This is a genomic window from Mesorhizobium kowhaii (assembly GCF_042431665.1).
Taxonomy (GTDB): domain Bacteria; phylum Pseudomonadota; class Alphaproteobacteria; order Rhizobiales; family Rhizobiaceae; genus Mesorhizobium; species Mesorhizobium kowhaii.
The window spans coordinates 1-56,328 of sequence record NZ_JBHLYT010000017.1 but is presented as its reverse complement, the minus strand read 5'-3'; the positions used below and the strand labels follow the sequence as shown (position 1 = coordinate 56,328).

General features: G+C 64.0%; 55 protein-coding genes (1 of these 55 only partly in view). 24 read left to right on the top strand and 31 right to left on the bottom strand.

Annotated elements, in window-relative coordinates; all coding sequences use genetic code 11:
• The 9 genes in view from ACFFNA_RS13795 to ACFFNA_RS13755 are tightly spaced (at most 2 nt apart) and all read right to left on the bottom strand, a layout consistent with a single transcriptional unit that may run on beyond the window.
• Positions 1–264 carry the 5' end (the start) of a type II secretion system protein GspJ gene (locus ACFFNA_RS13795; RefSeq protein ID WP_378918990.1) on the bottom strand. The gene continues 468 nt to the left of window position 1, outside the view, so the window shows 264 of its 732 coding nt (coding positions 1–264); it begins with the start codon at positions 262–264; its stop codon lies off the left edge, out of view.
• Complete coding sequence (locus ACFFNA_RS13790) at positions 261–629, bottom strand: PulJ/GspJ family protein (protein ID WP_378918988.1); 369 nt, start codon at positions 627–629, stop codon at positions 261–263. Before ACFFNA_RS13790 ends, ACFFNA_RS13795 begins: the two co-directional genes overlap by 4 nt.
• On the bottom strand, positions 626–1,099 hold the full coding sequence (locus tag ACFFNA_RS13785; RefSeq protein WP_378918986.1) for a GspH/FimT family pseudopilin: 474 nt from the start codon (positions 1,097–1,099) through the stop codon (positions 626–628). Before ACFFNA_RS13785 ends, ACFFNA_RS13790 begins: the two co-directional genes overlap by 4 nt.
• A complete protein-coding gene (locus ACFFNA_RS13780; protein WP_378918984.1) occupies positions 1,096–2,313 on the bottom strand; it encodes a type II secretion system F family protein in 1,218 nt (405 codons plus the stop codon). Before ACFFNA_RS13780 ends, ACFFNA_RS13785 begins: the two co-directional genes overlap by 4 nt.
• Complete coding sequence (locus tag ACFFNA_RS13775) at positions 2,313–3,956, bottom strand: GspE/PulE family protein (RefSeq protein WP_378918982.1); 1,644 nt, start codon at positions 3,954–3,956, stop codon at positions 2,313–2,315. The genes ACFFNA_RS13780 and ACFFNA_RS13775 overlap by 1 nt, the downstream gene beginning before the upstream one ends.
• Positions 3,953–4,861: a hypothetical protein gene (locus ACFFNA_RS13770; protein WP_378918980.1), complete on the bottom strand. Its 909-nt coding sequence runs from the start codon at positions 4,859–4,861 to the stop codon at positions 3,953–3,955. The genes ACFFNA_RS13775 and ACFFNA_RS13770 overlap by 4 nt, the downstream gene beginning before the upstream one ends.
• Positions 4,858–5,457, bottom strand: coding sequence for a hypothetical protein (locus ACFFNA_RS13765; RefSeq protein ID WP_378918978.1), 600 nt, complete (start codon positions 5,455–5,457; stop codon positions 4,858–4,860). The genes ACFFNA_RS13770 and ACFFNA_RS13765 overlap by 4 nt, the downstream gene beginning before the upstream one ends.
• Entirely contained in the window at positions 5,454–6,053 is a 600-nt protein-coding gene (gene gspM / locus ACFFNA_RS13760; protein WP_378918976.1) for a type II secretion system protein GspM, read from the bottom strand. Before gspM ends, ACFFNA_RS13765 begins: the two co-directional genes overlap by 4 nt.
• A gap of 2 nt (positions 6,054–6,055) precedes the next feature.
• Positions 6,056–7,105, bottom strand: coding sequence for a PilN domain-containing protein (locus ACFFNA_RS13755; RefSeq protein ID WP_378918974.1), 1,050 nt, complete (start codon positions 7,103–7,105; stop codon positions 6,056–6,058).
• 401 nt (positions 7,106–7,506) lie between these two features.
• Between ACFFNA_RS13755 and ACFFNA_RS13750 the strand changes: the two genes are divergently transcribed.
• From ACFFNA_RS13750 to ACFFNA_RS13700, 11 genes are all read left to right on the top strand, one after another.
• A complete protein-coding gene (locus tag ACFFNA_RS13750) occupies positions 7,507–8,109 on the top strand; it encodes an ANTAR domain-containing response regulator (RefSeq protein ID WP_378919177.1) in 603 nt (200 codons plus the stop codon).
• A 2-nt stretch (positions 8,110–8,111) separates the two neighbouring features.
• Complete coding sequence (locus ACFFNA_RS13745) at positions 8,112–9,350, top strand: CmpA/NrtA family ABC transporter substrate-binding protein (protein ID WP_378919175.1); 1,239 nt, start codon at positions 8,112–8,114, stop codon at positions 9,348–9,350.
• Positions 9,351–9,709: 359 nt separating this feature from the next.
• On the top strand, positions 9,710–11,026 hold the full coding sequence (locus ACFFNA_RS13740) for a CmpA/NrtA family ABC transporter substrate-binding protein (protein WP_378918972.1): 1,317 nt from the start codon (positions 9,710–9,712) through the stop codon (positions 11,024–11,026).
• Between the two features lie 100 nt (positions 11,027–11,126).
• On the top strand, positions 11,127–12,017 hold the full coding sequence (gene ntrB, locus ACFFNA_RS13735; protein ID WP_378918970.1) for a nitrate ABC transporter permease: 891 nt from the start codon (positions 11,127–11,129) through the stop codon (positions 12,015–12,017).
• Positions 12,018–12,027: 10 nt separating this feature from the next.
• Positions 12,028–12,825 (top strand): ABC transporter ATP-binding protein, encoded by a 798-nt coding sequence (locus ACFFNA_RS13730; protein ID WP_111543154.1) that lies wholly within the window; start codon positions 12,028–12,030, stop codon positions 12,823–12,825.
• A 404-nt stretch (positions 12,826–13,229) separates the two neighbouring features.
• On the top strand, positions 13,230–13,427 hold the full coding sequence (locus ACFFNA_RS13725) for a hypothetical protein (RefSeq protein ID WP_378918968.1): 198 nt from the start codon (positions 13,230–13,232) through the stop codon (positions 13,425–13,427).
• A 58-nt stretch (positions 13,428–13,485) separates the two neighbouring features.
• A complete protein-coding gene (locus ACFFNA_RS13720; protein ID WP_378918966.1) occupies positions 13,486–14,784 on the top strand; it encodes an MFS transporter in 1,299 nt (432 codons plus the stop codon).
• A gap of 20 nt (positions 14,785–14,804) precedes the next feature.
• Positions 14,805–17,255, top strand: coding sequence for a nitrite reductase large subunit NirB (nirB, locus tag ACFFNA_RS13715; RefSeq protein ID WP_378918964.1), 2,451 nt, complete (start codon positions 14,805–14,807; stop codon positions 17,253–17,255).
• Positions 17,255–17,590 (top strand): nitrite reductase small subunit NirD, encoded by a 336-nt coding sequence (nirD, locus tag ACFFNA_RS13710; RefSeq protein WP_378918962.1) that lies wholly within the window; start codon positions 17,255–17,257, stop codon positions 17,588–17,590. The genes nirB and nirD overlap by 1 nt, the downstream gene beginning before the upstream one ends.
• 3 nt (positions 17,591–17,593) lie before the next feature.
• Positions 17,594–20,275, top strand: coding sequence for a nitrate reductase (locus tag ACFFNA_RS13705; RefSeq protein WP_378918960.1), 2,682 nt, complete (start codon positions 17,594–17,596; stop codon positions 20,273–20,275).
• A 166-nt stretch (positions 20,276–20,441) separates the two neighbouring features.
• Positions 20,442–20,696, top strand: a complete 255-nt coding sequence (locus tag ACFFNA_RS13700) for a BrnA antitoxin family protein (protein WP_378918958.1) — start codon at positions 20,442–20,444, stop codon at positions 20,694–20,696.
• A 1-nt stretch (position 20,697) separates the two neighbouring features.
• On the opposite strand, the gene ACFFNA_RS13695 is transcribed toward ACFFNA_RS13700, so the two are convergent.
• The 21 genes from ACFFNA_RS13695 to ACFFNA_RS13595 form a co-directional block, all read right to left on the bottom strand.
• Positions 20,698–21,057: a cupin domain-containing protein gene (locus ACFFNA_RS13695; protein WP_378918956.1), complete on the bottom strand. Its 360-nt coding sequence runs from the start codon at positions 21,055–21,057 to the stop codon at positions 20,698–20,700.
• 59 nt (positions 21,058–21,116) lie between these two features.
• Complete coding sequence (locus ACFFNA_RS13690; protein ID WP_378918954.1) at positions 21,117–22,502, bottom strand: NAD(P)/FAD-dependent oxidoreductase; 1,386 nt, start codon at positions 22,500–22,502, stop codon at positions 21,117–21,119.
• 30 nt (positions 22,503–22,532) lie between these two features.
• A complete protein-coding gene (locus ACFFNA_RS13685) occupies positions 22,533–23,651 on the bottom strand; it encodes an ABC transporter ATP-binding protein (RefSeq protein ID WP_378918952.1) in 1,119 nt (372 codons plus the stop codon).
• Between the two features lies 1 nt (position 23,652).
• Entirely contained in the window at positions 23,653–24,441 is a 789-nt protein-coding gene (locus ACFFNA_RS13680) for an ABC transporter permease (RefSeq protein ID WP_111543163.1), read from the bottom strand.
• Complete coding sequence (locus ACFFNA_RS13675; protein WP_378918949.1) at positions 24,438–25,346, bottom strand: ABC transporter permease; 909 nt, start codon at positions 25,344–25,346, stop codon at positions 24,438–24,440. Before ACFFNA_RS13675 ends, ACFFNA_RS13680 begins: the two co-directional genes overlap by 4 nt.
• Positions 25,347–25,371: 25 nt before the next feature.
• Positions 25,372–26,454, bottom strand: a complete 1,083-nt coding sequence (locus ACFFNA_RS13670; RefSeq protein WP_378918947.1) for an extracellular solute-binding protein — start codon at positions 26,452–26,454, stop codon at positions 25,372–25,374.
• Between the two features lie 3 nt (positions 26,455–26,457).
• Positions 26,458–27,150 carry a helix-turn-helix domain-containing protein gene (locus ACFFNA_RS13665; protein WP_111543166.1) on the bottom strand — a complete coding sequence of 231 codons (693 nt, stop codon included), beginning with the start codon at positions 27,148–27,150 and terminating at the stop codon, positions 26,458–26,460.
• Between the two features lie 202 nt (positions 27,151–27,352).
• Positions 27,353–29,245 carry an ABC transporter ATP-binding protein gene (locus tag ACFFNA_RS13660; RefSeq protein WP_378918945.1) on the bottom strand — a complete coding sequence of 631 codons (1,893 nt, stop codon included), beginning with the start codon at positions 29,243–29,245 and terminating at the stop codon, positions 27,353–27,355.
• Positions 29,245–31,107: an ABC transporter ATP-binding protein gene (locus tag ACFFNA_RS13655; protein ID WP_378918943.1), complete on the bottom strand. Its 1,863-nt coding sequence runs from the start codon at positions 31,105–31,107 to the stop codon at positions 29,245–29,247. Before ACFFNA_RS13655 ends, ACFFNA_RS13660 begins: the two co-directional genes overlap by 1 nt.
• Positions 31,108–31,400: 293 nt before the next feature.
• The gene (locus ACFFNA_RS13650) at positions 31,401–31,823 is read right to left on the bottom strand and encodes a hypothetical protein (RefSeq protein WP_378918941.1); all 423 of its coding nucleotides are present in this window, start codon (positions 31,821–31,823) and stop codon (positions 31,401–31,403) included.
• Between the two features lie 153 nt (positions 31,824–31,976).
• On the bottom strand, positions 31,977–32,540 hold the full coding sequence (locus ACFFNA_RS13645) for a hypothetical protein (protein ID WP_378918939.1): 564 nt from the start codon (positions 32,538–32,540) through the stop codon (positions 31,977–31,979).
• On the bottom strand, positions 32,537–33,322 hold the full coding sequence (locus tag ACFFNA_RS13640; RefSeq protein WP_378918937.1) for a DsbA family protein: 786 nt from the start codon (positions 33,320–33,322) through the stop codon (positions 32,537–32,539). The genes ACFFNA_RS13645 and ACFFNA_RS13640 overlap by 4 nt, the downstream gene beginning before the upstream one ends.
• Positions 33,323–33,348: 26 nt before the next feature.
• On the bottom strand, positions 33,349–34,062 hold the full coding sequence (locus ACFFNA_RS13635) for an SCO family protein (RefSeq protein WP_378918936.1): 714 nt from the start codon (positions 34,060–34,062) through the stop codon (positions 33,349–33,351).
• A complete protein-coding gene (locus ACFFNA_RS13630) occupies positions 34,062–34,391 on the bottom strand; it encodes a hypothetical protein (RefSeq protein ID WP_378918935.1) in 330 nt (109 codons plus the stop codon). The genes ACFFNA_RS13635 and ACFFNA_RS13630 overlap by 1 nt, the downstream gene beginning before the upstream one ends.
• Before the next feature lie 13 nt (positions 34,392–34,404).
• The gene (locus tag ACFFNA_RS13625) at positions 34,405–34,932 is read right to left on the bottom strand and encodes a TlpA family protein disulfide reductase (protein WP_378918933.1); all 528 of its coding nucleotides are present in this window, start codon (positions 34,930–34,932) and stop codon (positions 34,405–34,407) included.
• Positions 34,929–35,120 carry a hypothetical protein gene (locus ACFFNA_RS13620; protein WP_378918931.1) on the bottom strand — a complete coding sequence of 64 codons (192 nt, stop codon included), beginning with the start codon at positions 35,118–35,120 and terminating at the stop codon, positions 34,929–34,931. The genes ACFFNA_RS13625 and ACFFNA_RS13620 overlap by 4 nt, the downstream gene beginning before the upstream one ends.
• A gap of 12 nt (positions 35,121–35,132) precedes the next feature.
• Positions 35,133–35,573, bottom strand: a complete 441-nt coding sequence (locus tag ACFFNA_RS13615) for a DUF411 domain-containing protein (protein ID WP_111543170.1) — start codon at positions 35,571–35,573, stop codon at positions 35,133–35,135.
• Between the two features lie 40 nt (positions 35,574–35,613).
• Entirely contained in the window at positions 35,614–36,054 is a 441-nt protein-coding gene (locus ACFFNA_RS13610) for a DUF411 domain-containing protein (protein ID WP_378918929.1), read from the bottom strand.
• 38 nt (positions 36,055–36,092) lie between these two features.
• Positions 36,093–37,445, bottom strand: coding sequence for a multicopper oxidase family protein (locus ACFFNA_RS13605; RefSeq protein WP_378918927.1), 1,353 nt, complete (start codon positions 37,443–37,445; stop codon positions 36,093–36,095).
• Positions 37,446–37,662: 217 nt separating this feature from the next.
• Positions 37,663–37,968, bottom strand: a complete 306-nt coding sequence (locus tag ACFFNA_RS13600; RefSeq protein ID WP_378918925.1) for a hypothetical protein — start codon at positions 37,966–37,968, stop codon at positions 37,663–37,665.
• A 289-nt stretch (positions 37,969–38,257) separates the two neighbouring features.
• A complete protein-coding gene (locus ACFFNA_RS13595; RefSeq protein WP_378918923.1) occupies positions 38,258–39,283 on the bottom strand; it encodes a class I SAM-dependent methyltransferase in 1,026 nt (341 codons plus the stop codon).
• A 132-nt stretch (positions 39,284–39,415) separates the two neighbouring features.
• On the opposite strand from ACFFNA_RS13595, the gene ACFFNA_RS13590 reads away from it, so the two are divergent.
• A complete protein-coding gene (locus ACFFNA_RS13590) occupies positions 39,416–40,033 on the top strand; it encodes a TetR/AcrR family transcriptional regulator (protein WP_378918921.1) in 618 nt (205 codons plus the stop codon).
• A 119-nt stretch (positions 40,034–40,152) separates the two neighbouring features.
• On the opposite strand, the gene ACFFNA_RS13585 is transcribed toward ACFFNA_RS13590, so the two are convergent.
• Positions 40,153–41,997, bottom strand: a complete 1,845-nt coding sequence (locus tag ACFFNA_RS13585) for a dipeptide ABC transporter ATP-binding protein (RefSeq protein ID WP_378918919.1) — start codon at positions 41,995–41,997, stop codon at positions 40,153–40,155.
• Positions 41,998–42,152: 155 nt separating this feature from the next.
• On the opposite strand from ACFFNA_RS13585, the gene ACFFNA_RS13580 reads away from it, so the two are divergent.
• The 12 genes from ACFFNA_RS13580 to ACFFNA_RS13525 all read left to right on the top strand — a co-directional run bounded on the left by ACFFNA_RS13580 (position 42,153) and on the right by ACFFNA_RS13525 (position 56,224).
• Entirely contained in the window at positions 42,153–43,511 is a 1,359-nt protein-coding gene (locus ACFFNA_RS13580; protein WP_378918917.1) for an LLM class flavin-dependent oxidoreductase, read from the top strand.
• A 14-nt stretch (positions 43,512–43,525) separates the two neighbouring features.
• Positions 43,526–44,302 carry a DUF427 domain-containing protein gene (locus ACFFNA_RS13575; RefSeq protein WP_378918915.1) on the top strand — a complete coding sequence of 259 codons (777 nt, stop codon included), beginning with the start codon at positions 43,526–43,528 and terminating at the stop codon, positions 44,300–44,302.
• Between the two features lie 41 nt (positions 44,303–44,343).
• Positions 44,344–45,981: an ABC transporter substrate-binding protein gene (locus ACFFNA_RS13570; protein WP_378918913.1), complete on the top strand. Its 1,638-nt coding sequence runs from the start codon at positions 44,344–44,346 to the stop codon at positions 45,979–45,981.
• A gap of 76 nt (positions 45,982–46,057) precedes the next feature.
• Entirely contained in the window at positions 46,058–47,017 is a 960-nt protein-coding gene (locus ACFFNA_RS13565) for an ABC transporter permease (RefSeq protein ID WP_378918911.1), read from the top strand.
• The gene (locus ACFFNA_RS13560) at positions 47,014–47,901 is read left to right on the top strand and encodes an ABC transporter permease (protein WP_378918909.1); all 888 of its coding nucleotides are present in this window, start codon (positions 47,014–47,016) and stop codon (positions 47,899–47,901) included. The genes ACFFNA_RS13565 and ACFFNA_RS13560 overlap by 4 nt, the downstream gene beginning before the upstream one ends.
• 245 nt (positions 47,902–48,146) lie before the next feature.
• Positions 48,147–49,877, top strand: a complete 1,731-nt coding sequence (locus ACFFNA_RS13555; protein ID WP_378918907.1) for an ABC transporter substrate-binding protein — start codon at positions 48,147–48,149, stop codon at positions 49,875–49,877.
• A gap of 189 nt (positions 49,878–50,066) precedes the next feature.
• Positions 50,067–51,050: an ABC transporter permease gene (locus tag ACFFNA_RS13550; RefSeq protein ID WP_378918905.1), complete on the top strand. Its 984-nt coding sequence runs from the start codon at positions 50,067–50,069 to the stop codon at positions 51,048–51,050.
• Positions 51,047–51,949: an ABC transporter permease gene (locus ACFFNA_RS13545; protein WP_378918903.1), complete on the top strand. Its 903-nt coding sequence runs from the start codon at positions 51,047–51,049 to the stop codon at positions 51,947–51,949. Before ACFFNA_RS13550 ends, ACFFNA_RS13545 begins: the two co-directional genes overlap by 4 nt.
• A complete protein-coding gene (locus ACFFNA_RS13540; RefSeq protein ID WP_378918901.1) occupies positions 51,946–52,761 on the top strand; it encodes an ABC transporter ATP-binding protein in 816 nt (271 codons plus the stop codon). The genes ACFFNA_RS13545 and ACFFNA_RS13540 overlap by 4 nt, the downstream gene beginning before the upstream one ends.
• A complete protein-coding gene (locus ACFFNA_RS13535) occupies positions 52,758–53,696 on the top strand; it encodes an ABC transporter ATP-binding protein (RefSeq protein ID WP_378918899.1) in 939 nt (312 codons plus the stop codon). Before ACFFNA_RS13540 ends, ACFFNA_RS13535 begins: the two co-directional genes overlap by 4 nt.
• A gap of 20 nt (positions 53,697–53,716) precedes the next feature.
• On the top strand, positions 53,717–54,193 hold the full coding sequence (locus tag ACFFNA_RS13530; protein WP_378918897.1) for a GNAT family N-acetyltransferase: 477 nt from the start codon (positions 53,717–53,719) through the stop codon (positions 54,191–54,193).
• Between the two features lie 21 nt (positions 54,194–54,214).
• Entirely contained in the window at positions 54,215–56,224 is a 2,010-nt protein-coding gene (locus ACFFNA_RS13525) for a beta-N-acetylhexosaminidase (RefSeq protein ID WP_378918895.1), read from the top strand.
• Positions 56,225–56,328 lie beyond the last annotated feature (104 nt).

Here is a 56,328-nt window from a genome sequence, read left to right as displayed (position 1 = left end):
CGATGCGGCACCGATCTCCATCTGGAATTCGGTTGCCTTTTCGATGCGCATCATCGTTCGGGCCTGGCTCAGGAAAACCATCATCAGCGATGTGATCACGCCGATCAGGGCCAGCCCGACCAACACGTCGATGAGCGCAAATCCCTCGACCGATGCCGATGGTCCCGGCTGCGATCTGGCGTCTGGCAGAGAGGCGCCTGGACGACGTTCCTGCCGGCGGACGACGCGGACCTTCGAGCGGGCACGGAAGAACAGGCCGGTCATTGAGCGGCGTCCTGCACGGGCACGAAGGTCAAAAACGGCCCGTTTGGAAACGCTCCACCGGTCTTCTCGATAAGAACAGCGGTTACCTTCGCCTTCGACACGTCTATCGTGCGGGTCTTCAGGGTCCAGCCGGGTTGCATCGTGGTTTGCGCCATGGGTTGGACTTGGGCTTCGTAGTCGGCCAGCATCGCACGGACGGTCCTGGCGGCTTCGACCTGGCGCTTGGCTGCGGCGATGCTGCGGCTCGCCAGCACGATCGACTGGCTGGCGATACCCAGCACAAGCGCCAGGATGGTCATGGCGACGATCATCTCCAGGATCGAGAATCCGTCTTCGGGGGAGGGCTGCGACGATGGTCCTGTCATGGCAGCGCGCGCCACGTTGGAAGCCCGGTCAGCCAGTTGACCGCTATGCGCGTGGTCCGTCCCTTTTGCTGCAGGGAAATGTCCATACCGGAAGCGCTGCCATCGGGAAGGAAGGTCAGGACGGTCTGCCGACCAGCGACGACGGTCTCCTGGCCGGTGATTACGGTCATTTTGACATCGTCCGGCAGAGCGACACTATCTCGTTCGCCAAAACGGATGACGCGGGTGCCGAGATCGACAACGACCTGCTTCGGCCTGGCGGTGGCGATTGCCGATGTGCGCGACAGGCGCAGCCGCATGGTGATCTCGCCGGCCAGCGTCTCCAGGTTCTTGGTCCGATAGTTGCTGACGAGCCCCGGCGCGGCGATGGCCGCGACAAGGGCCATGATCGCCAGCACGACCAGCATTTCGACCAGGGTAAATCCGGCCGTTGCGTCTGCCGGTGCGCCGGCTCTCGGCGCGGCGGTCATTGCAGCGCCAGATCGTTGATGCTGAGGATCGTGGTCATCACCGAGATGACCAGGCTGCCGACGAGAAAACCGAGCGAAATCGTCAGCGCTGGCGTCAACAGCTTCAGCACCGTATCGATCCGTCGCGACAGCGTCAGCTGAAGCATTTTCGCGGCGCGATCGAGCACCACCGGAAGGGCATTCGCCTCTTCGCCGAGCGCGACCAGCGACATCGTCGCGTTGTCGAAAATCCCCGCCTTGACGATCGCGCCATGCAGGCGGGCGCCATTTGCGACGGTTTCTTCGATCGTGGCAAAGCTTGCCGCCAGTGAACTCTGTCTGGAAACGTTGGCGGCCAGGCCAAGCGCCTCGGTCATCGCCACGCCATTGCCGAGCAGCAGCGCAAGCGTTTCCAGGTAGCGCGCGATCACGGCATCCCTGACCAGCGGGCCGATCAAAGGGATATTCAACAGCCAATGCGAAAACTGTTTTCTGGCACCGGCGGACCGGGACAGGAAAAGATAGGAAAGCAGGCCCAGGACCGCCGCCAGCGGGAACACGAACGGATAGTCCTTGAACACCGTGCCGAGCGCCGAAAGCATGGTCATGGTGAACGGCTTGGGGGCGGATGAGCCTTCGAAGATCGGTTCCAGCGCCGGCACCAGAACCGTCGCCAGAATGACCAGCGCGCCGCTCATGACCATGAGCAGGAAAGCCGGATAGGCCAGGGCCTCGACGATTGCGGCACGGCGCTTGGCCGTTGCCTCGAACGTATCCGCCAGCCGCTGGCATATATAGGCCATCTTGCCGCTGCGCTCTCCGCTGGCGAGCAAGGCGGCAACGTCGGAGGTGATGCCCGGCAGGGCGGCAAATGCTTCGGCGATTGGCCGGCCGCCCGTCGTGAGATCGAGCACCGATTGCAGCTGTTGCCGTCGCTGATGGTTGGCCTGGCCCGAGATAACCGCGTTCAAGGCACGGTCGACAGTGAAACCGGCGTTCAGAAGCACCGAAAGCTCGGAAAACAGCCGGCTGAGATCGACCCTGCGGGTAAACGTCAGCGCGCTGCGTCCCGGCAGGCGAAGCTGCTGCCTTTCGCCGTTCACCGGGGCAAGATGATAGGAACGGCGGCCCTGCTGCGCCAGTTTGCGGGCGGCATCCTGCTTGGTCGACGCATCGAGAACGCCGGTCTCGGTGCTGCCGTCGACGAGATAGGCGCGATAGGCATAGGCCGGCATCAGCCACCTCCCGCGAGATCGATGACACGCCGGACTTCGTCCATCGTGGTGATCTGCGATCGGGCAAGTGCGGTTGCGTGGACCGACATCGGCACGAGGTCGTCTTCGGCGGCAATTTTCCCGATCTCCATTTCGCCGGCACCCTGGTCGATGAGCTCGGCGATGCGCGGCGACACCTGCAGCATTTCGTAGGTCACCGTGCGCCCGCTGTAGCCGGAGCCGTTGCAAGTGCGGCAGGCCGGAACAGTTTGGTCCGCACCGCGGCAGGTCGGGCAGATACGGCGCAACAGCCTCTGTGCGATCACGCCTCTGATCGTCGCGCCGAGCAGATAGCCGTCGATGCCCATATCGCGAAGGCGCGTCAGCGCGCCCGCGGCACTGTTGGTGTGGAGGGTCGAAAACACCAGATGGCCGGTCAAGGCCGCCTGGACCGCGACCTGCGCCGTCTCGCGATCGCGAATTTCACCGAGCAGGATGATATCGGGATCCTGCCGCAGGATCGAACGCAGGGCGGCGGCAAAGTCGAGATCGATCGCCGGATTGACCTGCAGCTGGGTGATGCCGGCCATGCGATATTCGACCGGGTCCTCGACGGTGAAAATCTTGACATCCGGGCGCGAACGCTCGGCGAGGATGGAATAGAGCGTCGTCGTCTTGCCGCTTCCGGTCGGCCCGGTGATCAGCACGATGCCGTTGGCGGATTGCGACATGCTGCGGATTTTCGCTTGCGCGGCGCCGTCGAAACCCAGTTTCTCCAACCGCAATTCGACGCCTGCGCGGTCGAGGATTCGAAGCACGATGGCTTCGCCGTGAATCGACGGAATGACCGAGACGCGCAGGTCGACGTCGCGGCCGCGCACGGCAATGCGCATGCGTCCGTCCTGCGGCAGGCGCCGTTCGGCAATGTTGAGCCGCGACAGGATCTTGATGCGGGTGGAGATGCCAGACAGCATCGCAATCGATGCGGTGTCGACGGTGGACAGCATGCCGTCATGCCTGAAGCGGATGCGGACGTGATCCTCGAGCGGCTCGATGTGAATGTCGGTGGCTCTCGCATCGACCGCCTTGTGGATGGTCTCGGCGACGAAGCGGACAATCGGCGCCTCACGCGCAAAATCCTTCAACCGTTCGAGGTCGTCGGGACCGAAATCCAGGGTTTCGCCACTGTTGCCGCCATTTGAAACGGCCGCCAGGGCCGAATGCTCGATGCGGTCGATGCATTCGGCAATCATGCGCCTTGGCAATATCCGCAGCGCCAGTGTCCGCTCATAGTGAAAGGCGAGCGCGTCGATGGTTGCCGACGAGAACGGGTCGGCCACGGCGACAACCAGCCGCTCGGCATCCATCTGCAGCGGCAGGATCGCGTTTTCACGCAGATAGGCCAGCGGCACGCCTGCCAGCATTTCGGGGCTAACCTGTTCGGGAATCTCGACCGGCGTCGGTGCGTTCAGGTAGCGGCTGAGGCTGTTGGCAAGCTCCTGCTCGCCGATCAGGCCGAGTTCGGTCATCACCGTATCGAACGGGTGTCCAGACGTTCGCGATGCCCCCAAAGCCCGCTGGGCCGCGTGCGCGGTCAGCACTTTCTCGCCCTCGAGAAAGGCAAGGAACGCCTCGATCCCCTGGGTCTGGGCGGCAGCGTTCATGAGCTCCACCCGCGCAGGATCCGCGCCGCCTCGGCGCCGAAAAGCACCTCGCAGTCGGTTGTGGCGGCGGCTGGCGGCAAGGCAGTGACCGGGCTTCGGGAGGCGCGCTGGAATGCCGTGGGGCTGACCGGAGACGTCTCGATGATGAAGCCGGCTTCGGCTGTGATCCCCGAATCGTCGCGCCTCACGACCACGTCGACCGTGTAGGCCGATGCATCGGCCGCCGCTTCGGTGACCGAAGCGCTGCTACCCCCGGCAAGAGCAGCACGAAGACGGTTCGGCGCACGATCGGCGCTGATCGTGCCGCGTTTCGAGTTGACCGTGAAAACAGCATGGAGGGTCTGCAGGGGCGTCGACGCAAGTGCCGAAAACTCCTGCAGTTCGGACACCGATTCGAACGGCGCCTGCTTGTCTTCGGGCGGCCCGACGGCGCTTCTGGGACCGGGCTGGCCGGCGAACAACTTGGCGTTGTCGCGAAACCGGATCGCGGCCTTGGCCAGCGCTTGCGCCGTCTGCCGCTCGAAGCCGAGCGATGCGAAACCAAGCGCCAGCAATTGGTCGTCGGCGGCATTGAGATCGATCAGCCCGTCATGATCCTGGATGCGCACATCGAAGCTGAAATCGCCCTCCCGGCACGCGGAGGGTGTAAAATCCAGCGGAAATTTTTTCGCCCCCGAGCCGCCGGTCAATTCGCTCGCAACCACATTGCCGAGGCCTTCAGCGAGCAGCGACAGGCGTTCCTGTTCGACCTCGTTGTTGGCGATCATCAGCCGCGTTCTTGCCGTCACGGCGAAGGGGACGACGATTGCCGAGACGATCAGCATGAACACCAGCACGGCGACCAGCGAAAAGCCGCTGCTGGCGCTTTCGCCGCCCGCGTTTGGGCTTTTGTGGCGGTCGCTCATAGTTGCGGTTCATTTGTGGCTGGTGGCGGGACATTCGGGGCTGGTAGCCGGGCCTTTTGGGGTGGCGGCGGGGCATTCTTCCATGGCGGATAAAGCGGAACCCGCGCCACCTTGCCACCCCGTTCCAGTACGGCCTGATCCTTGTCGATCGCCGACACCGTCCAGCCGTCGACGGTCTCGCCACTGCCGTACCAGATCGCGGTTTCGCTTCCGGCGACGCGCAGCAGGGCTTTCGCCGTTCCGCCGTGGATGCTGATGCCCAGAAGCGAAGGCGCAATGGCGGGTGCTGCCTCGGGCGGTGGCGGCGCCGGCGGTTGTTCGACGGCGGCCGCGACAACCTCAACCGGCGGCGGGCCGGCCGGCGGGGCCACGAATTTCCGGCGCGTCGGCGTGAACAGCGGCCGCTCGAACGTCTCGCTGAAATTGCCGGCCTCGGGAAACTGCAATGAGCCCGCGGCCGAGGCCAGGCCGCCGTCATGTCCCTTTCCGGAAGCGACCGGCGAGATGTCGACCGGCGTGTCGTAGAGCGCGACATTGACCAGGACGAGGGCCGCGATCAGCCCCGCAATCGCCAGGCCGGCGAATTTCCGGGTCATGGCTTGACCCCACCGGGTGCCGGCGCCACCGGCGTTTGCAGCGGGCCGTAAAACAGGATCTCGGCAAAGATCTCCGGGTCGCCGCTGCGCCCGGCGACCGGTCCGACATCGGTCGTGCGCAAGGTGGCCTCGCGAATGAACAGCACCGGAAGCGACGTTTCGATGGCGAGAACGGCGTTGTGAATGCCCTCCAGCGGCCCTGAAAGATTGGCCCGCAGCCCGATGAAATCGACGCCGGCCTCGCTGAGCACCGGCGCATTGCCGGCCGACAGCACGTTCACTCCGTTGGCAGTGGCAATCGCGTTCAGCCGGGTCTGCAGCCCACCGCGAATGATCGCCTCGCTCTCGCCGGTGAGAAACTCGGGATTTGCCGCGGCCACGGGGCTGGCGGTGCTGTCGAGGCGCTTTGCCAGCGCCGCCACGCTTTGCAACTGGCCGAGAAGCTCGCGCTTTTCCTCGATCTCGGCTTGCGCCGAGGCGACGCTATCGAATGCCGCGAACACCGCCCAGGCCAGGACACAGGCCGTCACCGCCGCGAGGGCGAGCGCTATCACGCGGCGAACCAGCGGGCTGGTGTTGACGATGGCGGAGAGCATGGTCAGAGCGCTCCGATCTTGGCCGAAATGGTGAAATGTTCACCGTCCTGGCCGGGAACCCTGACCACGGGCGAGGCGAATTCGGGCGCCGAAAACAGCGGCGAATCGTCGATTGGCTTGATCAGCTCGGCGGCGGAAGCGGAAAAGCCAGTGATGGTCAGGTCGTCGCCCTTGGCCGACAGATCGGTCAGCCAGGCCGAGTCGGGAAGCAGGTGCGTCAGTTCGGCCCAGACGCGCACCAGCGATGCCGTCGTTTTCTTTTCCGTGCGGATCTTTTCAATTTGCTCTATGCCGGTCTGGCGCTTCTGCAGCGCGGTGCGTGCCGCCTTGGCCAGCACCTGTGCATCGGCGATCTCTGCGTCCAGTTCCGCGCCGGCCTGCCAGGTGCGCCAATGCGCATGAGCGAAGGTGACCAGCATTGCCCCGGCCAGCATCGAACAGGTTGTCACCCAGGCGGTCCTGACGCGCCGGTCGCGCGCGGTCGGCGGCCAGATGGCGGCGAGGCTGAGCGGATCGGCCCGCAGGGCGCTCTCCGGTTGCGACAGCGACAGGCAGCGGACCGATCCGCCGGCCCGGCGGACTGCGTCAAGCACTGCGGCAAGCGTCTTCGCCTTGACGACATGGTAGAAGCAGTCCTGCTCAACGTGCCTGGCGAAAACGACATGCACTTGCGCCGGGTCGATCGGCGTCGAGGCCAGAAGGTCGAGCTCGGCCATGTCACGCGCCTGCCGAAGCGGCAGCCGCCGCGCCGCCAATTGCCGGGTCAGGAACAGCCCGGGCTGGATCGTGATATCGAAGGTCGGCCGCTTGCGCCGAGGCCCGCCCTGGAGAAGCGCCAGAATCTCGTCCGAGGACGCGGTGAGCGACAACGGGATCGACTGGAACTCCGGAGCATTGGCCTCGCGGGCGCGGATGCCGTCATCCGCCAGGCTGACGATCCAGTCGCTTGTGGAAGATTGCTTTTGTCTGGGCGCGACCCGCGACCAGACCCCTCGAAGCTCATCGAGCCACCAGTCGAAAAAATCCAGAACCTGCGCGTTGAGTGTCGCCACAATCAACCACCCGCCGCCCCGGCTGATTCTCAGCTAGGGTATTCAGACCGAGACTACTACAATTGCCGTTGCGACACAGATATCAGTGAAAGCGCGGAAGGCCGATTAGCCACAGCTTTTGTTGCTTGGATGGGCTGACTTGAAAACTATCCGTTCCGCGATATTTGGCACCGGAGAGCGACAACCACCCGCTGAGAGTATGGCCGCGCCGACATGGTGCAGCGCCTGTCCACGCTGACGCTGCAGCAGTGCGGGTGCTGCAGATGCTGCGCCAGGGCCTGCTCTACAAGCGGATCGCCAATGAGATGCGGGTCGGCGAGGCCAGGGGCATGCTCGGCGAATGTTGCCGTCGTTGCATCATCCCGCATTGCACAATTCCCTCGCTTGGGCACAATGCAGGCATGGTCCGAACCGCACTCGCCGTCCTGGTGATCGACGAAAACCGCATCCGCGCCGGGATCATCGAGGCGGGGTTGCGCGAGGCCGGCCATGAGCGGGTCACCGTCATCCACGACGTGACCGGCATTGCGCGGCGGATCGCCGAGATCGAACCCGACGTCATCGTCATCGATCTCGAAAATCCGAATCGCGACATGCTGGAAAACATGTTCCAGCTGTCGCGCGCGGTGAAGCGGCCGATCGCCATGTTCGTCGACCGCTCCGACCAGGCCTCGATCGAGGCGGCGGTCGATGCCGGCGTTTCGGCCTATGTCGTCGACGGTCTGCGGCAGGAGCGCGTCAAACCGATCCTCGATATGGCGGTCAGCCGTTTCAACGCCTTTTCGCGCATGGCGCGCGAACTGGAAGAAGCGCGCAGCGAACTCGAGAGCCGCAAGGTGATCGATCGCGCCAAGGGCATCCTGATGAAGTCGCGCGGCCTGAGCGAAGAGGCCGCCTACACGCTGCTGCGCAAGACAGCGATGAACCAGAACCGCAAGATCAGCGACATCGCCCAGAGCCTGGTGACCGCCGCCGGGCTGCTGGGACCGGCGGAGGACGAATGAGCATGGGCGCCGAGCATCAGATCACCGCCGGTTTCATGCCGCTGTTCGACAGCGCGGTGCTGGTCGCGGCCGGCGAGCTTGGTTTTGCCGCACGCGAAGGTATCGACCTGACGCTGCACCGCGAGACGTCCTGGGCCAACATCCGCGACCGCATCGCCATCGGCCACTTCCATCTCGCGCATATGCTGGGACCGATGCCGCTTGCCTGCAATCTCGGGCTGACGCCGCTTGCTTCAGAGACCATCGTGCCGTTCTCGCTCGGTCTTGGCGGCAACTGCGTCACCATCTCCAACGCCGTCTGGGCTGGCATGGCGGCGCATGGCGCCGAGCCCGATCTCGACCCGGCGCGCGCCGGTGCCGCACTTGGCGCGCTTATCCGCGAGCGCGCCGCTGCCGGCCGCGACCCGCTGCGCTTCGCCGTGGTGCATCCCCATTCCGGGCACAATTACGAACTGCGCTACTGGCTCGCCGCCTGCGGCATCGATCCACAGCGCGCGATCGAGATCGTCATCGTGCCGCCGCCCTTCATGGCCGACGCGCTGGCCACCGGGCGGATCGACGGCTACTGCGTCGGCGAACCCTGGAACAGCGCCTCGGTTGCCGCCGGCACCGGCCACATCGTCACCATCAAGGCACAGATATGGCGCAACAGCCCGGAGAAGGTGATCGGCGTGCGCAAGGTCTGGGCCGAGCAGTCCCCCGAGGCGCTGGCGGCGCTGCTGCGTGCGCTGCATCACTCGGCGCGCTGGTGCCAGGATCCAGCCAACCATGGCGAATTGGCCGCGGTGATGGCGCAGCCCGGCTTCCTCGGCCTGCCGCCGGCAGTCCAGATGCCGATCCTGACCGGCAATCTCCAATTGGGCGGCGGCGCGGCGCGGACCATCGACGACTTCTTCCTGCCCTTCGACAAGGCAGCGAACTTTCCGTGGAAGAGCCATGCGCTGTGGTTCTACACGCAGATGGTCCGCTGGGGGCATGTCGAACACACGCCGGAAAATCTCGCCATCGCCCGCGACTGCTACCGTCCCGACCTCTACCGCTCGGCGCTGAAGCCGCTTGGTGTGGCACTTCCAGGCGCCAATTCGAAAGTCGAGGGCGCGCTGAAGTCCGCGACTCCGGTCGGTTCGGCGGGGGCAAGTCTGGTGCTTGGTCCCGATGGTTTCTTCGACGGCCAGATCTTCGATCCCGACGAGATCGACGCCTACATCGCGCGCCAGAAATCGGCCCGCGCGGAGGCCTGATCATTTCGGTGCCATTCTTGTGCATTGCACAAAAATTGTGCGTGCCACTGCGCTAATGAACAATCTTTGGCTTGCTCGCCCGGCGGGCCGGCGCGCCGATGATTGTGGTATGTCGTTGATCTCCTTGATGTTTGTCATCTATTCCGAAACTGGCACGGTTCCTGCTTTGCAATAGGCAGACTCTTCTCGGGGTCACGGAACAGGCGTCCAATGGCGGGCGCTACAGGCAAAGCTGCCGCTCAGGTCAAGACGCGATCCCGGATGGACGGACGCGCGCGGCCTGGCCGGCGGCTTTTTTGTTTTGACCGAACACGCAATCGACGGCGCTGATCCCAAGCAGTGCCCAACCGGAGACGACGATGACGAAACGGATCGGAACTGGAACGACACTCAAGGACATGACGCGTCGCGATTTCCTCGCCAGCAGCGCGCTGACGGCGGGGCTGTTCATGGCGGCCCGCAAGCTCTTCCCCTCTGGCGCCTATGCCGCCACGACCGCGCCGGAGGTCACCGGCGCCAAGCTCGGCTTCATCGCGCTGACCGATGCCGCACCGCTGATGATCGCCAAGGAGAAGGGCCTGTTCACCAAATACGGCATGCCCGATGTCGAGGTGCTCAAGCAGGCGTCCTGGGGCGCGACGCGCGACAATCTGATGCTCGGCGGCGCGGCCAACGGCATCGACGGCGCCCATATCCTGACGCCGCTGCCTTACCTGATGCACACCGGCAAGGTGACGCAGAACAACCAGCCGATGCCGATGGCGATCGTGGCGCGGCTCAACTACGACTGCCAAGGCATTTCGGTCGCCCAGGAATATGCCGGCACCGGTGTCGGCCTCGATGCCTCGAAGCTGAAGGACGCCTTCGCCGCCAAGAAGGCGGCCGGCAAGGACATCAAGGCCGCCATGACCTTCCCGGGCGGCACCCATGATTTGTGGCTGCGCTACTGGCTCGCCGCCGGCGGCATCGATCCCGACAAGGACGTCTCGACCATCGTCGTGCCGCCGCCGCAGATGGTGGCCAACATGAAGGTCGGCAACATGGACGTGTTCTGCGTCGGCGAGCCGTGGAACGAGCAACTCGTCCACCAGGGCGTCGGCTTCACCGCCGCCACGACCGGCGAATTGTGGAAGGGCCACCCCGAAAAGGCGCTCGGCCTGCGCGCCGAATTCATCGACAAATACCCGAACGCCACCAAGGCGATCCTGATGGCCGTCATGGAAGCCCAGCAATGGTGCGAGGCCAAGGAGAACAAGGACGAGATGGCCGCCATCATCGGCAAGCGGCAATGGATGAACGTGCCTGTCGCCGATATCATTGGCCGCCTCAAGGGCGACATCAATTATGGCAACGGGCGAGTTGCCACTGGCACCGATCTCTACATGAAGTTCTGGAAGGGCGGCGTGTCCTATCCGTTCAAGAGCCATGACAGCTGGTTCCTGGCCGAGAACATCCGCTGGGGCAAGTTCGCGCCGACCACCGACATCAAGGCTTTGGTCGATCAGGTCAACCGAGAGGATCTGTGGCGCGAGGCGGCCAAGGACCTCGGCGTCGCGGCAGCCGACATTCCGGCGTCCTCGTCGCGCGGCGTCGAGACGTTCTTCGACGGCAAGATCTTCGATCCGGCCAACCCGTCCGCCTATCTCGACAGCCTGAAGATCAAGGCCTCGGCTTGATCGGCGCAAACGGCGCATTGCGCCGTTTGTCGCCCGCAAGCGCAACGGCGCCCTTGCGCCGTTGTCGCCGCAAATCCCGACCAAGGAGTTTTTCCCAGACATGTCGATCCAGACAATCGAGGACACAACGGTGAAAGCGTTCCCCGCGAAGCCGGCGGAGGTCATCGCCTTCACCGCCAAGGCGCGGCGCCGCTTCGATCCGATCGTGATCGCCGGCAAACTGGCCAGCGCGCTGGTGCCGCCGGCCATCGTCATCGCCCTCATGCTTGTCGTCTGGCAGATCGCCTGCTCATCGCCGACCGCCAGCCTGCCGCCGCCGAGCCAGGTGTGGAACGAGGCCTACGACCTGATCGCGCATCCGTTCTTCAACAATGGCCCGCAGGATATCGGGCTGGCCTGGCGGGTGCTGATCTCGCTGCAGCGCGTCGCCATCGGCTTTGGCCTGGCGGCGATCGTGGGTGTGGCTCTCGGCGCGCTGGTCGGCCAGTCGATCTGGGCGATGCGCGGTCTCGACCCGGTGTTCCAGATCCTGCGCACCGTGCCGCCGCTGGCCTGGCTGCCGCTGTCGCTGGCGGCGTTCCGCGATTCCAGCCCGTCGGCCCTGTTTGTCATCTTCATCACCTCGATCTGGCCGATCATCATCAACACCGCCGTCGGCGTGCGCAACATCCCCGAGGATTACCGCAACGTCGCGCGCATCCTGCGGCTCAACCAGTTCGAGTTCTTCGTCAAGATCATGGTGCCGGCCGCCGCCCCCTACATCTTCACCGGCTTGCGGATCGGCATCGGCCTGTCCTGGCTCGCCATCGTCGCCGCCGAAATGCTGACCGGCGGTGTCGGCATCGGCTTCTTCATCTGGGACGCGTGGAACTCGTCGCGGCTGCCCGACATCATCGTCGCGCTCGCCTATATCGGCGTCACCGGCTTTTGCCTCGACCGCCTGGTCGCGGCGGTCGGCGCCTTCGTCACCCGCGGCACAACGGCAAAGTGAGGAGAGGGCGATGACGGCCTATCTGAAACTCGACCATATCGACAAATCCTTTGCCCGCGGCGGCCAGGTCAGTGAGGTGCTGAAGGATATAAGACTGACCATCGACAAGGGTGAATTCGTCTCGATTATCGGTCATTCCGGCTGCGGCAAGTCGACCTTGCTCAATTTGATCGCCGGGCTGACCAAGGTCTCCGCCGGCGCCGTGCTGCTCGAGGACAAGGAGGTCGACAGCCCCGGACCCGAACGCGCCGTGGTGTTCCAGAATCACTCGCTGCTGCCCTGGCTCACCGTCTACGAAAACATCAACCTCGCGGTGTCCAAGGTCTTCGGCGGCACCAGGAGCCGTGCCGAGCGGCATGACTGGATCATGCGCAATCTCGACCTCGTGCAGATGGCGCATGCCAGGGACAAGCGCCCGGCCGAGATTTCCGGCGGCATGAAGCAGCGTGTCGGCATTGCGCGCGCGCTCGCCATGGAGCCGAAGATTCTCTTGCTCGACGAGCCGTTCGGCGCGCTCGACGCGCTGACGCGCGCCCATCTGCAGGATGCGGTGATGGACATCCATTCCAGGCTCGGCTCGACGACGATCATGATCACCCACGATGTCGACGAGGCGGTGCTGCTCTCCGACCGCATCGTGATGATGACCAACGGTCCGGCAGCGACGATCGGCGAGGTGCTTGCCGTGCCGCTCGCCCGGCCGCGCCGTCGCGTCGAACTTTCTTCCGACCGCACCTTCCTGCGCTGCCGCGAGGCGGTGCTGAAGTTCCTCTACGAACGCCACCGCTTCGTCGAAGCCGCGGAGTAAGGCAATGACCGAAAAACTCGTCATCATCGGCAATTGGCAATCTGCATCGGCAATGGGCAATCTACCGCATTGCACAAATATTATGCTGCTGTGCAAGGCATTCTGACTAATCTTTGATCCGCTGCCCGGCTTGGTCAAAAGTCGCGCGGCCGCGTTTCACATTGATTTCATTCGATAATTCAGAGCGCTGTCGAATTGGCACGCTTCCTGCTTTTCAGAATGTAGGTCCGCAAGGGCCAAGTGACACGGCGTCCATTGGCGGGCGCCACAGGCAAAGCTGCCGCTCAGGTCAATACGCGATCCCGGATGGACGGACGCGTGCGGCCTGGCCGGCAGCTTTTTTGTTTTGACCGAACACGCAATCGACGGCGCTGGTCCCAAGCGGCGCCCAACCGGAGACGACGATGACGAAACGGATCGGAATTGGCGCGTCCCTCGCGGACTTCACGCGCCGCGATTTTCTGGCCAGCAGCGCGCTGACGGCGGCGCTGTTCACCGCCGCGCTCCTCCTCTTTCCCGCAGGCGCCAAGACTGACGGCAAGGGTCTCGAAGCGACCGCGCAAAGGTCGGTTTCATCCAGTTCGCCGATGCCGCGCCGCTGACGGTCGCGAACGAACAGACAAGGGCGGTGCCTCCCACGCCGCAAACCGGAGCCTGACAATGACCGCAAATCTCTCAGCCGCGCCGAGCCAGGACAATGCTTCCCGGCAGGCGCTCATGATGTCCACCATCGCCTTCACCGTCTGCTTCGCGGTGTGGACGATCTTTTCAATCATCGGCGTGCGCATCAAGCAGGAGCTGGGGCTGAACGAGACGGAGTTCGGCCTGCTCGTCGGCACGCCGATCCTCACCGGCTCGCTCGTGCGTATGGTGCTCGGCATCTGGACCGACCGCTACGGCGGACGGCTGGTCTACACGGCGACCATGCTTGCAGCGGCGGTCGCGACCTTTCTGCTCGCTTTTGCGCATACCTATGGGCAGATGCTGATCGCCGCGCTCGGCGTCGGGCTCGCTGGCGGCGCCTTCGCCGTTGGTGTCGCCTATGTCTCGCGCTTCTTCCCCGCCGGCAAGCAAGGAACGGCTCTCGGCATTTTCGGCGTCGGTAATGTCGGCGCCGCGGTCACCAAGTTCCTGGCACCGTTCGTTCTTCTCGCCTGGGGCTGGCAGTCGGTTGCGCAGATCTGGGCAGCTGCGCTCGTCGTCATGGCCGTCGTTTTCTGGTTCACGACCGGCGACGATCCGGTCATCCGTGAGCGCCGCGCGGGCAAGGTCGCACCGCCGAGAAGCTTCTGGCAGGAATTCGCGCCGCTCAAGAACCTGCAGGTCTGGCGCTTCGCCTTCTACTATTTCTTCGCCTTCGGTGCTTTCGTGGCGCTATCGCTGTGGTTGCCGCGCTATCTGATCGGTGTCTACGGCTTCGGGCTCGCGACCGCCGGCATGATCGGCGCAGCCTATTCGATCCCGGCAAGTATCTTCCGTGCGTATGGCGGCGTGCTTTCCGATCGGATCGGCGCTCGCACAGTGCTCTATTGGACCTTCGCGGTGTCGGCCGTGGCCACGCTGATCCTGTCGCTGCCGCCCGCGGACTATGTCGTGCACGGCACCAGCGGACCGATCGCCTTCCACTTCGCCATCGGGCCGGTTGCCTTCATCGCTATCGCCAGCGTCCTCGGCTTCTTCATGAGCCTCGGCAAGGCTGCCGTCTACAAGCACATCCCGGCCTACTATCCAGGCAGCGTTGGCGCGGTCGGCGGCGTTGTCGGCATGATCGGCGGGCTCGGCGGCTTTGTCCTGCCGATCGCCTTCGGCGCGCTCAACGACCTCACGGGCCTGTGGTCGAGCTGCTTCATGCTGCTCTTCGTCATCGTCGTCACCGGCTTTGCCTGGATGCACTTCAGCATCCGGCGGATGGAGCGCGCTGCTGCCGAAGCTCCAGCCCTTTCCTACGCGGCTGAGTGAGACTGGAGCGGATCAGAACCATGACCGAAAAACTCGTCATCATCGGCAATGGGATGGCCCCCGGGCGCATGCTGGAGCATCTGCTGGAAAAGGCGCCCGGCCGCTACCAGGTCACCATCTTCAACGCCGAGCCCAGGGTGAACTACGACCGCATCATGCTGTCGCCGGTGCTGTCGGGCGAAAAGGCCTATGAGGAAATCATCATCCATGGCGACGGCTGGTACATCAAGCACGGCATCACCCTCTACAAGGGCCACAGAATAGTCGCCATCGACCGGGCGGCGAAGACCGTCACCTCCGATCATGGCGTCACCGAGCCCTACGACAAGCTCGTCATCGCCACCGGCTCGGTGCCGTTCATCATTCCGGTGCCCGGCCACAATCTGCCCGGCGTGCTGACCTATCGCGATCTCGACGACGTCCAGGCCATGATGCTGGCGGCCCAGTCGCGGGCCAAGGCGGTGGTCATCGGCGGTGGCCTGCTCGGGCTGGAGGCTGCAGCGGGACTGAACGCACAAGGCATGGACGTCACCGTGCTGCATGTCATGCCGACGCTGATGGAGCGCCAGCTCGATCCGGCTGCCGGCTATCTCCTGCAGCGCGCGGTGGAGCAGCGCGGCATCAAGGTCATCACCAAGGCAAACACGCAGGCGATCACCGGCAACGGCAAGGTCGAGCAAATTGAGCTTGCCGACGGCACTGTCATCCCGGCGACGCTGGTGGTGATGGCCGTCGGCATCAGGCCGAACGCGGCGCTGGCGAAAGAGGCCGGCATTGCCGTCAATCGCGGCATCGTCGTCGATGCCGGCATGCGCAGCAACGATCCCGACATCTACGCGCTCGGCGAATGCGCCGAAGTCAATGGTCAGGTCTACGGGCTGGTCGCGCCGCTCTACGAAATGGCGCGCGTCGCCGCCAGCCAACTTGCCGGCGACGGGGCCGCCGCCTTCGTGCATTCGGACACGCCGACCAAACTCAAGGTCACCGGCATCGACCTGTTCTCGCTCGGCGACTTCGCCGAGGGCGAAGACCGCCAGGAGATCGTGCTGCGCGATGCGGCGGCCGGCGTCTACAAGCGCCTGGTGCTGAAGGACGACCGCATCATCGGCACCGTGCTCTATGGCGAGACGGCGGATGGGGCCTGGTTCAACGATCTCAAGAAGAAGCAGACCGACATTTCCGAAATGCGCGACACGCTCATTTTCGGCCAGTCCTACCAGGGGGGTGCCCCGCTGGACCCTATGGCGGCCGTTGCAGCCTTGCCGGATGATGCGGAAATCTGCGGCTGCAACGGCGTATGCAAGGGCAAGATCACTGGTGCGATCGCGGCCAAGGGGCTGACCTCGCTCGACGATGTGCGCGCCCACACGAAGGCCTCGGCCTCCTGCGGCTCCTGCACCGGGCTGGTCGAGAAGCTGATGGTGCTGACCATTGGCGACAAGTACAACCCGGCCGCGGTCCAGCCGATGTGCGGCTGCACCACGCTCGGCCATGACGAAGTGCGCCGGCTGATCGTGGCCAAGCGCCTGAAGACCATACCGGCCGTCATGCAGGAGCTGGAATGGACGACCTCCTGCGGCTGCGCCAAATGCCGGCCGGCGCTGAACTACTATCTCGTCTGCGACTGGCCGAACGACTACGCCGACGACTACCAGTCGCGCTTCATCAACGAGCGCGTCCACGCCAACATCCAGAAGGACGGCACCTATTCGGTGGTACCGCGCATGTGGGGCGGGGTCACCAATGCCGCCGAACTGCGCGCCATCGCCGATGTCGTCGACAAGTTCGAGATCCCGATGGTCAAGGTCACCGGCGGCCAGCGCATCGACATGCTCGGCATCCGCAAGGAAGACCTGCCGGCGGTGTGGGCCGATCTCGGCCAGGCCGGCTTCGTCTCCGGCCATGCCTACGCCAAGGGCCTGCGCACCGTGAAGACCTGTGTCGGCTCGGACTGGTGCCGCTTCGGCACGCAGGATTCGACGGGCCTTGGCATCCGCATCGAGAAATTCATGTGGGGCTCGTGGACCCCCGCCAAGGTCAAGATGGCGGTGTCGGGTTGCCCCAGGAACTGCGCCGAGGCGACCTGCAAGGATGTCGGCGTCATCTGCGTCGACTCTGGCTACGAGATCCATTTCGCCGGGGCAGCCGGCCTCGACATCAAGGGCACCGAAGTGCTCGGCCTGGTCAGGACCGAGGACGAGGCGCTGGAGCATATCGTGGCGCTGACGCAGATGTACCGCGAGCAGGGCCGCTACCTCGAGCGCATCTACAAATGGGCCAAGCGCATCGGCATCCCCGAGATCAAGCGTCAGATCATGGACGATGGCGAGAGGCGCAAGGCCTATTTCGACCGCTTCGTCTTCAGCCAGAAATTCGCCCAGGTCGACCCATGGTCGGAACGCGTGTCCGGCAAGGACAAGCACGAGTTCCGGCCGATGGCTTCGGTCGGTTTTGCGCAGGCGGCGGAGTGATGGAGATGAACTGGGTATCAATAGGCTCCCTCTCCGACATCCCCCGCCGCGGCGCACGCTGCGTCGACACGCCCGAGGGAAAAATCGCCGTCTTCCGCACCGCCGACGATCAGGTCTACGCCATCGACGACCATTGCCCGCACAAAGGTGGGCCGCTGAGCCAAGGCATCGTGCACGGCACGGCGGTGACCTGTCCCTTGCACAGCTGGGTGATTTCGCTGGAGACGGGCAAGGCGCTCGGCGCCGATGAAGGCGCGGTGCGTACCATCCCGGTGCGGGTCGAAGGCGAGCGTCTGTTCATTGCGCTTGAAGCGCTGGCCAGCCGCGCGGCCTGACACATGGAGATTGACGAAGCGCGCGAGGTGAGGACCACCTGCCCCTATTGCGGGGTGGGCTGCGGCGTGCTGGCGAAGGTCGCCGCGGACGGTGAAGTCAGCGTCCGCGGCGACCCCAGCCATCCGGCGAATTTCGGCCGGCTCTGCTCCAAGGGCTCGGCCCTGGCGGAGACCATCGACCTCGACGGCAGGCTGCTCTACCCGGAGATCCACGGCCACCGCGCCGGCTGGGACGAGGCGCTCGACCTCGTCGCCTCGACCTTCTCGCAAACCATCGCCGAGCATGGTCCGGATGCGGTCGCCTTCTATGTTTCCGGCCAGTTGCTGACCGAGGATTATTACGTCGCCAACAAGCTGATGAAAGGTTTTGTCGGCTCGGCCAACATCGATACCAATTCGCGCCTGTGCATGGCTTCGTCGGTCGCCGGCCACCGCCGCGCCTTTGGCTCCGACACCGTGCCGGGAATTTATGAGGACCTGGAGCTTGCCGACCTGATCGTGCTGGTCGGCTCCAATCTCGCCTGGTGCCATCCCGTGCTCTACCAGCGCATCGCGGCGGCCCGGGAAAAGCGGCCGGAGATGAAGGTCGTGCTGGTTGATCCACGCCGCACGATGACCGCCGACATCGCCGACATGCATCTGGCGATCGCGCCCGATGGCGACGTCGCTCTGTTCACCGGGCTGCTCGCCTATCTCGGCCGGCACAACGCGCTGGACCGCGCTTACATCACGGCGCACACGACCGGTTTCGGGCAAGCGCTTTTCGCGGCATCGGTGCTCGATCTTGCCGGCGTCGCTGCCGCCACGGGCCTCAGCGAGGACGAGCTTGGCCGCTTCTACAGCCTGTTCGCCGCGACCTCCAAGACCGTGACGATCTACAGCCAGGGGGTGAACCAGTCGTCTTCGGGCACCGACAAGGTCAACGCCATCATCAATTGCCATCTTGCCACCGGCCGCATCGGCAGACCTGGCGCTGGGCCGTTTTCGGTGACCGGCCAGCCCAACGCCATGGGGGGCCGAGAGGTCGGCGGCATGGCCAATATGCTGGCCGCGCACATGGAGATCGAAAACCCCGAACACCGCGACCGCATGCAGCGCTTCTGGACTGCGCCGGCCATTGCGGAAAGGCCGGGCCTGAAGGCGGTCGAGATGTTTCAGGCGGTGGCCGACGGACGCATCAAGGCATTGTGGATCATGGCCACCAACCCGGTCGATTCGATGCCCGACGCCGATGCCGTCGAAGCGGCGATCAAGGCTTGCCCGTTCGTCGTGGTGTCGGACGTACTGGCCAGGACCGACACGGTCCGCCACGCCCATATCCGGCTGCCCGCCGCCGCATGGGGCGAGAAGGACGGCACCGTCACCAATTCGGAGCGCCGCATCTCGCGCCAGCGCGCGTTCCTGGACCTGCCCGGCGAGGTGCGGCCCGACTGGCAGATCGTCACCGAAGTCGGCAAACGGATGGGTTTTGGCGAGGCATTCTCCTATGCGTCGCCATCGGAGGTGTTTGCCGAACACGCCGCGCTGTCGGGGTTCGAGAATGATGGCGCGCGGGATTTCGATATTGGTGCCTATGCGGGGGTTGATGACGAGACCTATGCAGCGCTTGAGCCGTTCCAGTGGCCGGCAGGGCAGAGGGGGGGTGCTGAGCACGGCTCTTCCAGCACCCGCTTCTTCGCCGACGGCAATTTCTACACACCCGACCGCAAGGCGCGCTTCATCGCCATTCGTCCCGCCGTCGAGACCCGCACCAGCCCGGACTATCCGCTGATCCTCAACACCGGCCGTATCCGCGACCACTGGCACACCATGACGCGGACCGGCAAAAGCCCGCGGCTGTCCCAGCACATTGCCGAGCCTTTCGTCGAAATCCATCCGGCGGATGCGCAGCGCTTCGGAATCGGCGACGCCGATATCGCGCGCGTTTCCAGCGTGCGCGGCGACGTGCTGGTGCGCGCGCTGGTGACAGCACGCCAGCGCCAGGGCAGCCTGTTTGCGCCGATGCACTGGACGGATCAGTTCTCGGCAAAAGGCAGACTCGATGCGCTGACCGCGCCGCTGACCGATCCGGTCTCCGGCCAGCCGGCGCTGAAACATGTCGCCGCCCGCATCGAGAAATTCGCTGCGAAAGCCTTCGGCTTCGCCGTGATGCGGCAGAGGCCGGCGCCTGATACCGCGACCTACTGGGCAGTGGCCAAATGCAAGGGCGGCTGGCGGGTCGAGCTTGCCTTTGCCGATGACGACATCGACTGGGCCGGCTTCGCCGGGGCCTTGTTCGGCACGCCGCCGGGCGCCGAAATCCTCGCCTATCACGACCGCGATGCCGGCCAGCATCGCATCGCGGCTTTCGACGGCGATCACTTGTCCGGCGCCTTGTTCGTGGCGCCCGGTCCGGTCGCGGTGTCGCGCGGCTGGGCGGCGGAGCAATTGAATGCCGATCATGTCGATCGGCGCGGCAGGCTGGCGATCGTGGCCGGGCGGCCGGGCGGGGTCGACGTCGACCGCGGCGCTATCGTCTGCTCCTGTTTCGGCGTTGGCGCCAACCAGATCGCGCAAGCGGTGCGAGGCGGCTGCGCCAGCGTCGAGGCGATCGGGGCAGCCCTGCATGCCGGCACGAATTGCGGCTCTTGCCGCGCCGAGATCAGGATCATCGTCGACGCACAAATTCTTCAAGCCGCCGAGTGACAAGCACCGGTGCGTGCCTCAAGGCGGCGCGGGAACCGCGCCGTGCTTGGATCGAAGACAGGTCCTGGCCAAATGGGCCTGCGCGATGGCGCCAGTTGGGCTATGGTGGCGCGCAAGCGTGCAGCCTCATCGGCAAGCATGAGTCGTCTCCAGTCAAGGTCACCCGATGGCAAATCCCCCGCGCCGACCGACAAATCCAATGACGGCGGCGGAAGCTGCCTTCAAGCCAATCAAGAAGCCGGTTGCTCCGGTTCGCGAGACCTCGGCCGCCCCCGGTGTCAGGGAGCTTGTTTCGATCAGGATCGATCGGGCCGTGCTCGACCATTTCCAGGCGGATGGCCCCGGTTGGCAGGATCGGATCAACGACGCCTTGCGGCAGGCAATAGAGGGCAAGCCGAACGCCGCCGGGAACGACGATTAGCTCACGCCGCCTCGAAGTGCAGGATGTAGAGTTTGCGCGTCGGTTCGTGGATGGTCCATTCGCCTTTCCAGCCTTTCGGCAGCACCAGCATTTCGCCGGCACCAACCTCCTTGCTGCGACCATCGGGACCATGCAGCGAGACCCGGCCCGACACGATGTGGCAGGTTTCGGAATTGCTGTCGCGCGATGCGGTGAACCGGCCGGGCGTACACTCCCAGACGCCGACTTCCAGCGTGCCGTCCGGTGACGTCCACAGTGTTCTCGACGCTTCGAGCTGATCGCCGCTGATCGAGGTCGGCTTGGGCTCGGGCTCGCCGAGATCGATCGAGGCGAGATGGGCGAAGGTCTGGAAGTCGGTCATGGCAGTCTCCGGGCAGGCACTGAAAATGCTTTTCAATCCGATGTGTGGCGGCGCAGGGCTCAATGGCCGGTGATGCGGTCGGCGATTGCGGCCAGTTTCGACGTGTGCCGGAGGCCGGCTTCCTCGCGCTCGTCGGCGACGCGGTAGAGCTGATACATCGAGTGGACGCCGAGCCAGCGCATCGGCTCCGGCTCCCATTTGCTGACCTGGCGGTTGACCCAGGGCAGGCGGGTCAGTTCGCTGTCGCGGCGCAGGATGAGGTCGCGCAGCGTCCGGCCGGAAAGGTTGGAGCTCGACACGCCGAGCCCGACATAGCCGCCGGCCCAGCCGATGCCGGTCTCAAGGTCGAGGCCGGCGGTCGTGCACCAGTCGCGCGGCACGCCAAGCACCCCGCACCAGGCGTGGTCGATGCGAAGCCCTTTCGTCTGCGGCAGAAGGCGGGTGAGGATTGCGTGCAGGCTTTCGATCGTCGCCTGCTGCGTCTGGCCGCGCACGTCCGTTTGCGATCCGTAGCGATAGGGCACGCCGCGTCCGCCCATGGTGATGCGGCCTTCGCGGGTTCGCTGCGCGTAGCAATAGGCATGAGCGGCGTCGCCCAGGAGTTCGCGGCCCTGCCAGCCGATCTCGTCCCACAGCGACTGCGGCAGCGGCTCGGTGATGATCTGCGCGCTGTTGAGCGGCAGCCAGAGCCGTTCATTGCCTGGAATGCCAGCCGTGAACCCTTCCGTGGCGCGGATGATGACGGCCGCGCGCACCGTGCCGCGATCGGTCGTGACCTTGCCCTTCTCGATACTCGTCACGGTCGTTTGCTCGTAGATCGGCACACCAAGCCGCTCGACGGCTTCGGACAGACCGCGGACAAGCTTGGCCGGCTGCACACGCGCCGTGCCGTGGTGGATGTAACCGCCAAGCACGTTCCGGATGTCGATGCGGGCCTTGGTCTCGGCTTGGCCGATCAGGCTGACGCGCTCCTGTGGCACGCCCCAGCCGATCGCGTCTGCATAGGCGGCCTTGATCCGCTCCAGTTGCGGCGGGTTGGTGGCAACCGTCAGATTGTCGACGCGGCGGATGTCGGCATCGATGCCTTCGGCCTCGGCCACCTTGATCACTTCGTCGACCGTGCCATGCATGGCGGTTTCCATGTCGATGACGGCGCCGCGGGTCGATGTCTGCAGATATTTCTCGCGCGACCAGCTGAAGCCGCCGGACAGCCAGCCGCCATTGCGGCCGGACGCGCCGAAGCCGGCGAATTCCCTTTCGACGATGGCGATGCGGATCGAAGGATCGGCCTTCTTCAGATAGTAGGCAGTCCACAGGCCGGTGTAGCCGGCGCCGACGATGCAGACATCGGCTTCGAGGTCGCCCGGAAGCGGCGCGCGATAGGCTGGCAGGCCGCCAATGTCGGCATACCAGAACGAGACGTTGCCGTTGACTTTGGCGTCCATGTCTAAAAATCCTGCGGGGAAAAAGAGCGGTCAGGTCATCGTCATGTCGGCGCGGTCGTCATCGGCAAGAAGTTTTGCATCGACGACCGACCAGCGCAGATCGACTGTGTCGCCGATCGAGAAAGGCGTGGCCTCCAGCGGCGAGCGCACGATGGCGACCGAACCATCGCGAAGCGTCACCTGGTATTTCGAACCTGAGCCCAGATAGATCGCTTCGCTGACCTGACCGGTGAGGCTGTTCTGTCCGGCGGCCGGAGGCGTATTGGTGCCGGCAAGCGAAAGCTTTTCCGGCCGCAGCAGGACCACCGGTTTCTGGCCGCCGGCGAGCTTGCCGCCGGCAACGATCTTCTGGCCGGCAATCGTCAGGCTGGTCTCGCCGCCCGATGTCTGGGCGTCACCACGCAAACTGGTCGATTCACCGATGAACTTCGCCACGAACAATGTCGCCGGCTCGTCATAGAGCTGGCGCCCGGTTCCGACCTGTTCGATGCGCCCCTGGTTGAAGACGGCGATGCGGTTGGACAGAACCAGCGCTTCTTCCTGATCGTGCGTCACATAGACGAAGGTGGTGCCGAGTTCGCGGTGGATGCGCTTGATTTCCAGCTGCAGCCATTCGCGCAGTTTTTTGTCAAGCGCGCCGAGCGGCTCGTCCATCAGCAGCAGCGGCGGATCGAAGACGATGGCGCGCGCCAGCGCCACGCGCTGCTGCTGGCCGCCGGAAAGCTCGGACGGAAAGCGATGGGCGAAGTCGGCCATCTTGACCATGTCCAGGGCGCGCGCGACGTGACCGTCGCGCGTCTGCTTGTCCATGCCGCGCAGGGCGAGCGGATAGGCGACGTTCTTGCCGACGGTCATGTGCGGAAACAGCGCGTAGTGCTGGAAGACGACGCCGATGTTGCGCTTGTGCGCCGGCAGCGCGACGATGCTTTTGCCGCCAACGGCGAGGTCTCCGGAGGTCAGGTCGGTGAAGCCGGCGACGACGTTGAGCGTGGTGGTCTTGCCCGAGCCGCTGGGGCCGAGCAGCGTCATGAACTCGCCCGGCTCGATGTGCAGGCTGACGTCGTCGAGCGCGGTGAAATTGCCGTAGCGCTTGGTTGCGCCTTTGATGTCGATGGCCGCGCCACGTTCTTTGCTGTTGGACGCTGCCATCTCAACTCCTCGTCGATTTCGAGCTGATGATCAGCCCGGCACTGATCACCAGCGTCGTGGCAATGAAGATGATCGTTCCGACCGCCGTCACCGTCGGGTCGGCATCGCGGGTGATGCTGGTGAAAATCTGCACCGGCAAAGTCTTCAAGTAGGGGCTGGTGATGAACAGCGCGACGATGATTTCATCGAAGGAGGTGACGAAGGCAAACAGCAGCCCCGACAGGATGCCGGGCGCAATCAGCGGCAAGGTCACGGTGCGGAACGCGGTGAAGCGGTTGGCGCCAAGGCTTGCCGCTGCCGTCTCCAGCCGCACGTCGAAGACTTCGAGGCTCGCCGACACCGCGATGATGACGAAGGGGATCGCCAGCATTGTGTGCGCGACGACGAAGCCGGTGGTGGTGCCGACAAGCTGGTAGTCGAGATAGACGGCATAGATGCCGATCGCCAGCACCACGCCGGGCACGATCATCGGCGTGATCAGGACGGCGCGCAGTAGGCCGGCGCCGGCATGTTTCATGCGGCTGAGGCCGAGCGCCGCCAGCGTGCCGATCAGTGTGGCGGCGACGGCGACGAGGCCCGCGACCCTTAGCGAATTGAAGAAGCTCGCCAGCCAGTCCGGGTTGGTGAAGAAATTCTCGTACCACTGCCAGGAAAAGCCGGACGGCGGGAAGGCAAGCGATTTCTTCTCGTTGAACGACATCGGGATGATGACCAGCGTCGGCATCACCAGCCACACGGCGACCAGCAGGCAGAACAGGCCGAGCAGAATGCGGAACGGCGCCAGTCTCATGATCTGGACGCCTGCTTGTGGCGCTGGCGCATCAGCGGCGCGGTGAGCGCCAGAAGCACGAAGGTCGCGACCAGCAGTACGACACCCATGGCGCCGCCGCGGCCCCAGTTGAGCAAGCTGAGCACCTGGCTCTGCACCAGCGTCGACAGCATGGTGCTACGGGGTCCGCCGAGCAGTGCCGGCGTGATGTAGAAGCCGAGCGACAGGATGAAGACGATGATGGCGCCGGCGAAAACACCGGGCAGCGACAGCGGCAGGTAGATTTGCAGGAAGGCCAGCGAGGGCCGCGCGCCGAGGCTGCGCGCTGCCTGCACGAGGCGCAGGTCGATACCGCGCATGACCGAATAGAGCGGCAGGATCATGAACGGCAGCAGCACCTGCGCCATGCCGATCACCACGCCGGTCTGCGTGCGGATCAGCTTCACGGTATCAAATCCGAGCAGCCTGATGACGGAATTGATGATGCCGGAATCCTGCAGCAGGATCACCCATGCCAGTGTGCGCACCACGCCGCTGACCCAGAACGGCACCAGGACGCACAGGATGAGGACGAGCCGCATGCGCGGTCCGACCGCTGTCATGAGATAGGCATAGGGGTAGGCGGCGATGACGCAGACGATGGTGACCCAGGCGGCGATGGAAAAGGTGCGCCACAGGACGGTGACGTTCACCGGCGTGGAAAAGAACCAGACGTAGTTCTGCATTCCCCAGGCGGGATCCGAGAAACTGCGCAGCGTGACGGTCAGCAGCGGATAGCCCATCGCCGCGATGAGCAGGAGCAAGGCCGGCATCGCCAGCAGCGAAGGATAGGCGGCAAGCCGCAGGCCCCGTTGCGGCCCCTGCTCGGCACCCACCGGCCGGGGATTTTCACCCCCGGCCGCCAGCGTATGCGATGTCTGGCTCACGCCGTCACCCTGGCGTTCAGCCGGCTCAGTTGCCGGCCATCAGCGCCGTCCACTTGTCGGACGCGGTGGCGAAGTTGGCGACCCAGAACTTGATGTTCTGCTGGTAGCCCTGCTTGGCGTGTTCCGGCGTGTTGGTCAGGAAGGCGGCGACGGAAGCGTCCACCTTGGGCTGTGCCTCGGTGTTGATCGGCGAGTAAGACGTCTGCTCGGTCAGGATCTCCTGCGACTTCTTGCCGAGATAGGCGTTGATCAGCGCGTAGGAGGCGTCGGTGTCCTTGGCCCCGACCGGGATGGTCAGCTGATCCATGACGACCAACCAGTCCTTCCACACCGGCGTATAGGCAGCGCCGTTCTTGACCGCTGTCATGGCGCGGCCGGTCCACATGATGATCATGTCGGCTTCTCCGGATTCGGCAAGCTGCTGGGACTCGGCGCCGGTTTTCCAGAAGATCGTGTCGGGACCGATCGCCTTGATCTTGGCGATGCCCTTGTCGATGTCGGCCGGCGTCATGTTGTCGACCGAGCCGCCGTCAGCCAGGATGGCCTGTTCGATCAGGCCGCCGATCGGGCTGCCACTGCCATCGATGGCGCGCGTGCCGGGGAATTTCTTGGTGTCGAAGAAATCCTTCCAGTCCTTCGGCGGATTGTCCTTGTAGGTCGCGTTCTTGTACATCAGGACGGTGCCGTAGTTCATCGCCGGCACGCTGCATTCGCCGACCTGTCCGGCCGGGATGTGCGAAACGTCCAGCTTGGTCAGGTCGAGCTTCTGGAACAGCTTTCCGCAATGCACGAATGGCGGAAAATCGTCGGTGTCGACGACATCCCAGGTCACATTGCCGGATTCGACCTGCGCTTGAAGCTTGGCGATTTCAGTCGGCCCATCGTTCAGCAGCTTGACGCCGCTCTTGTCGACGAACTCCTTGAGGGCGGCGACTTGGCCGTCCTGGTAGATGCCGCCATAGGAGACGAAGGTCAGTGTCTTTCCCTTCAGCGAACCGTCCACCACGGTGCCTGCCGGCGGCGCGCTCTGCGCATGAGCCGCGGCGGCTGTAATCAAGGCCAGTGCGGCGGCACTGAGAAATCCGGCCACTATTGATCTGCTTCCCATTTTCTAACCCTCCGATGACTCGCTGTTTGATTTTGGCAACCCGGCTGCGAGTGGTTTCCGGGCTACATATTGGTCGAGATCGACGGCGCCGCTTGTCGGCGGCGCGATGATCCACAGCACTTCGGCCACCGTATTGCCGACGTTGATGGTCCTGTGCGGCGTCGAGGTCGCATATTCGATGCTGTCGCCCTCTTCGAGGATGAAGCTCTCGTCGCCGAGCGTCAGTTGCACCCGGCCGCGCAGCACGAGGAACATTTCGTGCGCGTTGCCATGCGTGTAGGGCAGGTCGCCGGTCGAGCCGCCGACGGCGAATTCGCCGCAATAGACTTCCATCTCACGGATTGGCCGGCGCGACAGCAATGTCTTGCGGTAGCCTTCGCTGGTCGGCAGCGCCGGCCGCTCGGCGCGTGTCAGCACCGCGTGCGGCGACACTTCGCAATCGTCGAAAAGATCGGCGAGGCCGATGCCGAGCGCATTGGCGATCAGCATCAGCGTGCTGGTGTTGGCTCCCGAAAGGCCGCGCTCGAGCTGGCTCAGGAAACTGGCGGTGGTGCCGATCATGTCGCCGAGCTGGCGCAACGTCAGGCGCCGCGCGGTGCGATAGTCCTTGATGCGATTGCCCAACACCGTCGACCGGCGCGCTTCCGCGCTGGACGTGGCGCTGTCGTCTGGGATGTGATCCTCGGCAATTTTCATGGCGATCTCAGGGTTCACTTAACATGCTATTAAGTGAACCTCGTCATGGCAAGCGGATTCGCCTGGCACCTGAAAATCACTGCCCATGCTGATGTCTAGGTGCTTGCCGCCCGAGGGGTATCGCCGGCCTTGGTCTGGCGATCGAAAACCACCGCCAGCCCTGAAGCCAAAAAATCGGGTTGCCGTCGTTCGGCGAACCTGATCACGTCGCCTTGCCGACCGCCGCGTCCAGTTCCAGCTCGCCTTCGGAAATGTCGTCGAATGAGGCGTAGTTCATGTTGTAGAGGCGGGCGTAGAGGCCTTTTCGTGCCATCAGCTGTTCGTGGTTGCCGCTTTCGACGATCTCGCCGTTCTGCAGCACGATGATGCGGTCGGCGCCGCGGATGGTGGCCAGCCGGTGGGCGATGACCAGCCCGGTGCGGCCTTCCAGCAGTTTTATCAGTGCCTTCTGGATCAGCATCTCGGTGTAGGAATCGATGCTGGCCGTGGCTTCGTCGAGGACGAGGATCTTGGCGTCGGCGACCAGCGCCCGCGCGAAACTGATCAACTGGCGCTGGCCGAGCGAGAGATTGCCGCCGCGCTGTTCGAGCTCGGTGTCGTAGCCGTCGGCCAGGTTCTCGATGAAGTCGTGCGCACCGACGGCCTGTGCAGCACGAACCACCTCCTCGCGGCTGGCGCCGGTCTTGTGATAGCGGATGTTTTCCAGCACCGAGCCGGAGAACAGGAACGGCTCCTGCAGCACCATGGCCACCTGATCGCCGAGCGAATCCTGGGTCAGGTCGCGCACGTCGTGGCCGCCGACCAGGACCTGGCCTGACCAGACATCGTAGAAGCGGTGCACCAGCGCCATCGAGCTCGACTTGCCCGACCCGGTTGGGCCGACCAGTGCGACGGTCTCGCCGGGATTGACGCGGAAGGAGATGTTCTTCAGCACTGGCTGGTTCTGCCGGTAGCCGAAGGTGACGTTCCTGAACTCGACCGAGCCGTCCATGTCGCGCGACAGCGCCACAGCTCTGTCCTTGTCGCTGACATCCACCGGCACGTCGAGCACTTCGGAGATGCGCTGGCCCGAGGCCATGGCGCGCTGCATGACGCTGTACTGCATGGTGAGCGAGCGGATCGGGTCGAAGAAGCGCTGGATGTAGAACAGGAACGCCACCATGACGCCGACATCGAGGCTGTGCGAGAGCACCATCGAACCGCCGACAACGATGACTGTCGCCATGGCGATGCCGGTCAGCGTGTCGACGATCGGCACCATCACCTGCGCATATTTCGCCGACGTCAAATGGGCATTGAGATTGGCCAGCACCTTCTCGTCGTAGAGGTCGAAATTGACATGCTGGCGCTCGAGGCTCTGCACCGTGCGCACGCCATGGATGCCTTCGGCCAGCGCGCCGTTGGCGATCGAGTTGGTCTCGTGCGCGGCCATGAAGGCAACCTTGGCGCGCGGCAGCCAGAACAGGCGCACGATGAACAGCACCGGCATGGTTGACAGCGTCAGCAGCCCGAGCCGGAAATCGAGCCACAAAAGGACGCTGACGATGCCGAACAACAGCACGATATCGCCCACCGACATCACCGACGTCTCAAGGAATTCCTGCATCGAATTGACGTCGCCCTGCAGGCGCGACATCAGCCGGCCGACCTCGGTCTTGTCCATGAAGCTCAGCGAGACCCGCTGCAGGTGGCTGAACATGGCGCGGCGCAGATCGGACAGCACGTTCTCGGCGACCTTGCCGACGACGCTTTCCTGCACATGGCTGGCGGCATAGTTGATGAGGATGATCAGCGTGAAAGCGCTGATCGCAGAGATCATCACAGATTGGTCGAGCCTGCCCGCCGCCATGCCGTGGTCGATGGCGTAGCGGATGACCAGCGGGATCGCCAGCTGGGTCAGCGTGAACACCAGCACCGCGGCGACCGAGATGAAAATCCGACCCTGATACGGTTTCACGAAGCTCCAGATCCGCCGCACGATGCGTGGATCATAGGCCTTGCCGAAAACCTCTTCCTCGTCGCGATGCGAGCCGACGACAGCCTTTGTCGGCCGCCCGCTGGTGTCTTCCTTCTCGTCGTCGCTCTGAGTCGACATCACGCGGCTCCCACCACCGCGGGTCGGTCATCGTCCGGCCGCAGCTGCAGGTCGTAGAGCGCGCGATAGCGCCCTCCGAGCGCCAGCAACTCCTCATGCGTGCCGCGCTCGACGATCCGGCCGCTCTCGACGAACAGAATCTGGTCGGCATGCATCAGCGAGCTCAGCCGGTGCGAGATGATCAGCGTCACGCGGTCCTTGGCGAAGCGCTTCATCGCCGCCCGGATGCGCTGCTCGGTGCCGGCGTCGATGGCCGCGGTGGAATCGTCGAAGACCAGCACCGATGGCCGTAGCATCAGGCTGCGCGCGATGGTCAGGCGCTGCCGCTGGCCGCCGGACAGCGAGGCGCCGCGTTCACCGACGACCGTGGTGTAGCCGGCGGGAAGTCCGATGATGTAGTTGTGCAACTGGGCGAACTCGGCCGCCTGTCCGATGCGGGTCTCGCGCGCCCAGGGGTTGCCATAGGCGATGTTGTTCTCGATCGAGGTGGTGAACAGGAACGCGTCCTGCTGCACGACGCCGACGGCCCTGCGCAGCGATTGCAGCGTGACCTTGCTGATGTCCTGGCCGTCGATGGTAATGCTGCCTGACGTGACGTCGTAGAAGCGCGGGATCAGATGCGCGATGGTCGACTTGCCGCTGCCCGGCGGGCCGACGATGCCGATCGTCTCGCCGGACCTCGCCTCGAAGGAAATGCCGGACAGCGTCGGGCGGTCGCCCGCGCTCGCGTAGCGGAAGCCGACATTGTCGAAACGCAGCACGCCATCGGTGACGACGAGGTCCCTGGCGCCGGGCGCGTCCTTTATGTCGAGCTCGGCGTCCAGCAGTTCGAACAGCCGGGTGCCGCAGGTCGAGGCGCGCGCGAACGAGTTGACCATCAGGCCGAGCTGGCGCACCGGCATCTGCAGGATGGTCATGAAGGTGAGGAACTGGGCCAGCGTGCCGACGCTGATTTGGCCCGCGATCACCTTCTGGCCGCCGAACCAGAGCACCAGGCCCATGGCGGCCAGGAACGAGAAATTCATGGCGCTGGTGTTGCCGACGCGGATATCGACGCGCTCGTTGGCAAGGTCGAGCGCGTCCTGCTTGGCGCGGTCGAATTTCTCCAGCTCGTGCCGCTGCGCCGCAAAGGCGCGCACGACACGGATGCCGCCGAGGTTCTCGTCCATCACCCGGCTCAGCACCGACAATCGCTGCTGCAAAGTCAGCCAGGTGCTGCGCAACGCCAGCTGGGTGACCGAGGAACGCCAGGCGACGAACGGCACGAAGCTCAGGCTGAGCAGCCCGAGCACCAGATCGGTGCTGATCAGCAGATAGGCGCCGACGCCGATCAGCACGCCGAGCAGGACGACGCGCAGGATGCCGGTGGAAAAGAACATGCGCACGCCGTCGAGATCGAGCAGCCCAAGCGTGATCAGATCGCCGGTGTGGACCCTGTCGTGGTAAGAGAAGCTCAGGCGCTGGATCTTCTCGTAGAACGCCAGGCGCAGTTCATAGCCGGTCCGGTGGCCGACGGCCTCGCCGTAATAGTTCTGCGCCATGGTGAAGAGGCCGCGCAGGATGCTGACAACCAGCAGTGTCAAAGCGGTGTTCCACAACGCATGCTCCGCCGCGGCACCGGCGCCCGCGGCCATCACGCCCTGCGCCTGGTCGATGGCGCGTCCCAGCAAGCGTGGAATGAAAAGCTGCAGCGTTGCGGCGATGAAGGTCGAGGCGAGGGTGATCGCGACTTGCCAGGGGTGGCGCAGCGTCATGCGCACGATACGGAGCAAGGTGCTGAGGCCCTTGCCCCACGAGGCTTCCGCCACATGAGCAAACGATTTGCCGCGCTCCGGCGCGCTGCCGATTGCTAGCGTATTCAAAGGAAAATATCCAAACCAATCCGGGCATTAGCTCGGACGAATGAAGCAGACTCAGTCCAGGTGGCGCGATGTTACGCGGGTCCGGCTTGGCCGTTCAAGAGCCAATGACGGCATCGCACTGTGCCTGAACGAAAGCGGGCATGCGGCCCGATGCATGGCCGGGCAGGAGCGCCAGCAGACGCCTGGCAAGCGGTCCTGCCCACCTTGCTGAAGGCCGATGAGGCCAGCAGCCGGCGATGCGCAAGCGACGGCCGGACGGCGTGCAACCTTCCGTCCGTCCGGAATTCCAGCTGCTATGCAGGTATCAAGACGGCAATACGATGCACGCCGACCACCTTGCTTGTATTCGTGGACTCGTCGGTCTTGCCCTTGGCGCACGTATACATGTCGCCTTCCTTGAGCTTGAATTCCTTGTCAGCTTTCTTGATCGTGAATGCACCTGAAGTAATGGTGCATACCATGTCGTTGTCCATCACGGTTTGAGGCGCGTGTGCTCCGGGCTGAAACACCACGTCGACAATTGCGATGCTCTTGTAGGCGGGAATGTCGGAGTTGCCGGTGCCGACCTCAACCCTCCTGACACCGGGCGCAATCTCCTTGCCTTCCTTCGGGCCGTATTTCTTGGTCTTTGCAGATGCCGCCAGCGTAAACAAAGGCGATATGGCGGCGGCCGTCACACCGAGAGCAATTGCAGACCTGCGATTCATGGTTTTCATCGCGTCCTCCCACATGTTCGTCACGAACGAATGTGCATGACCACTATATATTAGCACAGGCGAATGTATTTGTATGCGAAGAGGCACCCAAGTCCGGCAGGCGGCAGGAACTCCGGGCTTCCGGGTACGGCAAGTCAGCACCCCACGGCGATTTTACATCGCTCCGCCGCAGCCGTCGGAGAGGTTCCATACATCGACGATCTGTTTGCCGCTAAAACCGTGCTCGCGGATCAGGTATTTCGCCAGTCCGCCATAGACTTTCCAGCGCCAGCATTGGCAGCAGCATGGGCCTTTCTCGTTGGAGTTCGCCATCGCGTGGTCATAGGCCTGCTGTTCAGCGCCGCTGAGCTGGACGTCATAGTAAGGGATCATCTTCTGTGCGATGCCCGCCGGAATGTCATACGGATCGGCTGGAATCATAGCGATGTCGCGGTATTTGGCCAAACCATTGACCTGCTTGGCGTAACGCTTCATTTCCATCGGGCTGCAACATGAGCCCGTGATCCGCGACATCGCCGGCATGGTCACGATCGATTCCGTGAACTTGGTCGAACACGTGCTGTTGCCGTTCTGGCTAAGATCCTTGAAACGCTTAGCCAATTCCGGATCGTCAGCAGCGATTGCCAAATCCGGATCCTTGAGAAAGCCCATAATCGCGGCGGTCCCAAAAATACCGCCCAGAAACGTCCGTCGACTGGGGTGCGATATCGAGCTCATTTGCCACTCCTTGCCTGCTCGATCAGGCTCTTCATGGTTGCGAGGTCGGTCGCACCGGGGAAAATCTGGTCGCCGACGACGAAGCCCGGCGTTCCATTGATCTTCAGCGCCTGAGCCAGCTTCACATTTTGCTCTATCGCCGCCAGGATCTCAGGCTGCTGCATATCCGCCTTCAGGCGGGCTACATCAAGGCCGGCCTCCGTAGCGACTTTGAGCACGATCGACTCGTTCACCCTGCTCTTCACGGCGAACAACGCCTTGTGAAATTCTGCGTATTTGCCCTGCTTGTTGGCGGCGAGCGCCGCCTTGGCCGCAAATACGGAATCCGGGCCGAGGATCGGGAATTCCTTGTAGACGATCCGGAGCTGCGGGTCGTCGGCCGTGGCTTGCTCCATAATCGGCGCCACCTGCCGGCAATAGGGGCAATTGTAGTCGAAGAACTCGGTCATGGCGACGTTGCCCTGAGCGTTGCCACCGACCGGACTGGCCGGGTCGCGGAAAACCTCGTCGGCTTTGGCCGCCAGGACGGCTTTCGCCTCTTTTGCGTCGGCCTCGCGCTGGCGAGCGTCCAGGCTTTGCAGTGCCTCCATGACGACCTCTGGATGCGCGAGGATGTAGTCGTGGACGCGTTGATCGAACTCGCTCTGGGACATTTCGTCGGCGGCGATCGCCTGGCTGTGGAATCCAAGGCCGATCGCGAGCCAGGCCGTCGCAATGACCAGCATGAGGGAACGGGCGGTTTTGCCAGCAACTCTGCCGAATTGCCCTGAATTATAGGTCATAGGGTTCTCCTCCTGCGGATGATGCTTCAGAAAAGGTTCTTTAATTTGGCCAGCCAGCCAGCTTCCTGCTCATGATGCGGACGCTCGATGTTGTTGGTGAGCGCATTGACGAAGGTGACGAGATTGATCGGCGCGAAATCCAGGCCGTGGAAATTCGCCCGCCAATGACCCTCCTTGTCGATCACATGCGTGACGATGCCATGCGCCTGAATACCGTCGTCCGTTTTGGTGAACTTGTGGCCGAAGGCTTTAGCCAGCGTGCGGGTGGCGTCCTCCGGCTGGTCCTGGGTGGTGGTCAGGAACAACCAATTGACTGGGTCGAGCCCATGCGTTGGTCCGTAGTTGCGCAGCACGTCCGGCGTGTCTCTCGTCGGATCGGTGGTAATGCTGACAAAGGTGACCTGGTCTTTCATCGGTGTGCCGTTCACCATTTTCTGGATCTCGGCGATCTTCTCGGCATGCAGGGGACAGACGTCCGCGCACGACGTGTAGATGAAGTGGAGGACGACGACCTTGCCACGCAGATCAGCCAGTCGCACCACGCGTCCGTCGGCGGTGCGCAGCGTGAAATCGGGCGCGGGTTTGTCGATCGTCTGGAAATACTTCTCGTCGCCCTGGAGCATGGCGTCGATTTCTTCGAGCGAGTGGGCTTGCGCGCCGTGGACGAAGCCCACGACCAGCGCAGCTGCGCAAATCAGGCACCGCAGCAAATGCATCCATTCTTTGATACGGACTGGCATCAACTGTTGCCTTTCAGATCGGCGGGCACCGGACCATCGGTGGCCTCGTCCGCTTTGAGGGAAACATCCTCGGCCGAACAGGCGCGGCCCGTCATCCGGTGCATGCAGAACCCGAGTGCACACATTGCAACGCAGGGCAGTGCGGTGACGAGCAATGGCGCGATGCCTGCCGCGACCAGCCAGCTCCAGTTGAATGCAAGGCCTGCGAAGGCGATGGCGGTGCCCGCCGCGATCAGGCCGCGCCGGCCGCTGAGATAGTGGCGGACAGCGGTAAAGGCGTAACGGCTCGATGCAGTATGCGAGGCCGGGGGCGGCACTATGGTGGTCATGGCGGTTCCTTTCTCAATGGGCGGCAAAATGGCTTCGTATGAAGTCGACCATGTCGGGAGCATCCCACTCAGCCGGGCCAATCAGGCGGCCGATCTCCTTGCCTTCGCGGTCGATCAGCAATGTCATTGGGAGGCCGGGGGCGCCGAGTGCGAACATCGCCTTGCCCGACGTGTCGATGTTGAGGGCGAGATGCTCGATGCCGATCTCGGCGAAAAACTTTTTCACCTTGTCCGGACCGCCGCGATCCATCGACAACGCGACGACCTCGAAGTCCGGCCCGCCGAGCTTGGCTTGCAGCCTGTCGAGCGTCGGCATTTCCTTGCGGCAGGGAGCGCACCATGTCGCCCAGATGTTGAGCAGCACGACCTTGCCGGAAAAATCGGCGAGCGTTCCGGGTTGCCCATCGCCGTCCTGAAACTGGATTTCCGGAAGCGGCTGCGGTGTCGCTTGAACAGCAAAATTCTGTGGCGGCTCGCCGGCGGTCGCGGGTGGAGACACCGCCAGCAACGCACCGAAGAGGGCGAGAACGACCATCTTCATGGTTGCTCCTCCTTCGATTCGGGCCGCAAGTCCACGCCGCCGACCGTGGTTCGACGACCGGACAGCAAGTATTTTCCGAGCGCCGCTATGGCGAGCAGCAGGACCAGCAGCACAAGAAAGCCGGCGACGGACAGGAACATCATCGCGAGCCAGGTTCTGGCAGGGCAATCCGACATATCGGCAGACATCGCGGTTGCCTTTCAGTCGGTCGCGTAGACGGTGGGCGCCTTACCGTCCTTGGTGAAGGCGTAGACGATGAAAGGGCCAGCCTTCTCGCCACCCATGCCGGGAGCGCCGGTCGGCATGCCGGCCAGCGTGATGCCGGTGATGGCAGGCCGTTCGGTCAGCAGTTTCTTGACGATATCGACCGGCACCAGCCCGTCGACGACATATCCATCGACCATCAGTGTGTGGCAGCCTTCAAGGTCGGCCGGCACGCCCGCATCGCTGCTGATCTGGGACAGGTTGTTGACGGGCTTGATGTCGACCTTGAAGCCGTTGTGTTCCAGATAATTGGCATAAGATTCGCAGCAGCTGCATTGCGGGTTCTTGTACATCACCGCGTTGATGGTCGCCGCGACAGCAGGCAGCGGCATCGCGATCGCGACGATGAGGGCGGTGAGGGAATAAGTCCGTTTCATTTGAGTTCTCCTTGAGTGAAAAATGAGATCGATGTGGCCGTCACTCGGATGCGTAGACGGTTGGCGCCTTGCCATCCTTGGTGAAGGCGTAGATCGTCCACGACTCGGTTTTCTGGCCGCCCATTCCCGGCGAACCCATCGGCATACCCGGCATGGCGATGCCTGTGATTTCAGGACGTTCCGCCAGCATCTTCTTGATCAGGTCGACCGGCACGAAACCGTCGACCACGTAGTCGCCGATCACCACGGAATGGCAGCCCTGCAATTTCTCGGGAACCCCAAGGCCGGCGCTGATCTGGTCCAGATCGTTGGATGGCTTCAGTTCAACCGTGAAGCCGTTCTTTTCGAGATAGGCGGCGTAGGTCTCGCAGCAGCTGCAGCTCGGGTTCTTGTACATCACCGCGTTGATCGTGGCGGCAACGGCAGGCAGCGGCATCGCGATCGCGATGGTGAGGGCGGCGAGGTAGTAAGTCCGTTTCATTGCGGTTCTCCTTGATTGACGTTGATTGGCGAAAAGGGTCAGGTCACTCGAAACACCGTCATGAGGCCGGCCATCTGATGGTCGGCGACATGGCAGTGCAGCATCCAGTCGCCGGGATTGTCGGCGACGAAGGCGCATTCGATCGTATCCTTGGGGGCAAGCAGCACCGTGTCCTGCCATGTCCGGTTCGGCACGGGCGAACCGTTGCGGGAAAGTACGGACATGCTGAAACCGTGGATGTGCATTGGATGCCACCACGCGGTTTCGTTGCGCATGGTGAGATGACAAGTGGTGCCGCGTTTCAGCGTGAACTGCGGCGCCATGCCGGCGTGGCCGTCACCGGTCATCGACATGCCGTTGATCGCCCAGGCCGCGCCGCCATTCATGCCGGGTGTCGCCATGCCCATCGTGCCGCCGACGCCGGCGAGCTTGCCGCCACCCATCATGCCGCCTTGCAGGACGATCTCCTGTCGCTCGGCCTCGGCAAGGTCGGGTTCAGGCAAGGGATTGCGCGGCAGGCCAAGCGGGGCGTCGAGAGGACGGGTCCGCAGCGGCGATGCGGTGTCATAGGCAAGCGTGGTCAGCTTGTAGGCGAGACCGTCATAGTAATCGTCGATCACCGCGTAGCGCTTGCCCGGGTCGCCCTGCATGTCGATCACGACATCGATGCGCATGGCAGGCGCAAGAACAACACGGCCGTCTTCCGGTTCGTGCGAGTCGCAGGGCTGACCGTCGATCGCCACGACGACCGGGCGGTGGCCCTCGAAGCGCAGCGCCATGATGCGAGCGAGCGAGGCATTGGCCAAGCGCAGCCTGATCCGCTCCCCCGCGATCACGCGCTGATCGATTGGAACCGTGCCGTTGATGGTGACGATATTGCCGATGCGGCCTGACATCGCCGCGTCCATCGCGCTGCCGAAGCCGGGCGCCATCTGCCCGTCGGCGGCAAGCCGCCAGTCTTGCAGCAACCACAAGAGGTCGCGGTCGACGGCAATGGGTTCAGCCTCCTCGACAATGAGGGCGCCGGCTAGGCCGCGGCCGAGCTGCACAAGGCTATTGGCATGCGGATGGTACCAGAAGGTACCGGCGTCGGGTGGCGTGAATTCATAGACGAAACTTGTCCCCGCCTTGATCGGCGGCTGTGTCAGGCCGGGCACGCCGTCCATGGCGTTTTGCAGGCGGATGCCATGCCAATGGACCGTCGTGTCCTCGTTTAGCCCGTTCTCGACGATGATGCGGGCGGGCTGGCCCTGGCGTAAGCGCAGGATCGGGCCGGGGACCGTCCTGTCATAGGCCCAGACAGGAGTAAGCGGGCCGCTGGAGCCGGTGAACTTGGCCTGGTCCGCCGCGACCCTGACGCGGCGCTCATCAACGGCGGATGCGCGTAACATTGTGGGACGCACGAGGGTGGCTACAGCAACCCCCGCCGCCGCGAGGACGAACCTGCGGCGTGAAATGGAATGACTGGTATCGATACTCACTCTCAAAGCCCTTTGTGATCTCGATCGACGGCGAGCCTCTCGACGTCGAATTGCTGTGTGCTCGCCGGCGCAAGGCGCCAGCGGCAATCAAACGCCAGAAATCAGCCGCGGGACGGCTGAAACTGCGTCAGACGAGATCGATGGATTTGGGAGGGAAGGGATCGGGCAAGGAACTTCGCCCGTGAAGGAACGGCATCGGCAGCGCCGACGGCAGCGATGTCCGGACTACGGTCGTCACCGCGAACTCAAGCGGCAACACCGCGAGCACCGGTGCGATGCAGGTCGGTGGACAATGCATCGGTTTGCCGGTGTCGGCGGCGCCCTTGAGGCACGCGCTGCAATCGCCATTCATGGCGGTGTCGGCCATCTTGGCCATGCTTGTGTCGGCAGCAGGCATGGTCATGCCAGTCGTCATCATCATCTTCGCCGACATGACGCTCGCCTGAGCGGCAGACAGGCTGAACCCGGCGGTCAAGAATACCGCGAGCAGAATGACAAGGACATGTTTTGGCGACCAGCGTGCCATCATCCGGGTAGGCTGACCTCAAAAGACGGCATTTGCAAGCCGGATTCCATTACTGCGACAATGACGGCGTTGCACTGTGCCTGAAAGGAAAGCGAGCATACGGCCCAATGCATGGCCGGGCACCAGCGCCAGCACACCGATGACCTTGTGGCTCGGCCGGCCGTGCAGCTGCCGCCTGCGCAGGTCGATGCGATGTTCAGGCGCCTGGCAACCGATGGAATTCTGCCTCACCTCGCTGGCTTGCACCAATCGGCTTCTTAAGCACGACAAACCAGTTGCCGTTGAGCATGCCTTCGTCGCACAGTTCGAACCCTGCGCTCGCCGCCATCCGCCGCCAGGCGCCTTTGCCCGAGAAAAGCAGCGCAAGCACACTGACGATCGCGAACATCGTCCATCCGGGCACCCAGACGACGAGAAGGAAACGCCCGCCCGGTTTCAAGACGCGCAAGACCTCACGCAGCCCCTGTTCCTTTTGCGAGCCGAGATGATCAATCGCATGAGCGCTGACGGCGGCGTCAAAACGGCCTTCCGGGAAGGGCAGCGCAGTCAGGTCGCCAAGTTCGATGTCAACGCGCGCGGTCAGGCCGGCAAGCCGCAGATTCTGTTCGAGCAACGCCCGGCCGCCGCCTTCGATATAGTTCGAATCGAAGCGGTCGAGCGCGACGACCCTTCCATTCCGGAGCGCGCGGCCGAGCGCGATCGTGGTTCGGCCGGCGCCGCATCCTGCATCCAGGACCACACCTGCGTCGCACGGCAGTAGGTCGACCATCGGCAGCGCCGCATGCTCGTAGCGTCCTACGGTGCGGGCAATGAGACCGCCGGCGAAGAAGTTCGCCGCAAGCAGCGTCAGCACCATGGCGAGCGGCCAATAGGCCGGCGTCGCGACCTGAACGGCGACCGCGATTGCGGCCAGGATCAGCGCCGCGATCCACGGCCCGAGCGCCCAGGCCGGCGCCCAGCCGAAATCGAAATTCGCTGTATCCTGCCGGCGTTTCCGGCCGGGCAGGCGTCCGGCGAGCCTGTTCCCGGCCATGACATAGAGCGAAGCCAGCAGCACCAGAGCGCCGACCAGATGAAAGCCGCCGAAGAGCAGGATTGTCCCGGAGACGGCTGGCAGAGACGGGACATAAATCAGCAAGAGTAGCCCCGCCGCCACGCCGATCAGGCCGACGAGCCACAGATGGCCATGGCTGTGGGTGCCTGGTGTGTCTCTTGTTGCCATGGCTGGCCTCCTCGATTTTCTGGACAGAACGGCAGTTATCGGACACGCTGGCTGATAATTTGAACATGAACTTGAGGCACGAAATGTCCGGTAACGGACGAAACAGGGCCAATGGCCGGGTAGGGTGCACGCATGAAAGAAGACCGCCGTATCCGGCGCTCGCGCGATGCGCTGCACCAGGCACTGGTCGCGCTGGTGCTTGAAAAAGGCTACGAGGCGGTGACGATCAAGGACATCGTCGAGCGTGCGAATGTCGGCCGTTCGACCTTTTATGCGCACTACAACAGCAAGGAGGATCTGCTCACCAACGGACTGGCGGAACTGCGCGCGCTGCTGACAGCGCACCAGCAAGCAGCACTTGCCGAAGAAGGAGACGTTGGCCAGCGTTGCCTCGGCTTCAGCCTGGCGCTCTTCGAACATGCGCAGAGCTTCCGCGACATCTATCGCGTTCTGGTCGGGGAGCGGGGATCCGCCATCGTCATGAACCGGATGCGAGCGCTGCTCGCCGACCTGGTGAGCCAGGACCTTGCAGCCATCGCCCCCGCCGCCAACGACGGACAAATCCCTCGAAGCGCGCTGATCCAGTTCGTGGTTGGCGCCCTGATGTCGGTCCTGGCCTGGTGGATGGATCGCAAATCAAGGCTGTCGCCTGCGGAAGTCGACACGATTTTCCGGCGCTTGACGATCCCCGCGATCGTCGCCGCTTTCGATGGTCCGATATCGAACATCGATAGCAACGCCGAACGGTAATAGGGCGGAAGCTACCGCCGTGTAGATTGATGCGAAGTTTCAGACGCCTCGCAAGCGGCATCGCACTGCGCCTGAACAGAAACCTGCTGCTACAGGCCTTTGGACCGCCGGCGATCCGTTCACGAACCCTGACCGCGCCGCCAGCAAGCGATGAGGTGGCCGGCCGCGATCTCTCTGGCGGGCGGCCCTGCTTTTCTGCAGTCTGGCAGCACCAGAGGGCAGCGGTCGGCGAAGGAACATCCCGTGTTCGGGATACCGGCTGCCTCGATCCCGACTTGAGCGGATAGTTTTGGCACGGCCTCATCGGAGGACGCGGCCAGGAGCAGTTGCGTGTAGGGGTGATTGGGGCCCTGGAAGATCTGGTCGGATGAACCGGTTTCGACCAGACGGCCGCGATAGAGCACGCCGATCCTGTCGGCCATGTAACGCACGACCCGGAGGTCGTGGCTGATGAACAGATAGGTCGTGTCCTTGTCGCGCTGCAGGTCGTTGAGCAGGTTGAGAACGGTCGCCTGGACGGAGACGTCGAGCGCCGAGGTGGGTTCGTCGAGCACGACGACCTTCGGCACGCCGGCGAAGGCCCGTGCGATGGCCGCCCGTTGCCGCTGGCCGCCGGACAGCGATCGCGACTTCTGCTCGGCCGTCGTGCCGGCGAGGCGGACCGACTGCAAGAGGTCGCTGACGCGCGCTCTCACCTCGCCGCGGTGCAGGCCGGCGAGCCGGCGCAGCGGACGGCCGAGGATCCTGCCGATCCGCTGGCGTGGGTTGAGCGTGCGATCCGGCGACTGGAAGACCATCTGCACGTCGCGGCGTTCGCCAAGGTTTCTTTTCTCGACGCGCGGCGCGACCGTCCGGCCGAACAGCTCGACCGATCCGGCATCGGGGGTCTGCAGGCCGGTGACGATCCTTGCCAAGGTCGATTTTCCGGAACCGGACTCGCCGATCAGTCCGAAGGTTTCACCCTGCTCTATGTCGAGATTAATATCGTGCAGCACTGGCTGGCTGCCGAAGGCATGGCTGATGCCTTTGCAGGCGATCGCGATCTGGCGTTCTTTCCGCGCGCCGGCGTCTTCATCCTGGGCTGCCGCTGGCAGACCGGGTCCGTCCGTCTCCGCCAGCCTGCCGTCCCGCTTGGTGTAGTTGAGGGCCGGGATCGAGGCGATGAGCGCCTTTGTATAGGCATGAGTTGGGTTGTCGAAGACCTCAGTGGCGGCGCCGCTTTCGACCACCGTTCCCGACTGCATCACCGCCACCCGGTCGCAGGACCGGCGGATCATGTTGATGTCGTGGCTGATCAACAGAACGCTGGTTTTGTGATCCTTGCGCAGGTCGTGCAGGATGGCAATGATCTCCGACTGGACGCTGGCGTCGAGCGCCGTCGTCGGCTCATCCAGCACCAGCAGCGACGGGTCGAGCGCAATGGCAATGGCAATGTTGGCGCGCTGCTGCATGCCGCCGGACAATTGGTGCGGATAGAGGCCCAGCACCCGGTCCGGATGGCTTACGCGAACGCGCCCGAGCAGTTCGGCAGCGCGCGCGCGGGCTTCATCGTGGCGGACCGGGCGATGCCGCATGATGGTCTCGGTGATCTGCCGGCCGATCGTCATGCTTGGGTTGAGCGCCGCGCCGGGGTGCTGATAGACGGCCGCGATGTGATTTCCCCGCAGCTGACGCAGCTGCTCGGCGGAAAGATCGCGGATTTCGCGGCCCTCGAATTCCAGCGCCGACGCTGCGATGCGGGCGTTCTTCGGCAGATAGCGCAATATGGCGAGCGCCACCGAGCTTTTGCCCGATCCGGACTCGCCGACCAGGCCGAGCGCTTCGCCTTCGCCTATCTGCAGCGACACGCCGCTGACGGCAGGATGCGATCCGTTGCGCCCGTCATAGGCGATGGAGAGCTGGTCGACGTTCAGAACCGAGGAGGACATTGGGAGCTTGAAACCACTTTCTTCGAGCGCCGCCATCGAGGGCAATCGCTTCCGCTTTCGCAATACATAATCTCTATAAAATTACTCGAATTAAGCTGGAGCGCAATCTACCTTTCACCGCTCAGGAGAGATTGTCGCTGTCTGTCGAAGCAGCGCGACGGTCTCCGGAGCAGATTTGGAAGGAGGCCGGCATGGCTCGAGATCACATGATCCTCAGCGCTTTTTTCTTCAACCCGCAGGGCGATCACCGGATGTCGTGGCGCCATCCGCGGGCGCCGGGCCGGGAGGTGCTGGACTTCGAGTTCTACCGCGATCTCGTGCAGGCGGCCGAGCGCGCGAGGATCGACACCATCTTCGTTGCCGACCACGTGTCGATCTGGGATTCGGTCAAGAGCGGCGTTGCCCACTACGCCAATGCCCGCCTCGAGCCGCTGACGCTGCTGTCGGCCCTTGCCGGCGTGACCAAGCACATCGGCCTGATCACCACGGCATCGAGCTCCTACAGCGAGCCCTACAATGTGGCGCGCATGTTCGCCTCGCTCGATCATATCAGCAAGGGCAGGGCGTCGTGGAACGTCGTCACCTCGGCCATGGACGAGGAGGCGCGCAATTTCGGCCGTGACGGCAATATCGAGCATGCGTTCCGCTATGAGCGCGCGGCCGAATTCCTCGATATCGTCAAGGCGCTGTGGGACAGCTGGGAAGACGAGGCGCTGCTGATCGACAAGGCGTCAGGCTATTTCGCCAACCCCGACAAGGTCCATCCGATCGATCACAAGGGCAAGCATTTCAAGGTGCGCGGACCGCTCAATGTCTCGCGGCCGCCGCAGGGTCATCCGCTGATCGTCCAGGCCGGCTCGTCCGAGGACGGCAAGAACTTTGCCACCGCCCAGGCCGATGCGCACTTCGCCATCTACAGCACCCGGGAAGACGGCATCAAGTATCGCCAGGATATCAACGAGCGCCTTGCCCGCCACGGCAGGCGGCCGGAGAGCTTCAAGATCCTGCCCGGCATCCTGCCGATCGTCGCTGCTTCCGAGGCGGAAGGTCGGGAAAAGCAGGAGTATCTGCAGACCTTGCTCCCCGATCAGGTCGGCATCGACCTTCTGTCCAGCTGGAGCGGCATCGATCTCTCCGTCTATCCGCCGGACGGGCCGCTGCCGCCGCTGCCGGACGAAAGCACGTTCAATGGCGGGCGCACGTCGCTCAACCGGGTCAAGCAGTGGTCGAAGCAGAATCTCAGCCTGCGCGAGATCGCACGCAAGCTCGCCAACAGCGGTTCGGTGCCGACCGTCGCCGGTACGCCCAAGCAGATCGCCGACCAGTTGCAGGACTGGTTCGTCTCGGGTGCCGCCGACGGCTTCAACCTGATGTTCCCGCTGCTGCCCGAGGACTGGGTGAATTTCGCCGAACAGGTGGTGCCGGAGCTGCAGCGCCGCGGCGTGTTCCCGACCGAATACGCACCGGGAACGCTGCGCGACCGCTTCGGCCTGGCGCGGCCCGCCAACCGTTTCGCCGAGCAGCGCGACACTGCGCGCGCCGTGTCCTGACCCGGAGAACGATGATGACCGCCGCACCGAGACTGCAGCCCCGCGAAGCGACCGCTCCGCAGCTCGTCAATGCCCTGCACAGCCCCAAGCGCGTGCGCGTAAAATTCGGTGGCCGCACCATCGCCGACAGCCGCAATGTGCTGGTGCTGCGCTCCAACCATTTCCTGCCGATCTATTTCTTCCCGGCGGCGTCGGTCGACACGTCGGTGCTGAAACCCTCGCTGCATCGCGAACCGCACGCGGTCGGTGGCGAGACCGCCTATTGGGATATCGACACCGGCGACAGGCGGAGCGCCAATGCGGCCTGGTCGTTCGTGTCGCCGCCGGGTGAAAACCTGTCGCCGCTGGCCGGGCGCATCGCTTTCAGCTGGAAGCTCGTCGACCAGTGGTTCGAGGAGGACGAGGAGGTCTTCGTCCATGCCCGCGATCCGTATGCGCGCATCGATGTGCTGCAAAGCTCGAGCCATGTGCAGGTCTGGTTCGACGGCGAGCCGATCGCCGACAGCCATCGCCCGGTGCTGCTGTTCGAGACCCATCTGCCGACGCGTTTCTACCTGCATCCGGAAGACATCGATCTGGAGCGGCTGACCGCGTCCGTCACAACGACGCGATGTCCCTACGAGGGCATCGCTTCCTACTGGTCCGGCCTGCTGAAGGACGGCTCGGTGCGCCCGGACATCGCCTGGAGCTACCGCGATCCGATCGCCGAGATGCCCAAGATCAAGGGCCTCGTCGCCTTCTATCCGCAGGCTGTGGACCGCATCCATCTCGACGGCGAACCCGTCGCCTAGACTTAATCTTTTCAACCGTCATTTCAGACAGGGGTTTCAACATGACTGGACGTAACGACATCGACGCACTTCGCAATCTGTCGGGGGACATCTGGAATGTCGCCGTCGACGAATATCAGGGCGGCTTTCTCAAGCGCCGCGATCTCCTGAAATATGCAGCGCTGCTCGGCCTCACCGGCTTTGCCGCTTCGCAGGGGCTCGGAGGCGCGCGCGCCGCAGCCGCCGCTGGCGGCACGGTTCGCGTCGGCCTCGGCCAGCCGACCAAGGCGATCGATCCCGTCTCGGTCACCGATCCGGCCAGCATCGGGGTGCTCAGCCAGGTCGGCGAATATTTGATCCTCGACGATCCGAAGGACGGGCTGCAGCCGAAGCTCGCTTTGTCCTGGGAGGCCGACGAGACAGCCAGCCGCTGGACCTTCAAACTACGGCAAGGGGTGAAATTCCACGATGGCCGCGGGGTTACCGCCAAGGACGTGGTGGCGAGCTTCGAGCGGCTTGTCGATCCGGCCAGCGGCTCGTCGGCGTTGTCGGCCTACAAGGGCATCCTGTCCAAGGGTGGCGCCAAGCTGGTCGACGACGAGACCGTGGCCTTCGATCTCGACGGTCCGAACAGCAACTTTCCCTTCTATGTCTCCTCCGACGTCTACAACGCCGTCATCCTGCCGGCCGACTATACCGGGGATTTCGAGAAGACTTTCAACGGCACCGGCCCGTTCAAGCTCGAATCCTTCCGTCCCAAGCAGGGCGCCAGCTTCGTGCGCAACACCGACTATTGGGGCGACAAGGCGCTGCCCGACCGCGTCGAGATCAAGTTCTTCGACGACGAGCAGGCCCAGGTGCTGGCGCTGCAGGCCGGCCAGCTCGATGTCATCCCGAGCACGACGCGGCTCGAACTGGCGATCGAGGGCAATCCCAACTTCAAGCTCCTCAGCGTGCAGGCGAGTTCGCATGACGAGGTGCATCTGCGCACCGACCAGGCGCCGTTCACCGACAAGCGCATCCGCCGCGCGCTGGCGCTCACCCTCGACCGCGAGGCGATCGTAAAGGGGCTGCTGAAAGGCCGCGCCATCGCCGGCAACGACACCCCGTTCGCGCCGATCTTCCCCTCGGCCGATCCGTCGGTGCCGCAGCGCAAGCAGGACATCGCCGAGGCCAAGCGGCTGCTCGGCGAGGCGGGTGTTCCCAACGGCTTCGAGGTGACGCTGACCACCGAGCGCGCCTATGACATTCCCGACTATGCCGTGCTGATCCAGAACTTCGCCAAGAAGGCCGGCATCGACGTCAAACTCAATGTTCTGCCGCAGGATGCCTATTACGGCTCGGCGACATTCGGCAGCTCGCCCTGGCTGGATTCGGTTCTTGGCATCACCGATTTCGGCCATCGCGGCACACCTGACATCTTCCTCAACGCCACGCTGAAGAGTTCGGGAGCCTGGAACGCGGCCCATTTCAACAACCCGGCCTACGATGCCTTGCTGCTCGACTATTCCAAGGCGCGTGATCTCAACGCGCAGCGCCTTGCCGCCGGCAAGATCCAAAACCTTTTGCTCGACGAGACGCCAGTGATCATCAGCTACTTCTCGCAATACAGCCGCATCACCAGCAACAAGGTCGAGGGCGTGCGCTTCACGGCGATTTCGCATCTGCTGCTCGACCGCGTTACCTTCGTCCAGGCATGATGCCGGAACACGGAAATAGAGCCCTATCCCGATCGCGTCGGGATGGGGCAGGGTCCAGGCGAGGCGGCAAGACGCGATGGTGACCGGCCGCACTCTGTCGGCGCGCGTGGGCACACTTCTGCTGACGTTGTGGCTGGTCAGTATCCTGGTCTTCTTTGCCGGGCAGGTTCTGCCCGGCGATGTCGGCCGCGTCATGCTCGGGCCCTTTGCCGACGCGCAAGCGGTGGCGGAGCTGAACAAACGGCTGGGCGCCGACCAGCCCGTTCTCGTCCAGTACGGGCGTTGGTTCTGCAGCGCGCTCACCGGCGATTTCGGCACCTCGCTGTCGATGCGCGCGCCGGTGGCGCCGTTCGTGCTGGAAAGCCTCAAGCGCTCCGCGGCACTTGCCGGCATCATCCTGGTTTTCCTCGTTCCGCTGGGGGTCGGCGCCGGCGTCATCGCCGGTCTCAATGCGGGCCGCTTCATCGACCGGCTGATCGTGATGGCGGGCGTTTCCTTCGGCATCGTCCCCGACTTTGTGTCCGGGCTGATGCTGCTCATCGTTTTCGGCCTGTGGCTGAACTGGTTCCCGATCTCGGGTGTCGCGCCCGATGGCGCGGGCTTCTGGACGAATGGCTATTATCTGATCCTGCCGGCACTGCCGCTGGTGCTGAACCTTGCCGGCTACATCGCCCGGATGACGCGGGCCGGCGTGATCGAGGCGATGGCCGCCGACTATACACGCACCGCCGTCCTGAAAGGGCTCGAGCGGCGCGAGATCATCTTTCGGCACGTGCTGCGCAACGCGCTGACGCCCACCATCGCGGTGCTTGCGACCCAGACCGGCTACATGCTTGGCGGGCTGGTGGTGATCGAGGCGCTGTTCGGCATCCAGGGCCTTGGCAATCTGGTGCTGAACGCGGCCAAGGCACGCGATTTCCCGATGCTTGAGGCCGGCGTTCTGGTGATGGCGGCAATATTCGTGCTGTCGGCGGCGGCAGGCGACCTCGTGCTGGCCTTGCTCGATCCGCGGCAACGCCGCCGGGCATCGTCATGACGGATCTGGCGGAGTTCCCCGCGCCGAGGCGCGCGGTGGTCGGCCTGCCGGCAGCGCGCAGGATCGGCAGTGCTTTTGCCCGACTGCCCCTGTCGGTCGTGGTCGGTTCGCTGCTGCTGCTGTTCTGGGTCGCCTGTGCGGTGTTCGGCAATCTCTTCGTTCCCTACGATCCCTATGCCGAGGATTTTCTGGCCATGCTTTCGCCGCCCGATGCGCTGCACTGGTTCGGCACCGACCAGCTCGGCCGCGACGTGCTGTCTCGCATCGTAGTCGGATCGCGCGATATCCTGCTGGTTGCGCCGCTCGCCACGCTTGCCGGTGTTACCGCCGGCAGCATCATCGGGCTGGTGCTCGGCTATTTCGACGGTCTCGTCGATGCCATCGGGGCGCGGCTGCTCGACACGCTGATGGCGTTTCCGTTCATCGTCCTCGTCACCATGACGCTTGTGGCGATCGGGCCGTCGAACCTGACCGTCATTCTGGTGATCGCCATCGCCTACGCGCCGCTGGTGGCGCGGACCGTTCGCGCCGCCGTGCGCGAGCAGAAAGAGCGCGACTATGTCAGCGCCGCCCGGCTTGGTGGCGAAGGCGCATTTGCCATCATGTTCCTGGAGATCCTGCCCAATATCAGGGAAACGATCCTCATCGAGCTCGTCACCCGGCTGGGGTACGCGTTCTTTTCGATCGCCACGCTGAGCTTTCTCGGTCTTGGCATCCAGCCGCCTTCCGCCGACTGGGCACTGGCCGTCGCTGATGGCTACGGCTTCCTGACCGGCGGCAAATGGTGGGTCGTCGTCTTCAATTCCGCGGCAATCGTCTCGCTGGTGATGGCGACCAATCTCATCGCACAAGGCATCGGCGCCTTTGAAAATAGCGATGTGTGAGTCCTGATCTTGCGTTGAGCACCCGGAAGGGTTCGACGCGATCCCTTGGCATCTCGATCCCGATCCTTCCGCCGACAAGACCTCCAGTCATTGCCGCTCGCCCGACGGGGTGGGAGCACGCTTTATGGGGACGGCCCAACAGGGCCGTTGACGCTGGCCCCCTTTACCTCCTAGGATTAAATCAAATTGATTTACGTTACTCGCCCGAAGAGGCGAAAATGCCGATCAACAATGGGAGACGAAGTATGACTGCCAGGCTGCCAGACCCACATATGCGTTATCCGCAAGACCCGTCGACGGCCATTTCACGCCGGCGGCTGTTGATTGGCACGGCGTTCGTCGCCGCGACCATTGCCACGACTTTCTCCTTTGGCGCACGACCGGCGTCCGCCGAATCCGTGCTCGCCATGCACATCGAGGAGCAGACGAGCTGGGTGCAGAACTTCAATCCGTTCGACCTGGGTGGGCGCCGCCAGAGCACCATGGATTTCGTCTACGAGCCGCTGGTTATCTTCAACGACTATGACAGCGGCAAGCCGATCTTCCGGCTGGCGACGGGCTACAAATTCTCCGACGATCTGAAGTCGATCACCTACACGCTGCGCGACGGCGTCAAATGGTCTGATGGTCAGCCGCTGACCTCGGCCGACATGAAATTCACGCTCGAGCTGATGCTGAAGAACCCGGCGGTCGACATTGTCGGCGTCGGCGGCAGCGTCGCCTCGGTAGAAGCGCCATCGCCGACCGAAGTGAAGATCACCCTGAAGGACGTGGACACCCATTTCCCCGAATCGATGGCCGATTTCCCTGTCGTGCCCGAGCACATCTGGAAGGATGTCGCTGATCCGCTCGCCTTCAAGAACGAGAAGCCGATCGGCTCGGGTCCGATGACCGAGATCCGCCGCTTCACGCCGCAGGTCTATGAGCAGTGCCGCAACCCGAACTACTGGGACGCGGCTTCGCTGCATGTCGACTGCCTGAAGCTGCCGCAGATCTCGGGCAACGACCAGATGCTGGCACTGCTGCCGGAAGGCTCGATGGACTGGATCGGCTCGTTCCTGCCCGAGATCGACAAAACCTATGTCGCGCTCGACAAGGACCACAATGGCTACTGGCAGCCGCCGGCGGAAACCATCGCCTTCCAGATGAACTTCAAGACCGCCAACCCGGCGCTGGCCGAAGCCTTCAACGACATCAATTTCCGCCACGCCTTCAGCCTGGTCATGGACCGCACGGCGATGGTTGACATTGCAGGCTTTGGCTATCCGGTGGTCAATCTGCACGCCAGCGGCCTGCCGCCGCGCTTCGACGCCTGGCGCAACAAGGCGGCCGAAGGCGACAAGGACGTATGGATGACCTACGACGTCGACAAGGCCAACAAGGTGCTTGACGACGCCGGCTACAAGAAGGGCGCCGACGGCATGCGCACCACGCCCAAGGGCCAGCCGATCGCCTTCTCGATCATCGTTCCCAATGGCTGGACCGACTGGATCGACGCCGTGCAGATCGCCACCGAAGGCCTGCGCAAGGCCGGCATCAACGCCTCGGTGGCGACACCGGAATACGAGCAATGGCAAAAGCAGATTCTCGACGGCTCGTTTGATGCGGTCATGAATTCGCGCGCCGACGGACCGACGCCGTTCCGCGGCTACTACCAGTCGCTGTCGACGGCCTTTGCCGGGCGCATCACCAGTGCACCGTCGCGCTACTCCAATCCGGAGCTGGACAAGGTGTTCGATGCCTACCGCAAGGCAACCACCGACGAAGACCGCAAGAAGCTGTTCGACCAGGTGCAGGTGATCATCGCCGACAATTTCCCGGTCGTGCCGGTGTTCAACGGACCGACCTGGTACCAGTATTCGACCAAGCGCTTCACCGGCTGGGTGACCAAGGACGAACCGGTGATGAACCCGGAGGACCATGACAACAACCGCATGCGGTTGATGCATCTGCTGCGCCTGAAGCCGGTACAATAAGTCTGACGTAACGCCCTTCCCCCTCACGAGGGGGAAGGGCCGTGTCCCAAATCCTGGTTTCGGCGGCAGCCCGCCGCGAGGCCGGATGCCGGACATGGTAAGATGCCTGCAGCCGCTTCTTCGTCAGTCGCCTTTGGCGATAGCTTCTCCCGCCAAACGGAGAAGGCAACCGAGCACAAGGAATAGCCGATGCGGATTCCTCTTCGACGGCTTGGGGTCTATTTCGTCGCCTTCCTGTTTGCCATCGTGATGAATTTCACCGTTCCCCGGCTGATGCCGGGAAGCCCGGTCGACGGCATGATCGCGCAGCTTGGGCCGCGCGCGACACCGGCGGCGATCGAGGCGATCAAGGCCCGCTTCGGCGCCGTCGAACAGCCGATCCTCGGCCAGTTCGTCGACTACATCACCGGTCTCGCCCGCTTCGATCTCGGCGTATCGGTGAAATACTATCCGCAGACCGTCACCCAGGTCCTAGCCCGCTCGGCAGGCTGGACCGCCTTCCTGGTCACCACGGCGATCGTCTTTTCCCTCTGCGTCGGAGTCTCCCTCGGCGCAGTGGCAGCCTGGCGGCGAGGCGGACGCTTCGATGCGTTCGTCTCGCCGTTTTCTGTCGTGCTGATCGCAATCCCGCCGGTCATCATCGGGCTGGCGACCCTGTTCACCTTTGGCGTGACGCTGCGCTGGTTTCCGGTCGGCTACGCCTACAATCCCGATCTCGATCCGGGCCTGAACTTCACCTTTTTCGGCAGTGTCTTCTGGCACGCGGTGATGCCGGTGCTGACGCTGTCGCCCTATCTGATCGGTGAATTCCAAACGACGATGCGCTCTTCGATGATATCGGTGCTCGGCGAGGATTACGTCACCATGGGCCGCGCCAAGGGGCTCGGCGAGACCGCGGTGATGTTTTCCTATGCGGCGCGAAACGCCATGCTGCCGGTACTGACCAATCTCGCGCTGATGCTGGGCGCCGTCTTCGGCGGCTCGATCGTCACCGAAATCGTCTTCAACTATCCCGGCCTCGGGCTGACGCTGTTCACCGCCAGCGTGGCGCGCGACTATCCGGTCATCCAGGGCCAGCTGCTGCTGATGACGATGGCGACGCTCGGCGCCAATCTGCTGGTCGACATCCTCTATGGCGTCGTCGATCCGCGCATCCGGGAGGAACGGGCATGAACTTCGGTTGGCAACTTCTGTGGCGTCAGAAGAAGGCCGTCGCCGGCCTGATCATCGTCACGGCACTCTGCCTGATGGCACTCTTTGCGCCGATCCTGGCGCCGACCGATCCCGGCGAGCGCGTCGGCCGCTCGCACCAGCCGCCGACCGTCGAGCATTATTTCGGCACGACCAAGATGGGCCGCGACGTCTACGCGCAATTCGTCTGGGGCGCGCGCCCGTCGCTGGCGGTCGGCTTTGCCACCGGCCTGTTCATCACCGCACTTGGCACCATCATCGGGCTGGTCGCCGGCTATTTCGGCGGCCGCACCGATGCGACGCTGGACCTGATCACCAATGCGGTGCTGGTGATCCCCAACATTCCGCTCTTGATCCTGCTTGCTTCCTTCGCCGGCACGGTCGGGCCGGTCGCCATCATGCTGATCATTGCGCTGACCTCGTGGCCGTGGGGCGCGCGCATGACGCGCTCGCAGACGATGGCGCTCAGGAACCGCGAGTTCGTGACCGCGGCGCGCATGGTCGGCGAGCCTGCCTGGCGCATCATCTTCGTCGAGATACTGCCCAACCTGGTGCCGCTGATCGGCATCAACATCGTCGGCTCGATCATCTACGCCATCGTCGCGCAGACAACGCTCGAATATCTCGGCTTCGGCGATCCGCTCAACGTCACTTGGGGGACGATGCTCTACAACGCGCAGAATTCCTCCGCCATCATCGTCGGCGCCTGGTGGGACATCAGCGCGCCGGCCGCCGGCATCGCGCTGGTCGGGTTGGGGCTCGCGCTGTTGAACTTCACCTTCGACGAGATCGCCAATCCGCAACTGCGCTCCGGTCCGGCGCTCAGCCGCTGGCTGCGCCTCAGCCGGTTGCGCAAGCGCGAACTGGGGGCGGCACGGTGAGCGAGGCACTGCTGCAAATCCGCGACCTCAGCGTCGACTATTTGCTCGACAGGGGCGCCTTCCGCGCTGTCAAGAACGTGTCCTTCGACATCGGCCGCGGCGAACTGTTCGGCCTCGCCGGCGAATCCGGCTGCGGCAAGAGCACGATCGCCTATGCCATCACACGGCTGGCCAAGGCGCCGGCCTGGGTGGCGGGCGGCGAGATCCTGCTCGACGGCCAGGATCTTTTGAAGCTGCCGGAAAGCCGGCTGCAGGAGGTGCGCTGGCGGCGGATCGGCATGGTGTTCCAGAGCGCGATGAACTCGCTCAATCCGCTGATGCGGGTCGAGGCGCAGTTCCACGACGTGCTGCGCCGGCATACGGGCTCGTCGCGCGAGAAATCGCGGGCGCGCGCCGAAGAGATGTTCAAGCTGGTCGGCATTCCAGCCAGCCGGTTGACCGATTATCCGCACCAGTTCTCAGGCGGCATGCGCCAGCGCATCGTCATCGCCATCTGCCTGGCGCTGAAGCCGGAACTGATCATCATGGACGAGCCGACGACGGCGCTCGACGTGGTCGTGCAGCGCGAAATCCTCGAACAGGTCATCGACCTGCAGCGCGGCTATGGTTTCTCGGTGCTGTTCATCACCCATGACCTGCATTTGATGGCGCAGCTCTGCCATCGCATCGGGGTGATGCTGAAGGGCGAACTGGTCGAGGTCGGCGATGTCAGGCAGGTCAGCAGCGCGCCAGTGCACGACTACACGCGAAAGCTCTGGGGCGCGATCCCGCAACTGCCCGGCCACCCAGCGGTGAAGGACGCGATCGCATGAATGCCGTGACGACTGTTCCCCCGGCAGCTATCGAAGCCGAGCCAATCGTCAGGCTGGACGGCATCGAACGCAGCTTCGGTCTGGTGCAGGCATTGCGCGGTGTCTCCCTGTCGCTGAAAGGCGGCCACGCGCTGGCACTGGTTGGCGAATCCGGCTGCGGCAAGACCACATGCGCGCGCATCATTTCGCGCATGGACACCCCGACCGGCGGCGAGATGCTCTACCGTGGCCGCAACATCACACAGACCGGCACGGCCGCCGAGGAAAAGGCCTACCGCCGCGCCGTGCAGATGGTGTTCCAGGATCCGTTCGCCTCGCTCAACCCGGTGTTTTCGGTGCAGCATCATTTGGCGCGACCGCTGGCGCTGCATGGCCATGCCAGGAGCAAGGTGGAACAAGTGCAGGGTGTCGCCGATCTCCTCAACTCGGTCGGGCTGGAGCCGGCGCTGACCGCGCACAAATTTCCGCATGAGCTGTCGGGAGGCCAGCGCCAGCGCGTCAACATCGCGCGTGCGCTCGCCGTGCAGCCCGACGTGCTGGTCGCCGACGAGCCGACCTCGATGCTCGACGTCTCGATCCGCCTCGGCATCCTCGAACTCTTGTCGCGCATCAAGCAGGAGCGGCAACTGGCGCAGCTCTACATCACGCATGACATCGCCACCGCGGCCCATGTCGCCGAAGAGGTGATCGTGATGTTCGCCGGCCAGATGGTCGAGTGGGGTGACACGCTCTCGGTGATCGGCGATGCCCGCCATCCCTACACGCAACTGCTGCTTTCGGCTGTACCGGACCCCGACCGGCCCTTCGTGGCGGGTGACAGCGCGCGTTTTCTCGGCCACGCCGAGGAGGTGCGACGGCTGAGCCGGCCATCCTCCGCCAAGGTCGATCAGGTCGGCCCCAACCATTTCGTCCGCGCGCTGGGCGCCGCTTCCTGAACTGACATCACAGGGTTTCCATGGACTATCTCGTCAATCTTTCGCTGCTTACTCCCGATCCCGAACTCGATGCGCGCATTCGGGGCGCCGCCGTTACCATCCGCCGGGCGCTGGCGCCGGAACTCGAACTGGTGACCGGCTGGGTGCGGCAGACATTCAGCCCGGGCTGGTCGAGCGAGACGACGGTGGCGTTTTCGCGCCAGCCGGTCTCGTGCTTCTTGGCGACACGCGAGGGCAGGCTGGTCGGCTTTGCCGTCTACGATGCGATCGCGCGTGGTTTCTTCGGCCCGACCGGCGTCGACGAGGCCGCGCGCGGCGCCGGCATCGGCCACGCGCTGCTGCTGGCGACGCTGCTCGACATGCGCGTCATGGGCTATGGCTACGCCATCATCGGCGATGTCGGTCCGTCCGAATTCTACGAGCGCACCGTTGGCGCCAGGCAGATCCCGGATTCTGAACCCGGCGTTTATGCCGGCCTGCTTAAAAACCTCGATTGATTTCCCATCTGAAAGTTCATCATGACATCCAAATCCGCATTCCGGCTGGAAACCACCTGGGCGCCGGCCACCGCCAGTGAAAAACTCGCCTATTCACTGACGCTCACCAATTTGTCGTCGAAAGCGATCGAAGGGTTTCAGTTGTGCGTCAGCGGTCCGGCCCGCATCGATCCGGCCGTCACCGTCGAGGGTGGCAGGCTGGCGGAGCGACTGTCCAACCATTCCGAATTCGCGCCGCCGGACGGTTTCGTGCTGGAGCCGAATGAGGCATGGACCATCACCGCGCATGGGCTGAGCTATCCGCTGCGGCACTGGACCGACGGTGCAACCGCTGCCTACCTCGTGCTTGCCGATGGCACCGTAGCCCCTGTTGCTTTGGCTCCGACCAAGGCGATCGGCGACAATGCGGCATTGAAGCGCGGCGCCGAAATCTATCCGGTGCCCGCGCAGGCGCCCGTGCCGGTTTCGATCATACCGTGGCCGCGCACCGTTGCGGTCTCCGGCCGCCGCGCGGTTCCGCCGGGTCTGGCACTTCGGCCGAAGGGTACCGCAGCGGCCGATGCCGCCGGCGCGTTCGGCGCTCTGGTCGACAGCCTGTTCCCTGTCGAAGGCATTGTGCGCAACGAGGCTGAAGGCGGTTTGCCGGTCGAGCTCGGCATCGCGGAGGGGTTTGGCCCGGAGGCTTATGCGATCCGCTTTTCAGCCGATGGCGTCGCGGTTTCGGCGGGGACGAAAACCGGGCTGTTCTACGGACTGGTCACGCTCGGCCAGATCCTGCGCGGGGCGCGGTCGCACTCCGAGACGTTTCTGTTCCCGGCCGAAGGCGAAATCCGCGATGAGCCGGCGCTCGACTGGCGCGGCACGCATCTCGACGTCGCCCGCCAGTTCTACGCTACGGCCGAGGTCAAGACATTCCTGCGGATCCTTGCCTGGAACAAGCTCAACCGGTTCCACTGGCACCTGTCCGACGACGAAGCGTGGCGGGTCGAGATATCAGCCTATCCTGAGCTGACCAGAGTTGGCGCGTGGCGCGGCCATGGGCTGCCGGTGCCGCCCTTGCTGGGCACGGGCCCCGAGCCGAGCGGCGGCTCCTACACAAAGGCTGCCGTGCGCGAGGTCGTTCAGCTGGCCGGCCAGCTCGGCATCGAGGTCGTGCCGGAGATCGACGTGCCGGGGCATTGTTACGCGATGCTGCAGGCGATACCGGCACTGCGTGATCCCGGCGAGAGTGGCGAGTACTTCTCCGTGCAGGGGTTTCCCAACAATTGCATCAATCCGGCGCGGCCGGAAACCTACCATGTGCTGGAAAGAATCCTCGACGAACTGATCGAGCTGTTTCCGTTCAAGACCATCCATATCGGCGCCGACGAGGTGCCGCTGGGCGCCTGGTCCGGCTCGCCGCTGGCGCTGGCGCGGCTCACGGAGGTTGGCGGCGAGGGGCTGGCGGCAGCGCATGCCAAGCGCCTCAACGTGGTCACCAACACGCACGGTGCTGATGAGATCGATGGGTCAGGAGCGGCGGTGCTGCAGGCGGAATTTCTCAAGCGCATACAATCGTTCCTGGCGTCTCGCGGCTGCATCACCGGCGGCTGGCAGGAGGCTGCGCACGGCAATGTCATCGACAAGCAGAAAAGCTACCTCTGCGGCTGGCGAACGGTCGAAGCCTCGGCCGCCCTTGCCGGCGAGGGCTATGCGATGGTGGCCTGTCCCGGCCAGGTCTACTACCTCGACATGGCCAACAGCCCGGCCTGGTCGGAACCGGGTGCGGCGTGGGCCGGCTGGTCCGATCCGGAAAAGCTGTACGGTTTCGATCCCGTCGAGGGCTGGACGGACACGCAGAAGACGAAACTGCTCGGCGTGCAGGCCTGCATCTGGTCGGAGCCGATGACCGACCGCGCCGTCTTTGACCGGCTGGTGTTTCCCCGCATCTCGGCGCTGGCGGAAACAGGCTGGACGCAGCCGGAGCGAAAATCCTGGGAGCGGTTCAAGGCGCTCGCCGGGCTCATGCCGGTGCTCTACGGGGCGACCTAATCTTACTGCGTCATAAATTTGGATATTTCGGCTTCGACTGAGCGCAGCAGGGACATCGCATCAATCTGCGGGCGAGTGCGACGGTCAGTTTTCTATGCAGCGTC

Coding starts and splice junctions, on each gene's coding strand:
- ACFFNA_RS13790 (WP_378918988.1), bottom strand. CDS start 629: ATGACAGGACCATCGTCGCAGCCCTCCCCCGAAGACGGATTCTCGATC.
- ACFFNA_RS13785 (WP_378918986.1), bottom strand. CDS start 1,099: ATGACCGCCGCGCCGAGAGCCGGCGCACCGGCAGACGCAACGGCCGGA.
- ACFFNA_RS13780 (WP_378918984.1), bottom strand. CDS start 2,313: ATGCCGGCCTATGCCTATCGCGCCTATCTCGTCGACGGCAGCACCGAG.
- ACFFNA_RS13775 (WP_378918982.1), bottom strand. CDS start 3,956: ATGAACGCTGCCGCCCAGACCCAGGGGATCGAGGCGTTCCTTGCCTTT.
- ACFFNA_RS13770 (WP_378918980.1), bottom strand. CDS start 4,861: ATGAGCGACCGCCACAAAAGCCCAAACGCGGGCGGCGAAAGCGCCAGC.
- ACFFNA_RS13765 (WP_378918978.1), bottom strand. CDS start 5,457: ATGACCCGGAAATTCGCCGGCCTGGCGATTGCGGGGCTGATCGCGGCC.
- gspM (WP_378918976.1), bottom strand. CDS start 6,053: ATGCTCTCCGCCATCGTCAACACCAGCCCGCTGGTTCGCCGCGTGATA.
- ACFFNA_RS13750 (WP_378919177.1), top strand. CDS start 7,507: ATGGTCCGAACCGCACTCGCCGTCCTGGTGATCGACGAAAACCGCATC.
- ACFFNA_RS13745 (WP_378919175.1), top strand. CDS start 8,112: ATGGGCGCCGAGCATCAGATCACCGCCGGTTTCATGCCGCTGTTCGAC.
- ACFFNA_RS13740 (WP_378918972.1), top strand. CDS start 9,710: ATGACGAAACGGATCGGAACTGGAACGACACTCAAGGACATGACGCGT.
- ntrB (WP_378918970.1), top strand. CDS start 11,127: ATGTCGATCCAGACAATCGAGGACACAACGGTGAAAGCGTTCCCCGCG.
- ACFFNA_RS13730 (WP_111543154.1), top strand. CDS start 12,028: ATGACGGCCTATCTGAAACTCGACCATATCGACAAATCCTTTGCCCGC.
- ACFFNA_RS13725 (WP_378918968.1), top strand. CDS start 13,230: ATGACGAAACGGATCGGAATTGGCGCGTCCCTCGCGGACTTCACGCGC.
- ACFFNA_RS13720 (WP_378918966.1), top strand. CDS start 13,486: ATGACCGCAAATCTCTCAGCCGCGCCGAGCCAGGACAATGCTTCCCGG.
- nirB (WP_378918964.1), top strand. CDS start 14,805: ATGACCGAAAAACTCGTCATCATCGGCAATGGGATGGCCCCCGGGCGC.
- nirD (WP_378918962.1), top strand. CDS start 17,255: ATGGAGATGAACTGGGTATCAATAGGCTCCCTCTCCGACATCCCCCGC.
- ACFFNA_RS13705 (WP_378918960.1), top strand. CDS start 17,594: ATGGAGATTGACGAAGCGCGCGAGGTGAGGACCACCTGCCCCTATTGC.
- ACFFNA_RS13700 (WP_378918958.1), top strand. CDS start 20,442: ATGGCAAATCCCCCGCGCCGACCGACAAATCCAATGACGGCGGCGGAA.
- ACFFNA_RS13695 (WP_378918956.1), bottom strand. CDS start 21,057: ATGACCGACTTCCAGACCTTCGCCCATCTCGCCTCGATCGATCTCGGC.
- ACFFNA_RS13690 (WP_378918954.1), bottom strand. CDS start 22,502: ATGGACGCCAAAGTCAACGGCAACGTCTCGTTCTGGTATGCCGACATT.
- ACFFNA_RS13685 (WP_378918952.1), bottom strand. CDS start 23,651: ATGGCAGCGTCCAACAGCAAAGAACGTGGCGCGGCCATCGACATCAAA.
- ACFFNA_RS13680 (WP_111543163.1), bottom strand. CDS start 24,441: ATGAGACTGGCGCCGTTCCGCATTCTGCTCGGCCTGTTCTGCCTGCTG.
- ACFFNA_RS13670 (WP_378918947.1), bottom strand. CDS start 26,454: ATGGGAAGCAGATCAATAGTGGCCGGATTTCTCAGTGCCGCCGCACTG.
- ACFFNA_RS13665 (WP_111543166.1), bottom strand. CDS start 27,150: ATGAAAATTGCCGAGGATCACATCCCAGACGACAGCGCCACGTCCAGC.
- ACFFNA_RS13660 (WP_378918945.1), bottom strand. CDS start 29,245: ATGTCGACTCAGAGCGACGACGAGAAGGAAGACACCAGCGGGCGGCCG.
- ACFFNA_RS13650 (WP_378918941.1), bottom strand. CDS start 31,823: ATGAAAACCATGAATCGCAGGTCTGCAATTGCTCTCGGTGTGACGGCC.
- ACFFNA_RS13645 (WP_378918939.1), bottom strand. CDS start 32,540: ATGAGCTCGATATCGCACCCCAGTCGACGGACGTTTCTGGGCGGTATT.
- ACFFNA_RS13640 (WP_378918937.1), bottom strand. CDS start 33,322: ATGACCTATAATTCAGGGCAATTCGGCAGAGTTGCTGGCAAAACCGCC.
- ACFFNA_RS13635 (WP_378918936.1), bottom strand. CDS start 34,062: ATGCCAGTCCGTATCAAAGAATGGATGCATTTGCTGCGGTGCCTGATT.
- ACFFNA_RS13630 (WP_378918935.1), bottom strand. CDS start 34,391: ATGACCACCATAGTGCCGCCCCCGGCCTCGCATACTGCATCGAGCCGT.
- ACFFNA_RS13625 (WP_378918933.1), bottom strand. CDS start 34,932: ATGAAGATGGTCGTTCTCGCCCTCTTCGGTGCGTTGCTGGCGGTGTCT.
- ACFFNA_RS13620 (WP_378918931.1), bottom strand. CDS start 35,120: ATGTCTGCCGATATGTCGGATTGCCCTGCCAGAACCTGGCTCGCGATG.
- ACFFNA_RS13615 (WP_111543170.1), bottom strand. CDS start 35,573: ATGAAACGGACTTATTCCCTCACCGCCCTCATCGTCGCGATCGCGATG.
- ACFFNA_RS13610 (WP_378918929.1), bottom strand. CDS start 36,054: ATGAAACGGACTTACTACCTCGCCGCCCTCACCATCGCGATCGCGATG.
- ACFFNA_RS13605 (WP_378918927.1), bottom strand. CDS start 37,445: ATGTTACGCGCATCCGCCGTTGATGAGCGCCGCGTCAGGGTCGCGGCG.
- ACFFNA_RS13600 (WP_378918925.1), bottom strand. CDS start 37,968: ATGTCGGCGAAGATGATGATGACGACTGGCATGACCATGCCTGCTGCC.
- ACFFNA_RS13595 (WP_378918923.1), bottom strand. CDS start 39,283: ATGGCAACAAGAGACACACCAGGCACCCACAGCCATGGCCATCTGTGG.
- ACFFNA_RS13590 (WP_378918921.1), top strand. CDS start 39,416: ATGAAAGAAGACCGCCGTATCCGGCGCTCGCGCGATGCGCTGCACCAG.
- ACFFNA_RS13585 (WP_378918919.1), bottom strand. CDS start 41,997: ATGGCGGCGCTCGAAGAAAGTGGTTTCAAGCTCCCAATGTCCTCCTCG.
- ACFFNA_RS13580 (WP_378918917.1), top strand. CDS start 42,153: ATGGCTCGAGATCACATGATCCTCAGCGCTTTTTTCTTCAACCCGCAG.
- ACFFNA_RS13575 (WP_378918915.1), top strand. CDS start 43,526: ATGACCGCCGCACCGAGACTGCAGCCCCGCGAAGCGACCGCTCCGCAG.
- ACFFNA_RS13570 (WP_378918913.1), top strand. CDS start 44,344: ATGACTGGACGTAACGACATCGACGCACTTCGCAATCTGTCGGGGGAC.
- ACFFNA_RS13565 (WP_378918911.1), top strand. CDS start 46,058: ATGGTGACCGGCCGCACTCTGTCGGCGCGCGTGGGCACACTTCTGCTG.
- ACFFNA_RS13560 (WP_378918909.1), top strand. CDS start 47,014: ATGACGGATCTGGCGGAGTTCCCCGCGCCGAGGCGCGCGGTGGTCGGC.
- ACFFNA_RS13555 (WP_378918907.1), top strand. CDS start 48,147: ATGACTGCCAGGCTGCCAGACCCACATATGCGTTATCCGCAAGACCCG.
- ACFFNA_RS13550 (WP_378918905.1), top strand. CDS start 50,067: ATGCGGATTCCTCTTCGACGGCTTGGGGTCTATTTCGTCGCCTTCCTG.
- ACFFNA_RS13545 (WP_378918903.1), top strand. CDS start 51,047: ATGAACTTCGGTTGGCAACTTCTGTGGCGTCAGAAGAAGGCCGTCGCC.
- ACFFNA_RS13535 (WP_378918899.1), top strand. CDS start 52,758: ATGAATGCCGTGACGACTGTTCCCCCGGCAGCTATCGAAGCCGAGCCA.
- ACFFNA_RS13530 (WP_378918897.1), top strand. CDS start 53,717: ATGGACTATCTCGTCAATCTTTCGCTGCTTACTCCCGATCCCGAACTC.
- ACFFNA_RS13525 (WP_378918895.1), top strand. CDS start 54,215: ATGACATCCAAATCCGCATTCCGGCTGGAAACCACCTGGGCGCCGGCC.